A 54,412-nucleotide genomic window follows, 5' to 3' on the forward strand; every position below is an offset into this window, starting at 1 on the left:
GTCGGTTTGGGTGAGGATACGGGTGGCTTGGACATTCGCCGCATGACCCTGCAAGAGGTCACGTTCATCGGAACCTACACCTACACCGCCGAAGATTTCCGCCAAACGGCACAGGCCATTTTCGACGGCCGTCTTGGCCCGCTGGACTGGACCGAAGCGCGACCCTTGTCCGAAGGGGCTCAGGCGTTTCGCGATCTGCGCTCTGGCGCGGTTGCCGCGCCAAAGATTATCCTGGACCCGTGGCAATAGACCGGGCTGAAAAGGAGTTTGATATGTATAAGAAAGTTCTTGTCCCGATGGCGCTGGATCACGGCATTTCGCAGCACACGCTCGAGGTTGCCCGCGCGCTGTCCGAAGAGGGGGCCGAGATCGTCGCCCTGCATGTCTACGAGATGCCGCAGGGCTCGGTCAGCGCATATCTCGACAAGGCGGCGGTCGCCGAAGGATTTCAGCGCGCCCGTCTGGAGCTGCTGAAAAAGGTCGAAGGGCTGGACGGCGTGACCGCTGAGATCGTGAAGGGCCACACCGCGCGGACAATCATCGACTATGCCGGCAGCAACGATGTGGATTGCATTGTCATCGGTTCTCATAAGCCCGACCTCAGCGACTATTTCCTGGGATCGACCGCGTCGCGCGTCGTTCGCCATGCCCCCTGCGCCGTGCATGTGCATCGCGGGGGCTGAATTCCTCAATCGCGCTTATCGCGCCCCAATCAGGACCAAAAGCCGGACCATGAACATAGACAAGAAGATCACTGACGATCTGGTGGCGAACGATATCTCGTTCGTGACCACCGTCCCCTGCAAGCAACTGGCCGGGGTGATAGAAGAGATCGACCAACGCGACGGCATCTTCCACATCCCGTCAAACAAGGAAGACGAGGGGATGGGCCTGTGCGCCGGTGCCTGGATGGGCGGCAAACGTCCGGCCATCATCATGCAGAACACCGCCATCGGCGTGACGATCAACACGCTGGCGACGCTGATCCAGTATTACCGGATGCCGCTGCCCATGCTGATCTCGTATCGCGGAGAGCTGCGCGAACCCGTGGCCTGCCAGGTCGAGATGGCTGTGCATACCAAAGCGTTGTTGGCGCAGATGAATATCCCGACCTACCATTTCCACAAACAATCGGATGTCGAAGAGCTCGACATGATCCTGAAATACACCTTCATGTGCAACAAGCCGGTCGCCATCCTGACCGATGCCAATTTCTGGGGAGGCTATGGCGACCAATGATCCGTTCCGAGATTCTGAAAGAAATCGCCCCGATCCTGCGTGACCAACTGGTGGTCTGCAATATCGGCATCCCCAGCCAGGAACTGCACGCTATCGACGATCAGCCGACCAACTTTTATATGCTGGGTACGATGGGGCTGGCCTCGTCCATCGGTTTGGGGCTTGCGCTGTCGCAACCGAAACCGGTGATTGTGATCGATGGGGATGGCTCGATCCTGACCAATCTGGGCACGTTGCCGACCATCGCGAACAACGTGGCCGATAACTACATCCTGCTGATTGTCGACAATGGCTCGTACGGGTCGACCGGGGATCAGCCGACTTACGCAGGCCAGAAGACCTCGTTGACGAAAATGGCGCAGGCCGCCGGGTGCGAACGTGTGATCGAATGCACCGCCGAAGACACGGGCCGCGTGCTGCAAGAGGCGCTGGATGCCAAGCAGATGACCATCATCGTCGCCAAGTGTGAAAGCGGCAATGCCAAGATGCCGGTTATCACCATGGATCCGGTGGTGATCCGCGACCGCTTTATGAAGGCCGTTCAGGCCTGATGGGCGCAAGCGCCATTCACTGCGCCGAAGACGCCCGCCGCCTTGCGCGGCGGCGTTTGCCGTGGATGGTGTTCGACTATATCGACGGTGCAGCGGGGTCCGAAGTCGGGGCTGCGCGCAACCGCGCCGCAATGGATGCGATGACCCTGCGCCCGCGCATCCTGCGGGATGTGAGTGACCGTTCGCTCGAAAGCTCGGTTTTCGGCAAACCCGCGCAACGTCCCTTTGGCATTGCGCCCATGGGCATGTGTAACCTGTCCGGTCCGGGGGGCGACCTGATGCTGGCGCGGCTGTCTGCGCGTTATTCGGTGCCTTTGGGGGTCTCGACTGTGGCCTCAACGCCCATGGAAGAGATGCTGGACGTGTCCGAAGGCAACGCCTGGTTTCAGCTCTATTTTAGCGGCGATGGATCGGGGACCGCCAAGCTGGTGGATCGGGCCAAGGCTGCTGGGTACGAGACACTGGTCCTGACCGTTGACGTGCCCGAGGTCGGGCGCAGACCGCGCGAATTGCGGCATGGGTTCCGTATGCCGTTCCGGCTGGGCCCGCGTCAGTTTCTGGACTTTGCCCTGCATCCGCGCTGGTCTCTGTCGACCCTCGCAAGTGGCAAGCCTCAGATGGCGAATTTCCTGATGGAGGGCTACACCTTCGACCGAACCGAAAGCCGCGCCAAAGCCGATTGGGACACTCTGGCAAGGCTCAGGGATCAATGGCCGGGGCATCTGGTCGTCAAAGGCGTTCTGGATGCCGAGGATGCAGTTGCTTTGAAAATAGCCGGTGTGGACGCAATTCAGGTCTCAAGCCATGGGGCCAGGCAATTGGAAAGCGCACCGGCCCCGTTCTCGGTTCTGCCCGACATCCGCGCGGCGGTCGGCGAAGACTACCCGTTGTTCTACGACAGCGGGCTGCGATCCGGCGAAGATGCGCTGAAGGCAATCCGGAACGGCGCTGATTTCACCTTCTTCGGGCGCATTCTGCAATTCGCCATAGCTGCCGGGGGCGAGGCGGGTCTGAACCAGCTTTGGCAGGTGCTGAGCGATGAGATGAGCATCGCCATGGCTCAGATCGGGGCGACACGGGTCGCGCGATCAACCGAGTAGGGCACCATGTATCAGACCAAGGACCGGTGGTTTTTGAGGTGCCGTTGCACCATGTTGCGGACCTGTCGCCCTTTTGAGGGGATGCGCCGCGCAGAGTGTGCCACGTAGCCCGGCATCCGTAGGAACGGGAACAACTCTAAGATTTCGGCGCGGGCGGCGGACGGCAGGCTGCGCATGGCTTGCGGACCGGTGAACAGGCTTTCCGACGGTGCACCTTCGGCAAAGACGACCTCATGCCGGTCAAACAGCATGTGGTAATAGGTGACCTTCCTTGCGGTGTCTTCGCAATCAATGCCCGGCAGTTCGGTCAGCATATGCGCAGGCACCAACACCTCGGCCGCGTCGAACATCCGCGTGGCGATGGGGGAGCGGACAAGCATCCGGTGCTGCGGCGATACAAGCAGATCGCGACAGGGCAAACCGCTGCCTAAAGCGCCAGCTTCAATCCGTATCGGCCTTAGCTTGGGTTTGGCGGCCAAAGCCGCCTGATCCAACTGGCACGCGCCAATCCAGCGGATGGGCTGATCACCGTGATCGGCAGTGCAGACCAGATCACCGGCGGACAGAGATTCAATCGGTTTTGGCCCCGCAGGAGTCGTGATCAGGGTGCCAGCGACAAAACAGGGCACGTCGATGATCGCGGTTGGGTCTGACGTGTCAGGCGCGTTGGTCGGCGTGACATTGACCACCTGGATGTCATAAGTGACCCCCGGATCCAACGGTTCGGACGTGATGTAGCCAACCAGCGTGCCTTCGATTTCAACGGCATAAACCGTGATGTTGCCGCCACCGGGTACCGTCAGGATATAGGATTCCTCAAGATAGATGTCACCGCTGCCAAAAGTGGTCGAACCGTCCAGACTGGTCACAACACCGGTCTGTGTTGCGTCATCTCCGTTTTCGTTATTGAAGCGGTCCCCGTTGAAGATGGTGCCGTCATCCGGCAAAGGATTCGCGCCGTTCAGAATGGTGCCGCCTGCGTCGTCCTGAACATCAAAGACCCTGCGATCCGTGCCGGGGCTGTAGCTGGCCGCCAGTGTGATCGTATCCTGCCCGACAAAGTTCACTGAAATAACGTCCGGCGCGTAGCCGATATACGAGTAGTTCGCCATGACCTAACCCAAACCTCATCCCCTAACAAACCGCCCTGTTTCAATTCATTGATTAAGCCAGGGAGGTTGGCGTTCCCTTAACGGCACCAACCTGCGGCTGAGCTAGTGCGCCTTTGAGGCAATTTGAGGGCGCAGGCGATCAAAACTGGGTGAGGTGGCCAGAGTTTTGAAAGGAACTGAAACAGGTGCGCCAGTCCCCATGTGATCAGACCTTTTTGGCGCAAAAACCTCACACAGCGGTTTCAGTTTGGATAAGGTATTTCACATTGGGACCGTTTCGGAACACGATTGCAAAACCACAATAATGGGACAGAACCTTGGCCGATACTTCCCCGCGTGAGGCGGTGTTTCTGAACGGAAGCCTGATGCGGCATGTGACACGGATGTCACTGACAACCAGCATTGGTTTGATGGCGATTTTTGCCGTCGATTTCGTCGATATGGTTTTTATCTCGATGCTGGGCAATGACGCATTGGCCGCAGCCGTCGGATATGCCGGGACGCTGCTGTTTTTCACCAACGCGATCAATATCGGCTTGTCTATCGCGGCCGGGGCGCTTGTCGCGCGCGAGCTTGGGGCAGGCAGGCCCGAACAAGCACGGCACTACGCGTCCAGCGTTGCGACACTGGGCCTGATTGTCGGTTCAATTACCTCAGGTTTGGTATTGTTAAATATCAGCTTTTTGCTGTCATTGCTTGGCGCGGAAGGCGAGGTTTTGCGGCTGGCGACCCGCTATGTCTCGATCATTCTGCCTACCATGTGGGTTATGTCGATTGCCATGGCGGCGATGGCCGTTCTGCGCGCGCACGGGGACGCCAGACGGTCGATGATGGCCACGATCTATGGCGGGCTTGTCAACGCGGTGCTCGATCCGATCCTGATCTTTGGGGTTGGGCTGGGGCTGGACGGCGCGGCCATTGCCTCGGTCGTGGCGCGGGTGTGCATGTTGGCGGCGGCGTTGTGGCCCGCATTGCGCGTGCATCAGGGCTTTGCGCGCCCCTCGTTGAAACAGGTCGGGCGCGACCTTCGGCCTGTGCGTGCCATCGCGATCCCCGCTGTTCTGACCAATGTGGCAACGCCGATTGGCAACGCGATTGTCGTGCGTGAGATTGCTCATTACGGGACAGATGCGGTCGCGGGTATGGCGGTGATCGGGCGGTTGTTGCCGGTGGCGTTTTCGGTGATCTTCGCGCTTTCTGGCGCGATCGGGCCCATTATCGGCCAGAATTTCGGGGCCGAGAAGTTCGACCGGGTTCGCGCGGCCTATCTGGCAGGGATCAAATTCACGGCGATTTATGTCCTTGGCATGGCCGCAATCCTGTTTCTGCTACGTGCCCCCATTGCGGATCTGTTTGTGGCGCAGGGCGAGACCCGCGTGCTGATCTACCTGTTCTGCGGGCCGCTGGCCCTGGCGTCGTTCTTCAACGGGGTGATCTTTGTTGCCAATGCCAGCTTCAACAATCTGGGCCACCCGGTCTATTCCACATGGATCAACTGGGGCCGCCACACGGTTGGAACCTGGGTGTTTGCGACCTTGGGCTCATACCTTGCAGGCGCGCCCGGAGTTCTGCTGGGTCAAGCGTTTGGCGGCGTCATTTTCGCCGTCATCAGTTGGGTGATGGTGATGCGCGTTGTCTCGGGCCTGCAAAGATCGCAAGCGATTGAGCCTTTTGCGGATCAAAACCGCCTTCACTCTCTATTCGGGCGGCGAGGGTGGTAACGGCGTCAGTTGCCCTGATTGCGGGCTTCCAGCCGCTCCAAATTCACGACCGTTGACAGCATGATGCGATCATGGCTCCAGTCTCCGGTCTGTTGGATCGAAGCGGATCCCAAGGCCAGCAAGGCCGCGAAGATCAGCGTCAGTCCCAGAAAGGCCACCGGCAAGGGCGCGGAAACGGTCGGAGTGTCGGTCAACGCGATGACCCGCTGTCGCAGCACGCGCTTGGCGTTTCCGCTTGTGACCATTGCGACATGCAACACACGGGGGCTGCCTTTGGCGACCGAACGTGCGCAGTAATCCAGCAAACACGTCGTGTAGTCCCTTGTATCAATCCGCTTGCGCGCGACAACCGACTGGTCGCAGGCCAGTTCGCGCAACCGGTCGAACTGGTATTTCAGGATCAGATAAGCCGGGTTCCAGAACAGCAGGGGGCGCAGAAGTTCGAACCCCAACTCCCACTCGACGTCGCCTGCGCGGATGTGCTGAAACTCATGCGCCAGTGCAAATCGCAGCTCGCGCGGGGTATCCAGAAGGTGACTGGGCAAGACCACGTGGCGGCGGCGCAGACCGCGGACGGCGAAAGGAACGGTGATACGGTCGGACAGGCGGATATCGACCTTGTTGGATCGCCGCCAGAGAAAGCTGGACGTGACCGTGTCGCGGATCGCAAGCGCGTCGCGTGTGACACGTAAAGCCAGCAGGGCAGCGACGCATGCCAGCAGGGTCAACAGCACGGTAACGGCAGAGGATTGACCGGACAGCACCAGATCGACCCAACGCTCGCGCGTGTTCAGCAACGCTTCGAACTGGGTTGCAGGCATCGCAATGTCGCCGCGCAGATAGGCGGCCACCGCGATATCGCCAAGGGCAAACCCCCGATCAGGCCATGCCAGACTGGACAGTGCCGAAACGCCAAGCGCAAGGATCGGGCTGACCAGAACGCAAATACACAGCGCCTTGAACGCGTGCAGCTGCGAGATAAACCCGGTGCGCAGTGACGTGCGGGCCAGAGCCGCGCGGGCGATCAGCCAGATAAGGGCCGACAGGCCCAGCACGATGTTCATTTCCAGAAATGCGTCGAGTACCGGTTTAACCGCGGTCATTTTGCAGTCTCCTCTCTACCAGTGCTCGAATTTCCTCCAGATCGGTTTCGCTCAGACCTTCATCGTCGACCAGCCGGGCGACCAGTGAGGCGGGCGTGTTGTCAAACAACGTCCGCGACAGGTTCTGAAGTGAGCGTGCCTGATACCTGTCCTTGTCCAGAAGCGGTCTGTAGATCAGGGTCTTGCCGTCCTTGCGGCTTTCGACAAATCCCTTTTCGTCGAGAATACGCAGGATCGTGGCCCCTGATGTATAGGCCAGATTCCGTTCCGGGGGCAGGCGGTCCAATACATCCCGCACCGAGCCGTGACCAAGCGCCCAAAGCTCGTTCATGAACTCCAGTTCAACTTCGGTCAGCAGATTTGTTGTCTTTTTCTTACGCATCGATCTCGGTGTCGTCATGATTGGTCTGCCTGTCAGACAAGCATCCTTTCGCCGTTTCGCAAAGTCTAAACTTTCCAGAAGACGAAGATGCCCCAGCCGATGGACAGGAAAAGCGGGGTCCAGACCGGTTGGCCGACCAGCCCAAGCCAGGCGAGGAAGATATAGGCCGAGCCGAGAAGCGTGATGAACAGCCGGTCGCCCAGTGTGGTCGTCAGGCCCAAAACCCCGCGCCGCTCGACCCCGTCGCGGTATTTGAAGCCTTCCAGAATACCGATCAGGGCGATGGCCGAGAAGATGCCGACAAACAGGGCCAAGGTCGCCGGGGTCCAGGCCATCCAGAAATCGGGCCACAGGGGATCGGTCCACGAGAAGCCTTTTTCCTCTTGCTGGCCGACGCTGCCCCATCCGGATTGCTGGGCGAATGCCATGGTGGGCAAAAAGGGCAGGGTGAGAAGAAGTTTACGCATATCGAACCTCACACACGTCCCATCGCGAAACCGCGCGCGATGTAGTTGCGGACAAACCAGATGACGATGGCGCCGGGGATGATGGTCAGGGTTCCGGCGGCGGCCAGCAGACCTAACTCATACCCCGCGCTGGAGGCGGTGCGGGTCATCACGGCAGCGATGGGTTTGGCCTCGACCGCCGTCAGGGTTTTGGCCAGCAGCATCTCGACCCATGAGAACATGAAGCAGAAGAAGGCAGCGACGCCGACGCCCGCTTTGATATTGGGCAGGAAGATCGTCACGAAGAAGCGCGGGAAGGAATAGCCGTCGACATAAGCCGTTTCATCCAGTTCCTTGGGGATGCCGCGCATGAAGCCTTCCAAAATCCACACCGCCAGCGGCACGTTGAACAGCGTATGTGCCAGCGCCACAGCCAGATAGGTGTCGAACAGGTGGATCGACGAATAAAGCTGGAAGAAGGGCAGCGCGAAAACCGCCGCCGGGGCCATCCGGTTGGTCAGCAGCCAGAAGAACAACTGCTTGTCGCCCAGGAACCGATAGCGCGAGAACGCATAGGCCGCAGGCAGGGCCACACAGACCGACAACACCGTATTGATCGTCACGTAGATGATCGAGTTGATGTAGCCCCAGTACCATGTCGGATCGGTGAAGATGGTGATATAGTTCTCCAGCGTAAAGGTCTGGGGAAACAGGGAAAAGCCCGACAGGATCTCGTTTGTCGTTTTGAAGGACATCGCCACCAGCCAATAGATCGGCAGCATCAGGAACGCGATATAGAGGATCGGGATAAGGGACCGCTTCTTCATTGCGCGTCATCCTTTGTCATCAGAGTGTAGAAGACCCAACTCACCAGCAGCGTGATGGCGAAATAGATCAGGCTCATCGCCGCCGCAGGGCCAAGGTCGAACTGTCCCAGCGCGATTTTCACAAGGTCGATCGACAGCAAGGTGGTCGAGTTTCCGGGGCCGCCGCCGGTCAGAACGAAGGGCTCGGTATAGATGTTGAAACTGTCCATGAACCGCAGCAGGACGGCGATGGTCAGGACGGTTTTCATCTTGGGCAACTGAATATAGCGGAACACCGACCATGGGCTGGCCCCGTCGATCTTGGCGGCTTGATAATAGGCATCCGGGATCGAGACCAATCCCGCATAGCACAGCAGCACGACCAGCGACGTCCAGTGCCAGACATCCATGACGATGACGGTAATCCAGGCCGAGATCGGCTGTTGCGTCATGTCATAGTTGATGCCCAGAACGTCATTCAGGAAATACCCCAACAACCCGATCTTGGGCAGCGTGAAGATGTTCCACATCGAGCCCACGACGTTCCACGGGATCAGCATCGGCAGGGCCATCAGCACCAGACAGACCGGCACCCAGAAGCCTTTGCGGGGCATCGAAAGGGCGACGATGATGCCCAGCGGCACCTCGATCAGCAGGATCAGGAAGGTGAACAGGAACTGTCGCCCCAGCGCGGCCTGAAACCGGTCGGACCGCAGGATCTGTTCGAACCAGCCAAGCCCTTCCCAGAAGAACTGGTTGTTGCCGAAGGTTTCCTGCACCGAGTAGTTGACCACTGTCATCATCGGCACCAGCGCGTTGAAAGCAACCAGCGCCAGAACCGGCAGGACAAAGAACCATGCCTTTTGGTTTTCCGTTCTCATTGTGCCCGCTCCTGAGTTGCGATCCAGCCGTCGCGGTAGACGCGGGATTGTTCGGGTTTGAATTGCAGAAAAACCTGTGATCCCGGTTCGGGAACCTCATGTTCCGTGACAGCTTTGAGGGCGGTGTTGCCGACCATCGCGCTGACGACGTAGTGGCGGCCAATGTCGGAAACTTTGGTCACATGCGCCGGGATACCGGTATCGCCAAAGCCCACATATTCAGGGCGGATGCCCAGATCGGTGCGGCCTCCGTCGCCATGGGTCGGGCCTTCCAGCATGACCTCGTGGCCCTCGAACACGGCCCGATCGCCCTTGGCCTCGCAGGGCAGCACGTTCATGCCGGGTGAGCCGATGAAGTGGCCGACGAAGGTGTGCTGAGGGCGCTCGAACAGTTCAACCGGTGTGCCGATCTGCACCACCTCGCCGTCTTGCATCACCACGACTTCATCAGCGAAGGTCAGCGCCTCGGTCTGGTCGTGGGTCACGTAGATCATCGTGGCCTGCACGCGCTGGTGCAGTTCTTTCAGTTTGGACCGCAGCTTCCATTTCAGATGCGGGTCGATCACGGTCAACGGTTCATCGAACATCACCGCGTTCACGTCGTCGCGGACCAGCCCGCGACCCATCGAGATCTTCTGTTTGTTGTCAGGGCTGAGGCCCGAGGCGCGGGTGTTTAGCATATCCGTGACGTCCAGCATCTCGGCGATCTCATCGACGCGGCGTTTGATGGTCGCCGGGTCAACACCCCGGTTTTTCAACGGGAAAGCAAGGTTTTCGCCCACTGTCATCGTGTCGTAGATCACCGGGAACTGGAACACCTGTGCGATGTTACGCTGATCGGGGGGCAGGGCGGTGACGTCCTGACCATCGAACAGAATCTGCCCCTCAGACGGTGTCAGCAGGCCCGAGATGATGTTCAGCAACGTGGACTTGCCGCAGCCCGACGGGCCAAGCAGCGCATATGCGCCGCCGTCGCGCCAGGTTACGTCGATTTCCTTCAGCGCATAGTCCTCAGGGCCTTTGGGTGAGGGCATATAGCTGTGCCGCAGGTTTGAAAGCTTGATCTGAGCCATGTCACGCGACCCTTTGGCCGTCTTGGCCGAAATACCGGCAATGGGCCGGGTTCATGTAGAAACTGTGGTCCTCACCCACCCGGTAGGGATGTACCCCTGCGGCCAGAGAGACCCATGCATCCTCGCCATGCTGGAAATGTGCGCTGGAATCTGAGCCCGACAGTTCAGTCACGATCACCCGGCCCGTCAGTTCAACATCCGCTTCCGACGTTCGGAACGGAGTTACGCGATGCGGGCGTACGGCGACGGAGTAGTCGCCATCTGCCATGCCCGAGACATTCCAGCGTCCGCCGCCTTCCAATTGCGCCATCGCGCCTGTCACTTTGACCCGACCCACATTGATTGGCGGATCCGAAAAGACGCGCGCAGCGGCGATGTTTTCTGGGTTGCGGTAAATGTCGGCGGTGGGGCCGAACTGTGTCACGCAGCCATCTTCCATCAGGGCGGTGTGACCACCCAACAGCAGGGCCTCTTCGGGTTCCGATGTGGCATAGACCACCACTGCGCCGCGTCCTGCAAACAGGTCGGGCAGTTGCTCACGCAGTTCTTCGCGCAGCTTGTAGTCGAGATTGGCCAGCGGCTCGTCCAGAAAAACAGCGCGGCTTTCCTTGGCAATCGCCCGCGCCAGCGCAGTACGTTGCTGTTGCCCGCCCGACAGCTCATGCGGGCGGCGGTGCAGCATGGGACGCAGTTGCAGCAGGTCGGCAGCCTCTTCGACGCGGCCCTCGATCTCGGACTTTGCCATGCCCGCCACGCGCAGGGGCGAGGCGATGTTGTCGAACACGCTCATATGCGGGTAGTTGACGAAAAACTGGTGCACCAGACTGATCTGCCGCTTCTGCGTGTTCAGCCGGGTCACATCCTGCCCATCCATCAAAACCTTGCCCGAGGCGATCGGGTCCAGCCCGGCCATCATCTTGATAAGCGAGGTCTTTCCCGAGCCGGTCGCGCCCAGCAGCACATTGAAATGGCCGGTTTGCAGCGTCAGGTTTGTAGGCTTGATATGGATGACGTTGCCGACCCGTTTGGTCGCGTCCTGTAGTTCGATCATCGGGGAAACTCGTGGGGTATTTGGGGTAGGCCGGGCTGAAGCCCGGCCTACGATGTTGCGTTTACTGGGACTGCCAGCGCTGAACCAGTTCGTCATAGTTGACGGTCTGACCCTGCGGCTTTTCGTTGTCCAGCTTCGCCTTGGGCGAACCGGCCTTTTCCAGCCAGAAGGACGGATCCTGCGGCTCGTTCAGGCGGGGGCCACAGCCGCCGTAGACATTGGCTGCTTCGTCCGCCGCCTGCATCCGGGACATGGTGATGTCCATCTCTTCGGCCAGACGATCCATCGCCTCTTGCGGAGTGAACGCGCCCGAGTTCACGTCACCGATCTGCTGCCACCAGATCTGGGCCAGCTTCGGATAATCCGGCACGTTGATGCCGGTCGGCGACCAGGCCACACGGTCAGGCGAGCGGTAGAACTCGACCAGACCACCCAGCTTGGGCGCGCGTTCGGTGAACGACTCGTGATTGACCGAGCTGTCGCGTGCGAAGGTCAGACCCACGTGGGATTTCTTCACATCGACAGTTTTCGACGTCACGAACTGAGCGTACAGCCAGGCCGCCTGAGCACGATCCGAAGGGGTCGATTTCAGGAAGGTCCACGACCCCACGTCCTGATAGCCAACCTTCTGGCCTTCTTCCCAATAGGGGCCATGCGGGCTGGGCGCCATCCGCCATAGCGGCGTGCCTTCGTCGTCGACAGTATTGTTGCCTTCGGACTTCGGCTTGACCATGTCGGCGGTAAAGGCGGTGTACCAGAAGATCTGCTGGGCCACGTTGCCTTGGCTAAGCGCGGGCAGCGACTGGTAGAAGTCATAGGACGCCGCACCCGGAGGGGCGTAAGCCCGCAGCCATTCATCCCATTTGCGGATCGCATAGACCGCAGCCGGACCGTTTGCAGCACCACCGCGCGACACCGAAGCGCCAACCGGATTGCAGGTGCCCGCTTCCATGCGGATGCCCCATTCATCGACCGGAACACCGTTCGGCTCGCCCACGTCACCGGCACCGGCCATCGACAGCCATGCGTCGGTCATACGCCAGCCCAAGTCAGGCGCGCGTTTGCCGTAGTCCATATGGCCATAGATCGCCACACCGTCGACTTCCTTGACGTCATTGGTGAAGAATTCGGCGATGTCCTCATAGGCCGACCAGTTGACCGGAACGCCCAGATCATAGCCGTATTTCTCTTTGAACGCGGCTTTGTTGGCTTCGTCATCGAACCAGTCCTTGCGGAACCAGTAGAGGTTCGCAAACTGCTGATCCGGCAGCTGATACAGGTTGCCATCCGGGCCAGTGGTGAACTGAATGCCCATGAAGTCATCCAGATCCAGCGTCGGTGAGGTTGTCGCCGCCCAGTCGCCGCCCATCTGTTCGGTGAGGTTATAAGCCAGTTGCAGGCGCGAGTGGGTGCCGATCAGGTCGCTGTCATTGACATAGCCGTCATACAGGTTTCGGCCGGTCTGCATCTGGGTTTGAACGGCCTGAACCACTTCGCCCTCACCAAGTATCTGATGATTGACCTTGATACCGGTGATTTCCTCGAACGCTTTGGCCAGAACCTCGGATTCATAGGAATGCGTGGGGATGCTTTCCGACAGAACGTTCAGTTCCATTCCGGTATAGGGTTCGGCAGCTTTGATGAACCACTGCATTTCCGCCATCTGTTCGTCTTTCGACAAGCTGGACGGCTGGAACTCATCATCGATCCAACGCTGTGCTGCGGCTTCGTCGGCCCAAACGGGACCGTGCCCCGCAATGACGGCAGCCGCCGCCACTGCGGAAAGTAGATGTCTCCGCATCTGTCTCCTCCCAAAGATTATGGTTGTCCGGCGCTAACCGGATGGCGCTCAGCATCAGCGATTTTTTGCATATGTGTCAAACTAAATTTTTAGTAAATGAGGATCGGAGAGGAATTCGGATGCGAACCCCGCGCCGTTTCTTGGTTCGCATCTTGTATCTAAGTAATTGTAAAGTAATATTTAAAAAGCGCAATCAACCTTGGGATACGTGACGCGTTCGCGTGAGAATAATCGATGCCCTGAACCCATATGCTCTGAAATTCTGTTCCGAAGACCGACGGCGATACACCTTATATGCGGCTGTTTTTGGCTCATTTGGCGGACACTGTTTTTAGGGGCCAATTACACGCTCGCAGCCCTACGGCGCAGCCAGAATCGCGATTCGCCCCCAATGCCAAGGCAATGGCCCCCTCATAGTACCGATCCGCGCTGTTGCCCGAATAACCAACCCTGCCAGAGATCGCAGTGCGAATTGTAAATCTGCTGGATTTGCCGGCTCGGCTTCGTAGTTTGTACGCCAGTTTGATTTTTCGGAGCCGACCTTGAAAAAGCCCGTCCTCAATACCCATCGCGAGCTTGAACTGCTGGACGCCCTGAAACGTCTTGGCGGGACGGCCCGGAACTCGGAACTGGCCACGATGTTGAATGTCTCCGAAGAGACGGTGCGTCGTACGATCAAAGCCTTGTCCAGCGCCGGCACAGTCGAACGCGTTCATGGCGGTGTTTATCTGGCGGGGGCACAGGGCGATCCCGGATTTTTCCGCCGTATTTCGCAACATGCTGACGAAAAACGCCTCATAGCGCAGCATGTCGCGCGGATGGTCAGGGACCGGATGACCATCTTTCTGGACGTCGGATCGACGACCGCTTTTGTGGCAGAGGAACTGCGCCATGCCGAGAACCTGACCATCGTGACAAACTCAATCGTGGTGGGGCTGACCCTGGTGGGCGTCAATGGCAACCGGGTGCATTTGTTGGGGGGCGAGATGCAAAGCGACGAACGGGGAACATTCGGCCACGTGGCGCACCGGCAGCTGCAGCGTTATGCCTTTGACCTTGCGATCCTCAGCACCGACGCGATTTCGGACAGCAAAGGGTTTTTGTATCAAAGTCTTGGCGAGGCGGATCTTGCATCCGTCGTGGTGCAGAATGCGGATCAGGTTGTGATGGCGGCAGCGCATTACAAATACGACGTATCGGCACCCTATGTGGGCCCGGATCCGCGCCGGATTCACATATTGGTAACGGACAAAGCCCCGGACGGAGCGCTGGCCGATCAGATCGCAGAATGGGGCATAGACATGCAAATCGCGTCTGCCTGAGCCATCGCAGCCGTTTTCGTTCGCGATATAGGAAGGAAATGGCAGCCCGTAGGGGAATCGAACCCCTCTTTCCAGGTTGAAAACCTGGCGTCCTAACCGATAGACGAACGGGCCACTGGGTATTGGCGCACAAGCAAAAATGGCAGCCCGTAGGGGAATCGAACCCCTCTTTCCAGGTTGAAAACCTGGCGTCCTAACCGATAGACGAACGGGCCACGCTGGCTTGTGGAGGGCCTTTTACGGTTTCACCCCGACCCCCGCAAGCCGAAAAATGCAGGGATGCGAAAGTTTTTTGGTGGCTCGAAACAGACCGGAAATCCGCTCAATTGGCCTCCGCCGCATCCTCAAGCCGAAGCTGTACGTTTTGACGACCACACCAGGAATTTACTTCGAGCCGGCCTGCAAAATGAAAGCGCGCGCCGCCGTGGTTCGAAAGCCTCTCGCCCAAGGGCCCGTCGAATGCCCCAAAGGCGATGGCGTCCAACCCGCTGCTCAGCCCGTCGGACAGGGAAAGTTTCAGATGCGACTCGCCCACGCGTTTGGCAAACCGTACTTGCAGATCGGGCAGGGCATAGCGTGGGGCAGGGGCGCTGGCCCCAAAAGGGCCTGCCTTTTCAATCTGTTCGATCAGATCTACTGTGGCCGCGCCGGGCATCAAAGCACCATCCAGCTTCAGGTCCGCCGGGCCGCCTTGCCCGGCGCCCTGTTTCGCCAGCAGTTCCGACAGACGTTCCATCGCCGGTTCCAATTGGTCCCGCATCACGGTCAGCCCCGCCGCCATTTTGTGGCCGCCGCCTTTGACCAGCAGCCCTTCGGCCGCCAGCCGCTGGATCGAAGCCCCCAAATCGACACCCGACACCGACCGGCCCGATCCTTTGCCCTCATCCCCGTCAAAGCCGATGACGATGGCGGGGCGGTTCGCGGCTTCCTTTAGGCGCGAGGCGACAATGCCGACCACACCAGGATGCCAGCCCTCGCCAGCGGCCCAGACCAGCGGCGCGTCCAGTCTGCGTTCCTCAGCCTGTTCCAGCGCTGCAGCGCGCACGGCATTTTCAATGTCACGTCGTTCGGAATTCAACGCATCCAGTCGCTGTGACAGGGCTTCGGCTTCGGTCATCGAGTCGGTGCTGAGCAACCGCGCGCCCAGATCGGCCTGACCGATGCGCCCGCCCGCATTGACCCGAGGCCCCAGCAGAAACCCAAGGTGATAGCTGTTTGGTGCGGAATCCATCCGCGCGACATCCGACAGGGCAACAAGACCGGGCCGTTGCCGCCCGGCCATGACCTTCAACCCCTGCCGCACCAAAGCCCGATTGGCCCCGATCAAAGGGGCCACATCGGCGACGGTGGCCAGTGCGACCAGATCCAGCAGAGACACCAGATCCGGTCCCTTCGCCCCGGCTTCACGCATTTGCCGCCCGGCCTCAACCAGCATCAGAAAGACCACCCCAGCCGCGCAGAGATAGCCCAGATCGCCGCTTTCGTCCTGACGGTTCGGGTTCACCACAGCGACGCAATCAGGCAGGGTCTCACCGCCCAGATGGTGATCCAGAACGATGACATCCGCGCCTTTGGCCGCCGCGATTGGCTTATGACTCAAAGTGCCGCAATCAACGCAAATTATCAGATCGTGCCGCGCCGCCAATTCCTGCATGGCGGGAACATTCGGCCCGTACCCCTCATCAATCCGGTCGGGTACATAAAGCGTCGCTTGTAACCCCATCTGACGTAACCAAACCAGCAGCAAAGCTGCCGAACTGCCGCCATCCACGTCATAGTCCGCGAAAACCGCGATCCGCTGTTTGTCCCGAACAGCTTTCAGAAACCGTGCCGCCGCAACTTCCATATCCTTCAAGCTGCGCGGATCCGGCAACAGCTCTTTCAGCTTCGGCTCCAGAAACCCCGCCGCCTCCATCGGAGGAACACCGCGCCGCGCCAGAACCTGACAAACCGCGCGCGGCAGGTCGGCTTGTTGGGCCAGCATCTCGGTCGCGCGCTCAACCTCGGGCGAGGGGCCCACCCAACGCCGCCCCGTCAAAGATTGCTCAACCCCAAGAAAACCCATCGCGCCCCTCATGTGCCAAGGCCGGACCCAATCGGACCCGGCCCTTCTTCTCGTTCAAAATACGGTCGCCGAAGGCAGCGGCGCAAGCCGCTTAGCCGTCGTTATGCGACCACATGGGCGTGCGGTAGGACATACGACGCACCGACCCGGTTTTGGACCGCATGAGCAAGGTGGTCGTCTCAACCCAACCCGGCTCGCGCTTGATGCGCGGCAACAGCGAGCCGCCGGTCACGCCGGTCGCGGCAAAGATCACATCGGCGGTCACCATTTCATCGCGCGCATAGACACGGTCCAGATCGGTGATGCCCGCTTTGGCCGCACGGCCACGTTCGTCATCATTGCGGAACAGCAGACGGCCAAAAATCTGACCGCCCATGCATTTCAGCGCGGCTGCGGCCAGAACGCCCTCGGGCGCGCCGCCTTGCCCCATATACATGTCGATGCCGGTCACTTCGCTTTCCGCGCAGTGCATTACACCTGCCACGTCGCCATCTGTAATCAACCGGATCGAGGCACCGGTCTCGCGCACCTCGGCAATCATCGCCTCGTGACGCGGGCGTTCCAGAATGCAGACAGTGATATCGGCAGGCTCACAGCCTTTGGCCTTGGCCAAGGCTTCCACCCGTTCGCGCGGGCTCATATCCAGATTGACGACGCCTTCGTCATAGCCCGGACCCACGGCCAGTTTGTCCATGTAGACGTCCGGCGCGTGCAGCATCGACCCGCGCGGGCCCATGGCGATCACGGTCAGCGCATTCGGCATGTCCTTGGCGGTCAGCGTGGTGCCTTCCAGCGGGTCCAGCGCGATGTCCACTCCGGGGCCGTTCCCGGTGCCGACTTCTTCACCGATATACAGCATCGGAGCTTCGTCCCGTTCACCTTCACCGATGACAACAACACCCGCGATATCCAGCAGGTTCAACTGCTCGCGCATCGCGTTGACCGCGGCCTGATCGGCGGCTTTCTCGTCACCACGGCCAACCAGCGAGGCCGAGGCAAGCGCCGCCTGTTCTGCGACACGCGCAAGTCCCAAAGACAACAGGCGGTCGTTAAAATCGATCTTGGCAGCACTCATGCGATGTATTCCTTTGGTCGGCAATGGCGTTACGTCTGGCATAGCCTGCACGGGGCGCAGGCCGCAAGGGGTCAGACCTGTTCGATCCGCAAGGCGACAGGTTCACCGGCAACAACATCCGTGTCGCGGAACCCGTCCAGCGCCACGTCCAGAGTGGCGCGTGTGGTCTTATGCGTCACGATCAGAACCGGCGCGGTGTCGTCGCTGTGCCCATACTGGCGCATCCGGTCGATCGAAACCCCGGCATCGCCCAGAATGGCCGCGATTTTGGCCAGCGCGCCCGGTTTGTCGAACAGGGCCAGCCGCAGATAGTAGGGGGCGGGCAGGCCGGTGCGGGCCGGGGTGGCGTCTTCCAGCGAATTCGCCGGGCGGCCGAAGGTCGAGATTTGCAGCCCACGCGCCAGATCGCAGACATCGCCCATCACCGCACTTGCGGTCGGGCCTTCCCCTGCACCGGGGCCACGCAGAACAACCTGTTCCACCGCGTCGCCTTCGATCACGACCATATTGGTGCCGCCTTCCAACTGACCCAGTGGTGAGTCGCTGGGCACAAGACATGGCTGCATCCGCTGTTCCAGACCGCGTGCCGTCCGCTGGGCTACGCCCAGCAGTTTGATGCGAAAGCCCATGTCATGGGCCTGATCGATATCTTCCAGGCTGATTTGTTGAATGCCTTCGATCTCGATCCCGTCGAAATTTGGTTTGGTGCCAAACGCGATCGACGACAACAGCGCAAGTTTATGCGCCGCGTCGATGCCGCCGACGTCGAGGTTCGGGTCCGCCTCAAGATAGCCAAGCTCGGCACATTCATCGAACAGCGCGTTATAGCCCTGACGCTGCGATTGCATCCGGGTCAGGATATAGTTGCAGGTGCCGTTCATGACGCCCATGACGCGGGTAATTTCGTTCCCGGCCAGACCTTCGGTCAGGGATTTGATCACCGGGATACCGCCCGCCACGGCGGCCTCGAACCGGATGACGCGCCCTGCGGCCTCCGCCTGTTCCGCAAGGTCCTGACCGTGGATCGCCAGCAGCGCCTTGTTGGCGGTGACCACATCCTTGCCGCTGGCCAGCGCCGCCTCGACCGAGGCTTTGGCCGGACCGTTCTCGCCGCCCATCAGTTCCACATAGACATCAATGTCGTCGCGCTTGGCCAAAGCGACCGGATCAACCTCCCACGCATAGTCAGAGAGGTTCACGCCGCGATCCTTGTTGGGGTCGCGGGCCGACACGGCCACGATTTCGATCCGACGCCCCGTGCGGGCCTGCAGCAGATCCGCATGACGGCGGATGATCTTGACGACACCCACACCAACCGTTCCCAAGCCCGCAATTCCAAGCCGCAGCGCCTGTGTCATTCCGTGGGTTCCTTTCCGCTCGACATGTTCTGAAACCGGACGCTTTTGTCCGTTCAGCGCTGCCTTAGCGGGTTCAGGCCGGGGGTGCAATCCGTCACTAGGCCCTGACCGGTTTAAGCTAGTTGGTTTCAGCGTTCTGAAGCGCTTCGGCCTTTTTCTTCAGCGCCTCGCTGCGGGTGGTCAGGTCTTCTTCGACCTCTTCCGCCTCGCTGACAGGATCCACCGGTGCGCCCAGCGTGTCCTGCAGCGGGATCAGACGTGGATAGGCGGCTTTTTGGATCCCGCGCGGTTCGACCCCGTCCAACTCCGGAATATCGGCACAGCTTGCCAGAACAACCGTCAGGATCAAAAAGGGCAAAGCTTTCATCGACAAAGGCTCTCTCTGGCGCAGGTCCCCCCGTGATGCACCTTTTGCCGGATCGGATCAAGCGGGCTTCTATCTGAACGTTTGTTCAGATACGGTGTTTTCATGGCACGCACACAGGGATCACATTCGGACATCACCGGACCGCGCATTCGCGGCGCCGCGTTAAGGCTTTTTGCCCGTCACGGCTATGCGGCGGTGTCGATGCGCCAGATCGCAAAAGAGGTCGGGGTACAGGCCGGGGCGCTTTACAACTACACCCCGGACAAACAAAGCCTGCTGTTCCGCCTGATGCGCGAACACATGCAGGATCTGTTGCAGGCCTATGCCGATTTGAACACCGCATCCGATCCGCAAGAGGCGTTGCGCCGCTTTGTTGGTTTCCATATCCGCTTCCATCTGGAACGCCCGGACGAGGTCTTTATCGCCTATATGGAGTTGCGCAATCTGACGCCCGAGAACTTTACCGAGATCGAAGACCTGCGCCGCCGATACGAAGACGCGCTGGAAACGATCCTGCACAAGGGCCAGCAAGCGGGTGAATTTGCGATTTCGGACACCAAGATCGCGACGCTTGCGGTGATCGCAATGCTGAACGGCGTCATGACATGGTATCGGGCCGGAGGGCGGCTGTCGCTGGACGAGGTCGAGCAGATTTACTGGGACATGGTTCGCCGCGCGGTCGCGGCCTGACCGAAGCCAGGCCGCTTTGACGGCTAATGCGCCGGGCGGATGAAGGTGCCGTTGCGCAGTTCGCGAAACGCCTGTTCCAGTTCGGCCCGCGTGTTCATCACAATCGGGCCATGCCAGGCCACAGGCTCATCAATCGGCGCGCCCGAGATCAGCAGAAAGCGCACGCCCTCGGGCCCGGCCTGAACGGTGACCTCATCGCCTGTTCCAAAGCGCACCAGAGTACGGTCACCGGACATATCGCGGATGTTCACCTCTTCCCCGGCAATTTCTTTTTCCAACAGAACGCCGGTTGGCTGCGAGGCATCGGCAAACGCGGCCTGCCCCTGAAAGACATAGGCAAAGGCGCGGCGGTAGGTATCGATGCGAAAGGTCTTTTTCACACCCGCCGGGATCTGAACATCCAGATACTGAGGGTCCGCTGCAATGCCATCCACCGGGCCGGTCTTGCCCCAGAACTCACCCACAATCACGCGCACGATTGTGCCGTCATCGTCGATGACCTCGGGGATGTCCTTGCTTTGCACATCCTGATAGCGCGGCGCAGTCATCTTCTGGGCCGAGGGCAGGTTGCCCCAAAGTTGAAAGCCATGCATCTGACCGCTGGTATTCCCGTGCGGCATCTCCTGATGCAGAATGCCCGACCCGGCGGTCATCCATTGCACATCGCCTGCGCCCAGCGTGCCGCTGTTGCCAAGCGAATCCGAATGCTCGACCGTTCCGGCCAGCACATAGGTGATGGTTTCGATCCCGCGATGGGGGTGCCATGGAAATCCGGCCTGATAGTCCTGCGGACGCTCGTTGCGGAAATCATCGAACAGCAGAAACGGGTCCAGTTCCGACGGATCCTGAAATCCGAACGCGCGATGTAATTTGACGCCAGCCCCTTCCATCGTGGGCATGGCTTTGCGGGTTTCCAAAGTGGGTCTCAGGGACATGAGTGCCTCCTATTCCTTTGCACAGCATGTAACCCCTGCATTGCTGCGGTCAATTTGCATAAACCCACTGGACTTGTGCGAATTTGTGCAGATATCGGTGGCCCTGTTTTTCCGTGGAAAAAGCGGATAGACGGGTCCCGTACAAAGCGGAGGCATCCATGCAAGATGAAGTGCTGGCAACAATAGAGGCCTCAGCGCCCAGACGCTGGGCGGGGGTTGCTATGTTGTCAACTGTTGGCCTTCTTGTTCTGTATGTCGCCTTTGCCACCCCACCCGCGCTGGTGTGGCAGATTTTCCTGCTGATCGTTGGTGGGGCGGCTATGTGGCTGGCCTATCGCGTCTGGCACGCAACGCAGGACCGGATCGAACTGACCCGTACCGAACTGCGCACCGGAACAGGGCAGGTGATCGCAATCGTGGACGAGATCGAAGCGGTGGACCGGGGCGTGTTCGCCTTCAAGCCGTCAAACGGATTTCTGGTCCGCATGCGGTCGAAACCGGGTAACACCTGGGCACCAGGATTGTGGTGGCGGCTTGGACGACGTGTTGGCGTCGGCGGCATGACCGCCGCCTCCGAGGCCAAGTTCATGTCAGAAATGCTCTCGGCCATGCTGATGGAGAGGGAAGGGGTTTAGCAGTCGTCAGCTGCGACAATCTGCGTATATCCACGCGGTTGAGTGAAAATAAACTTGTCGATGGCGAACGAATGATCCCCGTACCCGATTCTGAAGGGTCGAGTATACCAGTCTTTTGTTTCGACCAGGATCATTGTGGCCCTGTCCGCCATTACAGGAATACGCCCTTTGAATTCTTCGTTAAGAGTTTGGTTATCCAATTCGTCAAAGCTGTCGCCTCGGACGCAAGACCAGAGCTTTTCGTAGCTTCCTCCGTCCGCTTCGTTTTCGCCCGCGTTAAAGCGGACGAAAGAAATTCGCATAGACACAGTTGACCGGTCTGCGACCATGAATTTTTGCAGGTCATACATGTTCGAAATGTAATTGGCCGTAACCAAGTTCTTTTCGCGAGAAAGAATGTCAGCGACTGCATAGGCCGCCTTCAGGTTTCGAGCGCTTTGACGATAGCCGTCAAAGAATGTGTAGGAGGCCCAGATTGACCAGAACAGAAGCGGAAAAATCATGACCGCCTCGATGCTCACGATCCCGTCCTCCTTGCGGAAGAAACGTGCGAGCCGATTGGCTGTTGGTTGAACGATGTACTTCTTAAAACGGTTCATGGACAAACACCGTTGTTGAATGCAGTTCGTACTGGCCGTCTGGGTCTTGTTGGGCCAATCGTCCCAGCGTTGTGCCAAAAAACAGCGGATCGACTTCAATGCAAGCCCGAACGACCATCAATTGATTGGACGTACCGGGCGTGAACAACTGGTCTTCTTTTCCGCGCACTTCTTCAGGCGTATCAACGCAATAAGGGTTGCTGAATACGCTGCCGAGATCTGACTCGGGATTGTCGCTGAAGATACTGTCTTCTGCGTAAGGATTGATCGAGAGCATTTCCAATGCCAGATTGTCGAAACAATCCGGGATGACGCCAGCCTTGTCGCAAATGATCTGTTTCAGCAAGGTATGCGTCCACACTGCGCCGATGCTAGAATCGTATTCTTCAATACGGTTCATACGGACGTCCTGAATGGTCTCATCCAGTGCCCGCTCCAGGTTGGTGTGGTTCCAGGCCACGATCCCCATTTCGACACCGGAATAGGTTGTCATCATGAAGACCGGGAACCAAAAGACGAATTCGATGGTGGCCATTCCGTCTTCTTTGCTGCGAAATCGGCGCAGATTATTTACAAGACGTTTGATCATTGTGTGAGCCTCAGGTTCCGAATGCTCGATGTAATCGAGGCAAATACGTTTGGCAGATCTTCTGGTGTCGCTTCATAATATGTTCCGACGTCCGTGCGGCAGTGCTGCATTATCGCACGGCCTGCGCTCGGGGCTTCCAACGAGATAGTAAAGATTACGACACCCATTTGGTCTTTCGCGTAGGTGCACATCGAGCGCACACGAGGATCTTTCGTACCCTGGCCGCTTGACGAAACGGCGTCATAGTAAAAATCGTACGCCCAGCTAGAACCGTAGTAGTCATAGAAGCGCTGGTACAGGTTGTATCGCGTTGCCCGTTCCCACAACTCTGGCCACGTCAGATTGTCCGAAGGCTGTACGTCTAAGTCGAGGTAGGTTTTTACGCGCGGATTGTCCCTATCAAGGCTTACGCATTCACCCGTGGTACCGGAGAAGGCCAGGCAACGGTACTGAATAAACCCCCTTACGTACTCACCGGTTGGGTCCACTTCTTCAGCTGTCGCGACGCTGTCCGCGTTTACGTAAGTGAGGGTATCGGTGTTTACAATCGTGTTGCCAAAGCAAGTGGGCTGGAGCTCGTCTCTAACCCAATACGCGCCGCCATTTGACGAGTCCCATTCGATCATGTCGACATCTGGCCAGATGTAGTCTGTACCGAATTCAATGGTGATTTCGTCATTTTCATCCAAATCTGCGTATGAAACGTATTCGTTCAGCCCATCGTTCCAGCAAACGCCGGACTTACCATCGCGGTAGGGATCGTTCGTCCAGTATTGGGTCGTATTCGCACCGTCCGTCATAAGTATCATAACTTTGAGTGTATCACCGCTTCGCGGGTTGTCCGGGCGAGATGCGAACTCGGATGGAACATCACCTGCGGCCGCCATCTGCGCAACTACGGGTTGGAAGCTGTCGTCAAGCAGGGTCAGGCCCCATTTAACGCCAAGGTCGATCGACGTATTCCCATCCGCGACAAACGATTCAATTTTATCTTTTAGAAGGTCTGCATCCTTCTGAAAAATCATTGCTTCACGGTTCTCGTCGGTCTCACAAATTTCGCTGTAGACCAGATTGTTATTCACCGGGCGCTGGTCGTAATTGTTCCAAGGAGTGAAATGCAGTGTGCGATCATACACCAGGTTCAGATCGAAATCGCTGGTCTGAAACTGCGCGGTTTCAAAGTTGATGCAGTTTGCGTGCGGATTAACGCCGTCTGTGTTAAGATACCCCATCACAGAATCTGGCAGCGCAACTTGCGTCGCATAAGGAATGATCGAAATCGACATTTTGCCGTCTTCGGATTTGTCGACCATTTCCTGCACAAATTCCTGTGCCGCCAGTTTCAGCGTCGTAAGGCGGCTGTTTCGGTTCATCGAGCCAGAAACATCCAGAACCATCGAAATCTCGACATTCCCCAGCGCTTCTTCCGCGGCGCTGACAACCGAAGTCGTGATCGTATCAACGTCCCACCACTGCATGAAGTGCATTTTGACGGGCATAACTGCGGTCGCCTCGACGCGACGGAAACCTTCAATGGTCACAGCGTCGGAACCGCAAAGGTTTGCAGGTTCGATGACAATTTGATCCTTCAGAAGAAATTCTTTTAAACCTTCTTTATCCAGATAATCTTCGATGACTTCTGTGGGGCAAAGGTCCTGCGCCAGGTCGGTCGCCGCCAAAACTGCACGATCCAGCGAGTATTGAAGCCGCGCGCGCTCGTGGTCAAAGCGCATGATGTCAACGGCAAATCCTCCGACGGCAAATACGATCATTATAAGGACCAGCGTAAAGATCGTCATGGTCCCGTCTTCTGACCGGACAAACGAATGCGGCGCAGATCCATGCCGGTCTGCGCGCTTTGGTTTGTCGATAATCCGCTTCCAGTCAAATTTCTTCATAATGAGTCCCTCTGCCGGTCAGGCACACTGATCTCAGTCCGTCGCAACTTTAATAAATTAGCCGTGGAACGTGGCGAGATTTGGGCGCCTTTGCCACTATGATGCTATTATTGAATGAAAATCGGCCGCAGTTTGGGGTTGCTTGTCAGCTTTGTTTCGTCAGGGCGAACAATTCCCAGGGGAGTCTTAACCGGACGACTCAGGCCCTTAGCCGATAACCAATCCTTCAGGAAGTGATGAAAAAAAGTGCAAGAGAAGATTGCAGCATCGAGTAAGTGGTGCGACAAAACGTCATGACGTTTGTCAGTTACCGGTACGGAGGATTTTATGACCGGCATCAAAGAACCCAGCTTTCGTGAGAGTGTTGACCTGATGTTCAACAGGGCGGCGTCCCTGATGGATATGCCCCCGGGGTTGGAGGAAAAGATACGGGTCTGCAACGCCACCTACACGGTGCGGTTCGGTGTTCGATTGCGCGGCGAAATTCACACGTTCACCGGTTATCGCTCGGTTCATTCCGAACATATGGAGCCTGTAAAAGGCGGTATTCGTTACGCCACGGCGGTCAACCAGGACGAAGTCGAAGCGCTGGCCGCGCTGATGACCTACAAATGTGCGCTGGTTGAAACGCCCTTTGGCGGCTCGAAAGGCGGGCTATGCATCGATCCGCGCCAGTATGAGGAACATGAGCTGGAGCAGATCACGCGGCGCTTTGCCTATGAGCTTGCCAAGCGTGACCTGATCAATCCGTCGCAAAACGTTCCGGCCCCTGACATGGGGACCGGTGAACGGGAAATGGCCTGGATGGCCGACCAATACGCGCGGATGAACACAACCGACATCAACGCGCGGGCCTGTGTGACCGGCAAGCCGCTGAACGCGGGCGGAATCGCCGGGCGGGTCGAGGCAACGGGGCGCGGCATTCAGTATGCTCTGCGCGAGTTTTTCCGCCACCCGGAAGACATCGCCAAAGCCGGGTTGTCCGGCAAACTGGACGGGAAACGCATTGTGGTGCAGGGGCTCGGCAATGTGGGCTATCACGCTGCGAAATTCCTCAGCGAAGAAGATGGCTCGCGCATTGTGGGGATCATCGAATGGGATGGGGCGCTGTATAACCCCGACGGTATCGACGTCGAAGCCGTGCGCCAGTGGATCGTCAAGCATGGCGGCGTCAAGAATTACCCGGACGCGACCCACTCTGCCGAAGGCGGGGCCGTGCTGGAGGCCGAATGCGACATCCTGATTCCGGCTGCTTTGGAAGGTGTGATCAATCTCAGCAACGCTGAGCGCATTCAGGCGCCGCTGATCATCGAAGCCGCGAATGGTCCGGTGACGGCCGGGGCAGATGAAATCCTGCGCAAAAAGGGCACGGTGATCATCCCTGATATGTATGCCAATGCGGGCGGTGTGACGGTGTCCTATTTCGAGTGGGTCAAGAACCTCAGCCATATTCGCTTTGGCCGGATGCAGCGCCGTCAGGAAGAGGCGCGGCATGAGCTGATTGTCAGCGAATTGGAGCGGCTCGATCGCTATCTCGGTGATGCCTGGTCGATGTCGCCGGACTTCAAGGCCAAGTACCTGAAGGGCGCGGACGAGCTGGAGCTTGTGCGGTCGGGCCTGGATGACACCATGCGCATTGCCTACCAGTCGATGCGCGAGGTCTGGCACAGCCGCGACGATGTCGAGGATTTGCGGACCGCGGCCTATATTGTCGCAATCGACCGCGTGGCCAGCAGCTATCGGGCCAAGGGCCTCTGATCTCGGTCGGAAGGGGGCGGTTGGTCCGCCCCCTCATGAAACACCAACAACCTTTCCGAAATGGGCAATGGCAGGTCTGGCTGCGGGCGGGTAAGCTGCCGTCGAACAAACGATTCCGGGAGACCTAAATGTTGCGTATCGCTATCGCCGCCGCTGTGCTTGCCACGCCCTTGGCCGCTGCTGAAACCAAGGAAGAAAGCTGCAAGTATCAGGCCGATGTGGTTGCCGCGATTCAGCAGGCGCGTTTGGACAGGGTGAAGGAACGCGATGTCCCGCAGGCCGTTGCCGACAGCAGTCCGACCTGGCCCGAGAACTACAATGCCGCGATCCCGCTGATCACGCCCTGGGTCTACGAACAGAAGATGCGCGACGTGCGTAAAAAGGACCTCGGTGCCGCCTGGTTGGAGCTGTGTTTGCAGCAGTAATCCACAATCCCGCATTTCCTTGTGGATAAGCCCGTGCCTTCCCCTTGGCGCGGGTTTTCATTTCTGGCAGGTTTGATCCATGTCTTTGCCCCCCGGATTTCTGGATGAGTTGCGCACCCGGCTGAGCCTGTCTCAGGTCGTTGGCCGCAAGGTCATGTGGGACCCGCGCAAATCCAATCAGGGCAAGGGAGATATGTGGGCGCCGTGCCCGTTTCACCACGAAAAAACCGCGTCATTTCATGTAGATGATCAAAAAGGATTTTATTACTGCTTTGGCTGCCACGCGAAAGGCGATGCCATCAGTTTCGTGAAAGAGACCGAGAATGTCTCGTTCATCGAAGCGGTCGAGATTCTGGCGCGCGAGGCCGGGATGCCGATGCCTGCCCGTGACCCCAAAGCGCAGGAAAAGCAGGATCGCCGCTCGCAACTGGCTGATGTGATGGAGCAGGCTGTGCAGTTTTTCCGGCTGCAACTGAAGACCGGGGCAGGGGCTGCCGCACGCGATTACCTGACGCGCCGGGGTCTGGATGCGCAGGCGTTGGATCGGTGGGAGATCGGCTTTGCCCCCGATGGCTGGCAGGCGCTGTGGGATCATTTGACCAATAAGAACGTGGCCGAGGATCTGATCCTGGGCGCAGGGCTGGCCAAGCCCTCGAACAAGGGCAAAAAGCCCTATGACACGTTCCGCAACCGGATCATGTATCCGATCCGCGATCCGCGCGGGCGCTGCATTGCGTTTGGTGGTCGCGCGATGGACCCGAATGACAACGCCAAATACCTGAACTCACCCGAGACGGACCTGTTCGACAAAGGCCGCAGTCTTTACAACCATGGCCCCGCGCGTCAGGCGGCGGGCAAGGGGCAGCCGCTGATCGTGGCCGAGGGCTACATGGACGTGATCGCGCTGGCCGAGGCCGGATTTGGTGCGTCGGTGGCCCCTTTGGGGACGGCGATTTCCGAACATCAACTGCAACTGCTGTGGCGTGTTTCGGACGAGCCGATCATCGCGCTGGATGGTGACACGGCGGGTCTGCGCGCGGCGATGCGGGCGGTTGATCTGGCGCTGCCGTTGCTGGAAGCTGGTAAGTCCCTGCGCTTTGCCATCATGCCCGAAGGGCAGGACCCTGACGACCTGCTGCGCGCCGAAGGGCCGGGGGCCGTACAAGCAGTTCTCGATGGTGCGATCCCGATGGTCAAGCTGCTGTGGCAGCGCGAAACCGAAGGCAAAGTATTCGACAGCCCCGAACGCAAGGCGGCGTTGGACAAGGTGCTGCGCGATAAGATCAAGTTGATCCGCGACCCATCGATCCGGTCCCATTACGGGCAAGAGATCAAGGATTTGCGCTGGCAACTGTTTCGCCCGCAGAGACAGTCACAAAACCGTGCGTGGCAACCGCGTGGCAAATGGCAGCCGCCGAAGCAACCGGCAACGCCGGGCGCGCGGTCGTCATTCCTGGCCTCTTCGGAGAATGCGGATATCCACCTGCGTGAGGCGGCCATTCTGGCCATTGCCATTCTGAACCCGCAGGTGGTTGTTCAGTTCGAACACCAACTTGAGGATATGGAGTGCCGCGATCCGGATCACGCGGCCTTGCGCGATGCCATTCTGCGCCATGCGATCGACGACCCGGACAATCTGAAAGACCACATCGCTGAAACTTTGGGGCCCGAGCCCCTTGAAAACCTGCTGGGCCTTCGCCATGTCGCAGTGATCCCCTGTGTGTTCAAACCGGGCGACGTTGAAAAGGCCGAGATGACGCTGGCCGAGGAACTCGCGAAAATCAAAGCGCTCCGGGGGTTGGATGCTGAGATTGCCGAAGCAACTGAGGAACTGTCCGACTTGGCTGATGAGTCACTGACGTATCGGGTGGGTCAGGCCGCCGAAGAGCGTAACCGCGCAAGCCGCAGCCAGAACGAGGACAGGGCCATTTTCGACATCGCCGACAACGGTGCGCGAATCAACCGCGACGAGAAGGATGCGTTTGAGGCGATCATGTCCGGTATCAATTTCGAGCGGAAACGCCGGTAAAGTGGTGTTTTCATAAGGCACTGGAAAAGAAAAACGGGTAAACGGGTGGCCGAATCAGTTTCACGCGCTAATGATTCGGTTCCAACGAATCACCCATCCCTGCAGGAGCATTGAATGGCCGCCAAGGATACGAACGAAGACCGCAAATCCGACGAGCAGGAACAGGAAATCTCGCTGGACATGAGCCAGGCCCAGGTCAAGAAGATGATCGCCGAGGCCCGCGAGAAAGGTTACATCACCTACGATCAGCTCAATCAGGTCCTGCCGCCTGATCAGGTCAGTTCGGAACAGATCGAAGACGTTATGTCGATGCTGTCCGAAATGGGCATCAACATCATCGAAGATGAAGAGGCCGAAGAGGAAGAGAACAAGGGCTCGACCGAACTGACCACCACGGAAAGCAACCGTGAGGTTGCGCTGGCTGGTGCCGCCACCGAAAAACTGGATCGCACCGACGATCCCGTCCGCATGTATCTGCGCGAGATGGGCAGCGTCGAACTGCTGAGCCGCGAGGGCGAGATTGCCATCGCCAAGCGGATTGAGGCTGGCCGGAACACCATGATCGCCGGTCTGTGCGAAAGCCCGCTGACCTTCCAGGCAATCACCATCTGGCATGACGAATTGCTGTCCGAAGACATCCTCTTGCGCGATGTCATCGATCTGGAGACCACTTTTGGCAACCAGATGGACGAGGACGGCGATGTTCAGGAGCCTGTGGTGGATACATCCGCCGTTCAGGCCGCCAAGCCCGCCAAGGACACCGGCCCCGAACTGGATGCCGACGGCAACCCGCTGAACAATGACGATGACGATGACGACGACGATCAGGCCAACATGTCGCTGGCCGCGATGGAAGCCGCGCTAAAAGATCAGGTTCTGACCACGCTGGAACGGATCTCAACCGACTTCTCGATGCTGTCGGAAATGCAGGACAGCCGGATTTCCGCGACTTTGAACGAGGATGGCTCGTTCAGCGAAAAAGACGAAGAGACCTATCAGAAGCTGCGCGCTGAAATTGTTGAGCTGGTGAACGGGCTTCACCTGCACAACAACCGGATCGAAGCGCTGATTGACCAGCTTTACGGCATCAACCGCCGGGTCATGTCGCTGGACAGCTCGATGGTGAAACTGGCCGACCAGGCCCGTATCAACCGTCGTGAGTTCATCGATGCCTATCGCGGGCGCGAGCTTGACCCGAACTGGCTGGCCGAGATGGCGGAAAAGCCGGGCCGGGGCTGGCAGATGTTCATCGAACGCTCGACCGACAAGGTTGAGGAACTGCGCAACGATATGGCTCAGGTCGGGCAATATGTCGGTCTGGATATTTCTGAATTCCGTCGCATCGTGCAGCAGGTTCAGAAGGGCGAGAAAGAGGCGCGTCAGGCCAAGAAGGAAATGGTCGAAGCCAACCTGCGTCTGGTGATCTCGATTGCCAAAAAGTACACGAACCGTGGCCTGCAATTCCTTGATCTTATTCAGGAAGGTAACATTGGCCTGATGAAAGCGGTGGACAAGTTCGAATACCGCCGCGGGTACAAGTTCTCGACCTATGCGACATGGTGGATCCGTCAGGCGATCACGCGGTCCATCGCGGATCAAGCCCGGACGATCCGTATTCCGGTTCACATGATCGAAACGATCAACAAACTGGTCCGGACCGGCCGCCAAATGCTGCACGAAATCGGCCGCGAGCCTACGCCGGAAGAACTGGCCGAAAAGCTGCAGATGCCGCTGGAAAAGGTTCGCAAGGTGATGAAAATCGCCAAGGAACCGATCAGCCTGGAAACGCCCATCGGCGACGAGGAAGACAGCCAGTTGGGCGATTTCATCGAGGACAAGAATGCCGTTCTGCCGCTGGACAGCGCCATTCAGGAAAACCTCAAGGAAACCACAACCCGCGTTCTGGCCTCACTGACCCCGCGCGAGGAACGGGTTCTGCGGATGCGTTTTGGTATCGGCATGAACACCGACCACACGCTGGAAGAGGTCGGCCAGCAGTTCAGCGTGACCCGCGAACGTATTCGCCAGATCGAGGCGAAGGCGCTGCGCAAGCTGAAACATCCCAGCCGGTCGCGCAAACTGCGATCTTTCCTGGATCAATAGAAATCAAAGGCGCCCCGGATCCGAGGCGCCTTTTTTCTTTGCCATCACGGTTGGCTAACACGCCAAACACATTGGCGCGAACTCACAAGGATCGGGTTCGGCACACCCTTATATCGGCCCTGTCCACTCATGGGACGGGCCGGGGCGAGGCACAATTGCTGATGACCCCCGGTTCTAGTTGCGGATCGGGTGTTCGACACGGGTTTTGAAGGCGCTGGGGGCCTGACCCGTCCACCGCTTGAACGCGGTCGAAAATGCCGCCTGATCCGCATATCCCAGCGAATAGGCGATCTCGGCCAGCGGCATCCGGTTGGTGATGAAGGTCTGCGCTAGATCGCATCTCAGGTCTTCGACAATCTCTCGGAAGCTGGTGCCTTCATCCTTTAGCCTGCGGGCAAGAGTTCTGGGACTCATGCCCAGATTGGCAGCGGCCTCTTCGGCCTGCATGATATGGCCGGGCAGCGAGCGGGTGATCAGCCCTTCGACCTTGGCGCGGGTCTTTTGCTGGGGGGACCGGCGCTCGGCCAGGATACGCTCGCCATATTCCAGCAGATGCGCGCGCAGCTTTGGGTCGTAAGTTGGAACGGGCAGGTCCAATGAGGACAAGGACAGAATGATCTCCATCCGTTCTGCACCAAAAACAACCGGAAAGCCTGCAAGTTTCTGAAAGGCCTTCGCGTTTTCGCCGATTTCGTGCTGAAACCGCATTTCGATGGGATAGAACTGTGTCTGGGTCAGGTTCCGCATTCGCGCCAGCGCGGCGAACAACAGAAACTCGGTTCTGCGATGATAGCGGGCAAAGCTGGGGTCTTTCCAATCCGCCTCGAACGCTGCGAAATTCCCGGCCATGCGCAAGCTGAACGCTATAGAGGGGTCAATTATACCGTGAAACCGGGACGTGTTTTCGGTCACTTGCTTCAAATCGCGGGAATACTTGCTGATATATGCTGTCAGGGTTGAAACCGAGGTCACGTCCAATCCGGCCCGCGCGGCAAAGGTGATGTCGCGAAGCGCGTCGCAGGCATAGCGGACAAACAGCGCTTCTTTATGCGCGTCATAGGTGGTGGCGGCGGGATCCATATGGTCGGGTGCCAACCCGCTTTGCGCCAGAACGCGTTGCGAGGTCGAGGCATTGCCGCTGTGCCGGTCCAGCGATTGGGTCAGGATATGAAGACGGCCAATATCAACATCCATTGCGGTGCCCTAATGCATTTAACCAAAACCGCCCTAGGTGGTGTGAAACCTGTTAGGCGCATTGGGATCATAGGCTGAAATGTCCGGAAATCGAATGGAATTGTCCGATGCGATCAAGAGATTGCCCCGAACGTATCCTACATCGTCAGTGCTGTCGGGTCGCGACCTTTATGGGGATGAGGTCAGAGCCACCATGCGATCGCCGCGATCGCGCGGAGGCTCCCCGGCACGCGCGCCGTCCCGCCATTCTTGTCGCATTGCCTGATCGAACGCTGCGTGACACCGTATTTTTGCGCAGATCGCGGAAAGGCGGTGATGTCATGCAAAAGCCTGATGTTTCGCGGAAAACTCACGATGGCAGCCTCATCGTCTTTGATGGGGTCTGTGTCCTGTGTTCCGGGTTTTTCCGCTTTATGCTGCGGCATGACAAGGCGCAGGTGTTTCAGTTTGCTACAGCTCAGTCACCATTGGGGCAGCGCCTTTACCGGGAACTCGGTCTGCCAACGCAGGATTTTGAAACCAATCTTGTGATTGCGAATGGCGTGGTTCATCAGCGCCTCGATGCCTTCGCAGTGGCGATGGGGCAGTTGCGCGGGCCATGGCGTTTTCTGTCGCTGTGCCGGATCCTGCCTAGGTTTGTGAAGGATCCGCTTTATCACGCGATTGCACGCAACCGATATGCCATCTTCGGAAGGTCGGAAACCTGCCTTGTGCCGGATGCGGCGACCCGCTCGCGCTTTGCTGTGCAAGGGTTTTAGATGGATCCATTTTTGCAGGCTGCGGCGGAACCGACAGGGCTTCCCGAGGCGTTACATGACTTGCACAGCAAGGAAGGCACATACATCGGTCGCTGCGATATTCAGCGGGGACAAGGGTGGCTGGCCGGTTTGTCTTTGTGGTTAGGGGGGTTCCCCCACTCCGGGCGCGACGTTTCGGTCAGGGTCACGGTGTCTCGGCGCGGGCCGGGATGGGAATGGAGGCGCGATTTCGGAGGGCATATCACCCAGTCCCGCTTGTCTTTTGATCGACAGTCCAACTGCGTGCGAGAGGATTTTGGTGCCTTGTCCATCTGGTTGAAACCGGTTGTGGCCGGGGCGCGTTTGCAGATCAATATCCGGCGTTTGACCCTGTGGGGCATTGCCGTTCCAAACACGCTGCTTCCGCAGTCATCAACGGTCGAATGGCAGGACGATCAGGGCCGGTTCCGGTTTGACGTGTCCGCCCGCGCGCCGCTGGTCGGGCAGTTGATCCGCTATCATGGCTGGCTCACGCCCGATCACAGTCACCTGCCAGTGGTCTGAACAGGTTGTGAGGGGGCCTGTTCTGCGCCGGACCCGATCCTAATATTTTGACCACACACAATCAGGGAAGAGATTACCAATGAAACAGATTTTAGCCTGCGCAACGCTCGCCGCCTTTGCCCTTGGCGTTCCCGTCACCGCTGATGCCGCCCGCAATGGATACCGAACCGAGCCGATCAACAGCACCGATTTCGAAGTCATCCCGCGCGCCCAGCAATTCACGGACGGGTATTGGTGTGCGGCCGCAGATTTTGCCCGGCGCAAATTGGGGGCCGGCTGGCAGCAGCAAATTTACGTCCTGCGCGGATATGGGCCCAGCGTGACCACCGGGCGCAAGACGGCCGTACAGTTTACGCTGAAAAAACCGGCCGAGGTTCCCGCGCAACCCAGCTTTGTCTTGACGCCCTTCGTTCCTGGGTCCAGCGTATCTGTGCAAGGGGCCGAGGCACGGTGTAGGACGCGCCCGTTCATAAACTGACGCAGTGGTGAAACAGCGCGGATGCAGACAGAATTCTCGATCCAGACGCAAGGCCCCGGACTCTATGAATTCACCAAGGATGTGCATCGCTGGCTGAACCCGGTGGCGAAGGATGGCGTATTGACGCTGTTCGTTCGCCACACCTCATGTTCTTTGCTGATTCAGGAAAACGCTGACCCCGAGGTTCAAATCGATCTGCACGCGTTTTTTGAATGGCTTGTGCCGCCCTCGAACCACCCTTCGATGGCTTATCTGCGCCACACATATGAGGGGCCGGACGATATGCCAGCGCATATCAAGGCGGCGCTTATGCCGGTCTCGCTTTCGATCCCTGTCTCTGGGGGTCGTATGGCACTTGGGACATGGCAGGGGATTTACCTGTTCGAACACCGGACCGCACCGCATCGCCGTTTGGTCGCTGCGCATCTGGGGTAACCCTTTATCTAGGGGTTGAAAATTCCGACTACCCAAATCCTAGCGGCTGCCCTATAGTTGTGGATAAGTAAGCCGTAGCGCTTACAAAAAGAGGCCGAACATGGGACGAGGAGACGGCGGATGCGCTGCCCGTTTTGCGGAAATATCGACACTCAGGTGAAAGATTCACGCCCGGCAGAGGATCACGTCGCGATCCGCCGACGCCGCTTTTGTCCGGCCTGTGGGGGTCGGTTCACCACCTATGAACGCGTGCAACTGCGCGATCTGGTGGTGATCAAAACCAACGGCAAACGCGAGGATTTTGACCGCGACAAGCTGGAGCGATCAATCCGCATCTCGATGCAGAAACGCCCTGTTGATCCCGAGCGGATCGATCAGATGATCTCGGGGATTGTCCGGCGTCTGGAAAGCATGGGAGAGACCGACATACCCTCCGAAAAGATCGGTGAGATTGTCATGGAAGCTCTGGCGCGGATCGACACCGTCGCCTATGTTCGCTTTGCGAGTGTCTACAGAAACTTTCAGGCGGCCGATGATTTCGAGGAGTTTGTCCACGAACTGCGCCCGCCGCAGCCTCCGACGGACGAGTGAGCGAAACAGATAAGCGATTTATGGCGCTGGCCTTGTCATTGGGTCAGCGCGGCCAAGGGTCATGTTGGCCTAACCCGGCAGTCGGGTGCGTTGTCGTGCAGGGTGGCAGGATTGTCGGGCGAGGCTGGACCCAGCCCGGCGGGCGACCCCATGCGGAAACCGAGGCTTTGGCTCAGGCAGGAGACGCGGCCAGGGGCGCGACGGCCTATGTGACGCTGGAACCCTGTTCGCATCACGGTAGGACACCGCCTTGCGCTGCAGCCCTGATCGAGGCTGGGGTCGGGCGTGTTGTTGCTGCCGTGGAAGACAGTGATCCCCGCGTGGCGGGGCAGGGCTTTGCCATGTTGCGCGAAGCCGGGATCGAGGTTGAAACCGGCGTTCTGGCCGAGCAGGCCGAACGGGATCTGGCAGGCTTTTTCCTGAAGACCGAGCAAGGCCGCCCCTTTGTTACCCTGAAACTGGCCAGCAGCTTTGACGGGCGCATTGCAACCCAGACCGGGCATAGCCAGTGGATCACGGGCCCCGAGGCGCGCCGCGCCGTTCACGCGATGCGCGCGCGTCATGATGCGGTGATGGTGGGTGCAGGCACGGCTCGGGCGGATGATCCGTCGCTGACCGTGCGTGATCTGGGCGTCGCGCAGCAGCCTGTGCGCGTTGTCGTGTCCCGCCATCTCGACTTGCCGCTTATGGGGCAGCTTGCGCGCACCGCAGCCGAGGTTCCGGTCTGGCTGTGCCACGGCCCCCATCCCGATGCCGAACGTGCGCGCGCATGGGACGGGCTGGGCGCGCGCCTGATCCCCTGTGCCTTGCAGGATCACCATATTGATGCGGCGGATCTGTTGCAGCAACTGGGTCAGGCCGGGCTGACCCGAGTGTTTTGCGAAGGCGGGGCCGCGCTTGCTGCCTCACTATTGGAAAAGGACCTGGTGGATGAGCTGGTCGGCTTCACCGCGGGCCTGACCATCGGGGCCGAGGGTTTGGCCGCAGTTGGTCGGTTGGGGCTGGAAAAGCTGGACGCGGCCCCCCGGTTCGAACTGATCGAAACCCGCGCTATCGGTCCCGACATTCTGCATCGTTGGCGACGTCCAACGCAGTGACGTTCCGGTCAGCGCCACAAATGCGCATGTGTGGCAAACGCCCCCTGAAGCTTGGACAGAAACCGGTTCAAAGGCCCCGTTGGCGCGGCCGTGTCACTCACCAACCGATCAACGGCGACTTCGACCGGGCAGGGCTGTCCGGTCAACGGATCCATGTAGCGCGGGTAATCAATCAGCGTCGCATGAACCAGCCCTATCAAGGACGGGCGCGCGCCGCGCCGGACAGGCACCGCACCCAAATCGGTTGTCAGCCCCCAACCGGCATAAAAGGGCGCGCCCAGCGTCGTGACCTGAACACCGCGTAAAAGCGCCTCGAACCCCAGTAGCGAGGTCATGGTCCAGACTTCGTTCACATGAGGCAGCAAAGACGCCGGATCGCAATTGTCGAGGATCAGATCCGCCAGTTCCTCCGCCTCAATGCGCCCCTCACGCAGCCCGGCTTCGACATCGGGATGAGGTTTGTAGATCAAAACGGCGTCCGGATTCGCTTCCCGCGCGGTTTGCAGCAACTCAAGATTGGTGCGCACGCCGCTGGTGCCCAACAGGATCGAGGCATCATCCTCAACTTGTCCCGGCACAAGAATGCGGTGCCCATCTGGCAGGGTCGGCGCGGGCTGGCCGGTGTTGTATTTGCTCAGACCGTCCGAGAGCAGCCTGCTGACCAGCCGCTCGGCCCGCCGTTCCTGATCGGGGCGCAGGGTTTCGCGCTGGGCGATCAATTCCTCCAACCGGCTAGGCCGTGTGGGGTCGTAGTAAATCCCCAGATCGTCCGTCACCAGTGACAGAGGCGGAACCAGCTCGGCCCCCAATCCGCGCGAGCGCAAAAAGCCATCCTCGACCCGAATGGCCCCTTCGGCATCCCGGGCCTGATTGGCCCAGACCATGTGGGGGCGATCGGACGTTGTCGGCGGGGCCGAGGTGAATTGCATCTTTTTGTGACGCCCAAACATCTGTTGCAGATGCTTGCGCTTCCACAGCCGCATGCCCGACGCGGTCCAGCCAAACCGATCCTGCCGCCACGCGCGGCTCAGCGCTTCGAGCGTGTCCAGAACGGTTTCCAACTCGCACAATTGGTCCTGATATGGGTCGTACCAGACTGGGTAAAGCAGCATGGATGCCGCGAATAACTGCGGTCGGGTCAGATTGCGGGTGCGGCGCGGGATTGGGTTTTCATCCTGCGTCAGCCCCCAACCCGCATAGAAAGGCTGCCCAAAGACGCGGGGCTTGTGACCGGCCAGAATAGCCTCGAATCCCAGTTGCGACGACAGTGTGTAAACAGCAACCGCGCCTTCCAGCAGGGACCACGGGCTGATCGGGTCGCTTAGAAAGGACACCCGGTCAGACAGGTCCTGATCGCTGAAATGCCCCGCGCGATGGCCGGTCTGCGTTTCCGGGTGCGTTTTGATGATGATCCTTGCGCCCGGGTTTTCCTCTTGCGCGATCACCAGCATTTCGCGGAAGCGGGCATAGTCGCCGCCACTGGCCGTTACTGCCGCATCACCTAGGGTCTGATCGATGACAAGCACATATCCGGGGTCGGGTGGTGCAATATCCAGATCAAAGGCCGAGTATTTGCTGAGATGCAGGTCTTTCAGTCGCGCGATTGCCCCCCGAGCCCGGTCCAGCAGCGCAGTGTCATCCAGCGGGTGCGTGGCCAACAGGGTCTCAAGATCAGATGGCGCAGACGGGTCGAAATGCAGACCTGTTCGATCCAACAGCAGGCCCAGCGGCGCTTCGCCCTGACGACCGGGGTGAAGCGAGCGCAGAAACGCGTCTTCGACCCGCAGGACCGGGGCATCGTACTTACCCGCAACGCGCAGGCCGCGATGGGCGGTCGGACTATTGCCCCAAACCCCAACCATGTCGCCGGGTTTCAGCAGGCCCAGACGAATGTCATAGCCAGCCAAGGACAGGATGCGCCGAATGCGCCGATTGGTCAGAAATCCCCCATTATACACAAACAGCCGAGAGCGCTCCGCCCCGGCTGCGGTGTCCATTTCGGGGGTCACGGATCAGTTGCCGGTCAGGGTCGCGACGTTTGCAACCGGAGTCAGCCCGCCCGCGATAAGCGAGATCGATTTGCTCCACTGCGCATAAGGCGCTTCGGTCACGTAGATCGTGTCGTCGTCGCGGATGACAAAGTCACGGGCGATGAACAGGCCATTCGGCGCGGTGAGGTTGAGCAGGTAGATCATCCGCTGATCGCCTTGCAACTCGGCCCGGCCCGTCACGCTGCGGGCGATGTCCTGACGTTCTTTCCGCAGGATGAAAATCCCGGTCGGATCCGAGGACAGGCCCTGCAAACCACCGACCTGCGCCAGGGCTTCCAAAGCTGACAGGTCCTGAGTGTCAAAGGCGATGCGGGACTGCCCGCCGGTTGCGCCAAGCGCGATGTAGGATCGGCTGTCCGCCTCGACCAGAATACGGTCACCGCCACGCAGCGCCACATCCAGCCTCGGATTGGTGAACAGGTCTTCATACCAGACCGTGCCCTTTTGGTCGCCCCGGATCAGGGTGACCAGCGCAATGTCCGATCCGACGGCCACGCCGCCCGCCTGAGACAACATGCCCAGCAAGGTGCGGGTGGGGCGTTCAATCGGGTAAATACCGGGGGCTCCAATTGTGCCTGTCAGCGACACGGTCGAGCCATCGCCGGCAACGCGGCGCACCTCAACCTGCGGGTCGGGGGTTTGTTCTTGCAAGCGGTTGGTGATCAGGATGCGCAACTGCTCGGGCGTGTTCCCGGCGGCGCGCAGGCGTCCGGCATAGGGTACAAAGATGAAACCTTCGCTATCGACCTGCACCTCGTCCAGCGCAGTGGCCGAGCCGGTTTCGCCAGCCAGCAATCCGTCATCCACGTTTTCCCAGATGGTCAGGCCCAGAACATCGCCGGGGCGCACCGTATCGGCCGCCACGCTTTGCGCACTGCTGAACGACGACGAAAAGCCAAATTGCGGAACGCTGGAGGTTGCCCGTGTGACACGATCATCGACCTCAACCACGAAGGCATTGCCGCCATTTTCGACCGAGCCTGCCAGAATCTCTGATTTGTTCGGTCCGGATTTGGGAAGCTGACACGCGGCCAAAAGGCCGCAAAGGCCCACAAGGGTAATCCCCCGCATCCATCGGATTGGAAAGCTCTGCACTGCCGATGATCCTCAGTATTCTTAGTTTTGGGAAACTTACCCGCTTCGGGATACAACATCCAGCAGAGGATGCCCCATTTCACTCAACGAGCCGCAACTGTGGCGTCAGTGCCTCGTTGTTTCTGAGGACATTCTGATAAGGATCGTTGGCGCGCAACATCATGTCTGCGGCGCGGCGCAGCAATTGCCGACGCCCCCGGCGCGAATAGAACCCGCCTGGAACCTGACTGGTTTCCAACAGGAACTGACGATAGATGCGGTAGGCCTTGGCATCCGGCATATCGGGATTTGCATAGAAGTCTTCGATGGCTTGATGCGACGCGAATTCTGGCTTGTCATAGACCGATTTGCCAAAGATCCGCAGCGGAATGCCTCGCCACAGCACCTGTTGACCGGCCGTTGAGTTGATCGTGACGGCCGAGTTCGCCTCATCCAGCAGTTTGGCCAGCTTGCCGCCCGGCACATAGTGAACGCGATCTTCGATCCCAAGCGCGCGTGCCATCTGACGTACGCGGCGACGCAGCGGTTCGCGGTGGTTTTCCAACGGGTGTTCCTTGATCACCAGCCGATGATGTCCCGGCGCGCCCTTGGCAAAACCCGTGATCATCTGTTCGAGAAACGCGCTCATCCCTGAGTAATCGGAATGCGCCTGTACCGAGCTGTCGTGACCCAGTTGCAAAAGGATAAGGTGATAGGGGTGGGGGCTTTTGCGGACCAATCCCGTGGACCAACCCCTTTGAATGCGATGGAACGGCATCAGTGCCAGCCGCTTGAAATATAGCCGGAATTCTTTTGACACCGGCAATTCCCGGTGCGGGCGGAAGTTCCGGTAACGGCGGTTCAGGAACAACACGAACCAATGGTAAAGCGCGCCGTAGAAGATGTGCTGGCGCATATCCCCCCAATGCGACGGTGGCGGCGGGGACTGCGTGTCCGAATGCTCCAGCGCCTGTTGCATATCCTCGACATTCAGCGACATGAGGCGCGAGTTTCCGTTCGAGCCGCCACGCTCATACGTGACCCACCAGGGCCTTAGATACCCTTCCTCGAACACATGCACGGTGATGCCGCGCGACCGCGCGATTTCAACGGCGCGCGCATGAATCGGGCGGGTGTCGCCATACAACGCAATGTCGGTCACGCCTTTTCCGACGATCAGGTCAATCAGGGTTTCGGACCAGCGGTCCGGCGTGTCGCGAAACGGGATATAGCTGGATTTGTCGAACCAGAACGCCCGATCACCTGCGTTGAACCCTACGCGCCAGACCTGCGCGCCCGATGCTTGCAACATCCGCCCAAGGGCGCTGAAAAACGGCCCATGGGGCCCCTGAAGAAACAGGAAGACGCGGTTATTTCGGGCGGTGGTTGAGTGGTTCATCTTGGTGACAATATCCAAACTTCTGGGCGAATCTATGCCGTATCTCGCCAGTTTTTTGTTCAATCCGGCCTTTTTTACCGTGTCGGGTCCTTGCCCGCGCAAAGGGATGGGCGTACCTCAGCTTGTGAAAACACGCTCAGGTTAGGGAACGAGGGTTAACAGGATGTTTACAGGGATCGTCACCGATGTCGGCACTGTCACCGAGTTGGAGCAACAAGGCGACCTGCGCGCCCGTATTCAGACGGCCTATGACACGTCCGGCATCGATATCGGGGCGTCGATTGCCAGCGATGGCGTGTGCCTGACCGTGATCGCGCTGGGCGACGACTGGTATGACGTTCAGATCAGCGCCGAGACTGTGTCAAAAACCAACCTGAACAGCTGGACCACCGGATCGCGGGTGAACTTGGAACGCGCCTTGAAGGTGGGTGACGAACTGGGCGGTCATATCGTCTCGGGCCATGTCGATGGCGTTGCCGAGGTTGTCGCGGTTGAGGATGAAGGCGACAGCACAAGGGTCACGTTGCGCGCGCCTGCGGATCTGGCGCGGTTCATTGCGCCGAAAGGGTCGGTTGCGTTGAACGGAACCTCGCTGACCGTCAATGACGTGGACGGTCGTGATTTTGGTATCAACTTTATCCCGCATACCAAAGAGGTCACGACCTGGGGTGATGTTGCTGTCGGGGATCACGTTAACCTCGAAATCGACACGCTGGCCCGGTACGTCGCCCGCCTGGCCGAGATGTCCTGACCGCGAAATACGTCGCGTCCTGACAGGCCAGCGCCGTTTGCGCTCTGGCCTTTGGGCGCAGTGTGGTCTATCCCGCCTTGCAGAAATGCTCTTGTGAAAGGCTGCCCCATGAGCTTTGAAACCCCCGGTCCGGTCGAGGCCCAACTGCGTGACGCGATCAGCCCGATCGAAGAGATCATCGACGAGGCGCGCAAGGGCCGGATGTATATCCTGGTCGATCACGAGGATCGCGAGAACGAAGGCGATCTGGTGATCCCGGCTGAATTTGCCGATGCCGAGGCGATCAACTTCATGGCCACCCATGGGCGCGGGCTGATCTGTCTGCCGATGACCGCCGAACGCGTGGATGCTCTGGGCCTGCCGATGATGGCCGTGAACAACTCGTCGCGTCACGAGACGGCCTTCACCGTGTCGATTGAAGCGCGCGAGGGTGTATCCACCGGGATTTCCGCCGCCGACCGCGCGCTGACGGTGGCAACTGCGATCAACGAGCAGAACACGATGGCCCATATCGCAACCCCCGGCCATATCTTCCCACTGCGTGCCAAGCGGGGTGGGGTACTGGTGCGTGCAGGCCATACCGAGGCCGCCGTAGATATCTCGCGTCTGGCGGGGCTGAATCCGTCGGGTGTCATCTGTGAGATCATGAAGGCTGACGGCACCATGGCGCGTCTGCCCGATCTGGTGGAATTCGCGCAAGAGCATGACATGAAGATCGGTACGATCAGCGATCTAATCACCTACCGGTCGCGCAATGACAATCTGGTAGTCGAAACCTCGCGTGAAACCGTCAACTCGGAATATGGCGGCGAATGGGAGATGCGGATTTTCACCGATCAGACGCACGGCATCGAGCATGTGGTGATGGTCAAAGGCGATGTGACTACACCAGAGCCGGTTCTGACCCGCACCCACGCCCTGCACGAAGCGCCGGATATTCTGGGCCTCGGCCCCAAATCCTCGCGCGAGTTGCCGCGCGCGATGGAGAAGATCGCAGAAGAGGGGCGCGGCGTGGTCTGCCTGTTCCGGCAGCCGCGTAACTCGCTGTATGCGGCCGAAGATGAAGGCCCGCGCACGATCAAGCAAACCGGTCTGGGCGCGCAAATCCTGTCCAAGATGGGCATTCAGGAACTGGTGCTGCTGACGGACTCGCCTGAAACCGTATATCTGGGGCTCGACGCGTTTGGCCTGTCCATCGTCGGTACCCGTTCGATCCTGAAGGAAGACTGATCATGGCTGCTCAAGACGAACATGGCGTTTTGCCGACACCCAAATTCGACAAGCCGGTGAAGCTGTTGATCGTGGCGGCCCCTTTCTATCGCGCGATTGCAGACAACCTGATCGCCGGTGCGAAGGCCGAGATCGAAGCAGCTGGCGGCGCCTGTGAGGTTGTCGAGGTGCCCGGCGCGCTGGAGATCCCCACCGCCATCGCTATGGCGGACCGCCAGTGCAATTTCGACGGCTATGTCGCACTGGGCTGCGTCATTCGCGGTGAGACCACGCACTATGAGACTGTCTGCAACGACTCCAGCCGCGCCATTCAGTTGCTGGGCCTGCAGGGCCTGTGCATCGGCAACGGCATCCTGACTGTGGAAAATGACGATCAGGCCGAAGTTCGCGCCAACCCCGAAAAGATGAATAAAGGCGGCGGCGCGGCTGCTGCGGCCTTGCATCTGATCGCGCTCAGCCGTAAGTGGGGCTCTTCCAAAAAGGGCGTCGGATTCAAGCCGCCGTCCGAGTCCATCCTTGTGGCGGGCGACAGCAACGGACCCTCGACAGCATGACCAAGACAGACGCGCCGAAACCGGCCAACCAGAAACGCCTGATGAAATCCGCCGCCCGGCTTTATGCCGTGCAGGCGCTGTTCCAGATGGAGCAGTCGGGCCAGACGACCGAAGCCGTCGTGAATGAGTTTCTGGATCACCGGTTTGGCGCTGTCTATGAAGGGGACGAGATGCTGGATGGCGATATCAGCGTCTTCCGCTCGCTGGTGGACAATGCTGTGAACTATCAGGCTCCGATTGACCAGATGACCGACCGTGCGCTGGTCGCCAAATGGCCGATCTCGCGCATCGATCCGACCCTGCGGGCGCTGTTCCGCGCCGCCGGGGCCGAACTGACCCAAAGCGACACGCCGCCCAAGGTGGTTATCACCGAATTCGTCGACGTCGCGCGCGCCTTCTTCCCTGAAGGCAAAGAGCCGAAATTCGTCAACGCCGTGCTGGACCACATGGCGCGTGAGGCCCAGCCCGAGGCGTTCTGAGCCACATCACCGGACGACAAGAATAAGGCGCAGACTCGAAACCGAGCTGCGCCTGAACGTTTGCAATACACTTGTTAAAACAAGCCTCCGGTGTCCACCACTCACAGTTTTATCCAAAGACACCAGCACTTTAACGGAAATCCTCTGACGCGCCACCTATCGATTCCGATAGCGCTGCGGATCGATCAGGCCCAGCTGCATCGCGCGGACCAAGGCGGATTCGCGGGTTGGGGCCTGCAGTTTGTCACGCGCGTTTTTCAGATGGGTGCGTATCGTGATCTCGGACAGGCCCAATTGTTCAGCGATCCTGTCGTTGCGGTGGCCAAGCGCCAGCAGGTTCAGAACCTGCAATTCCCGCAGTGTCATGTCCGGCGCGGTCGGTGCGATGCTGGCGATGTCGTAGACACGGCCATGATTGCTGGGGATGTCCGACCCCAGATTGGTGGCCAGCACGGTGGCCAAGACGCGCATGTCCCGCTGCTGTTCGGTCATCATCAACTGGACGTCCTGTTGGTCCGAGGCCAGCACGACCAGCTTGGCCTCGTTGTCGGGGCAGGGCACGACCAGAGAATACAGGTGGATATATCCGGCCTTCTCCAGATCGTGGTTCAGACCCAGCGCCTTGTCGGAATGGCCATCCGACGGTTTCAGGCTTGCGGCCTGCACGTAAAGGCTTTCCTTGCCGTTCTGAACCTGCGCCAGCATGGGGTCCGCTTCGGCATAGCCTTGCGTGTCGTAGCGGTTCAGCCAGCCCTTGGACATCGAACTGCGCACCCAATGGATCGCGCCGGTCTCGGGCGTGAAGCACACCATGTTCAGCGCGTTGAATCCGATCTCGGCCAGCCGGTCTAACGTGAACTCCCACCGTTCCTGATCGTCGTGACGCAAAGACAGCGCTTCGAGTAGGTCAAGCGCGAACAGGCTGAGGGCATTCATTGAAACTCCGCATACAGTGTCGCACCCCGGCGGGGCGCGGTTTACTCTGTCCGACCATGCGCTATCCTCGTGGCATCAGACAAGGAGCTTTGTGATGCCCAAACTGATCCGCCTTTACATTACGCAAGTTGCATGGGGATTTGTGATCTCGGCTGTGTTTGTCGGCGTGCTGCTGGCGCTGAATGTCGCGAACCTGCGGGGGCTGATTTTCGGGTCCGAGGTCGGGTTGATCGCGCTTGCGATGATCTGGTTCATGAACGGGATCGTCTTTGCCGGGGTGCAGTTCGCCTACAAGATCATGAGCATGGCCGAAAAGCCCGGTGGTCCGCGTCGCGGATCGCCCGTCGTGCACAGCTTCAAGCCCGCTATGGCCAAGCAGGAAGCCCGCGCAGAGCGCTGAATTTCAGGGGAAAAGTGGCGGGACCGCCAGCCAACCGTGCGGTGTGATTCCCGAGGACCTGTATGTACAGGTGGGCGCCGGGTAATCAGGCCAGGACCTGAACAGAGCCAGCCCCCTCGGAATTGCTTAAGGCCACCAGAATGCTACCTGTCACAAGAAGGGCAGAACCCGCCAAGCGCTTAGTTAGGGCGTCTGACGGGTTCGCACAAGGGGTCACGCATCAACAGTTTCGTGCAATGCCGTGCGCATCTTGCCGAAATGCTCGTCCCAGCCGTTGTCCAGCGCCAGGATAAGGCCGAAGGCGTCGGCATTCTGCGGCAGGCCTTCGTGCAACAGGCTCAGACGCGTTCCGCCCGCAACCGGAGTAAGCGTCCATTTGACCACGCTGACGGCGTCGCCCATGGGTTTCACGGTGAAGGTGTATTCCAGATATTCCGGCGCGCGCGCCTCGCGGACGTCGCCCCAGATCAAAAGGTCGCCGCTGGTGGTTCCGTACATCTCAAGCTTTTGACCCTTGGCCAATGGGCGCTGGGGTTTGTGGAACCATTCCGCCAGCCTATCGGGCTCGGTCAAATAGGCCCATACGGTTTCCGGTTCGGCCCGCAGAAAAATCGTTTTTTGTAATACAGATTTGGTCATTTGTCTTTCCTTTCAATAGCTTTCTTGAGAGAGTTGAGGCGGTCATCCCAGAACTGGTCAAAGTAGCTGAGCCAGTCCAGAACCGGGGCCATACCGCGGGGTTCTATGCGATTGATGCGTTCACGACCGCGCGCCTCAACCGTGATCAACCCGCCATCAGACAGGACCGTCAGGTGTTTCTTGACGGCGGCGCGGGTCATGTCGAAGCGGTCCGTCAGTTGGCCGATTGTCATATCCTCGGACGCCAGCAGTTTGACGATGTCACGCCGGGTAGGGTCGGCCAGCGCACGAAACGCGTTTTGGGTTAGGGTCTGCATTTGTCACCTCGGTAAAGATACCATTTGGTATCATATTAATGCAGTACCATACGGTATCATGTCAAGTCCCGTGCGGAGGCTTTACATTTGTTCACGAATTGTTCACATTTCTCACATGACACTGGATCTGCAACCCGGACAGAAACTTGCGCGTGGCGTGGCGCGTCACCTGACCGCGCATGGTTTTGTTTCCGTTGAGGAATTCGTTCCGGCGCGTGGCCTGCGCGTCGATGTGATGGGGCTGGGCCCGAAGGGTGAGCTTTGGGTGATCGAGTGTAAATCCAGTCGCGCCGATTATCAGTCGGATTCGAAATGGCAGGGCTATCTGGAGTGGTGCGACCGATTCTTTTGGGCCGTGGATACCGAGTTCCCGACCGAGCTGTTGCCCGAGGAAACCGGCCTGATCATCGCCGACGCTTATGATGCCGAGATCATCAGAATGGCACCCGAAGACAAGCTGGCCCCGGCGCGGCGCAAGAAGATGATCCAGAAATTTGCAACCGACGCGGCCCGCCGTCTGCTGGCGCTGCGTGATCCGCGAATTTGAAGCTGGTCAGTCTTTGACGGCGCGCGCCGCCTGTGCTGCTGCGCGCAGTTCGTCGGCGATTTCTTCAGCCTCTTCGGGGTCGAAATCCATTGGAATTTCGATGCCATCGGCCTCGATGAACAAACGCACCATCCCCTGATCGGTAGGCCCGATCTGAAGGTTGGCCTGAATGTCTCGTTCGGTGTTGATACCCATACGCGCCTCCGGGACTGAGCACTCGTGCTAGCGCGCGCGGGGTTGAGAATCAAGCCGCCAATGCGCTCAGATATGGCATGGCAAATGTGGATCTCAGACAATTCCGGGCCGAAGATGCCCCGTGGCTGGTTGAACGGCACGGCACGCTTTATGCGCGGGACGAAGGCTTTGATGAGACATTCGCCCCGCTGGTGGCACGTATTCTCGACGACTTCGTCGCGGATCACGATCCGACCTGCGAGCGCGGCTGGATCGCCGAGCGGGACGGAGAGCGGTTGGGCAGTATCTTCTGCGTCAGGCTGGATGACCAGACGGCAAAACTCCGTCTGTTCCTCTTGGTGCCCGAGGCGCGCGGTTTGGGGCTGGGCAAGCGGCTTTTGGCGACCTGTATGGGTTTTGCTCGGGCTGCCGGATACCAGCAGATGCAGCTTTGGACCCATGAAAGCCACAAGGCTGCCTGCGCGCTGTATAAGGCCACCGGTTGGCAGTTGGTGGACAGCAAACCGGTGCGGTCTTTCGGGGTCGATCTTGTCGAACAAAGCTGGAAATTTCGGCTTTAATCCTCTTGCATTCCCCGGGCGCGTTCGGTAAATCGCCCCTCACGAGTGCCGCCTTAGCTCAGTTGGTTAGAGCGCTGGATTGTGGATCCAGAGGTCCCCTGTTCAAGCCAGGGAGGCGGTACCACTTCCCCAAAATGAGACGTAAAAATCGCGCTTTTGGCGGGTTCAGTGCTGTGTGCCTAAGACGCGCCTGAATTCAGCGCGCCAGGTTCAGTTTGAACTTCATCTTGCTCTGTTTCGCGGCGGGCAAATGCCGGTTCAGGCGCTTGTTGACCAGTCCAAAGCCCCAGATGATCACCAGCGTCAGCAGGATGAAATAGAAGGCCAGAATCGGGTAAGGCACAAACGGGTTGAAGGTCTTGTCCGCGAAATAGCTGGCGTAATAGAGGGCATCTCCGCGTTGTTGCCAGGCGGGGAAGGCCGAGAAGAAGACCAGCGTTGTGGCGTGGAACAGAAAGATCGCCTCATTCGTGTAGGCGGGCCACGCAAGACGCAGCATGGTGGGCCAGACGATCCGGCGGAAGCGAGCCCAGCCGGTCATACCATAGGCGTCTGCCGCTTCGATATCGCCCTTGGGGATCGAGCGCAGGGCGCCATAGAAGATCTCACCTGAATAGGCCGCGGTGTTGAGGAACAGAACGATCAGCGCGCCCAGCCAGGCCGAGGTAAAGGCGTCGAACATCGGGTAGGGTTTCTTCAACGACAGGAAGAAGAAATAGGCGAAGAAGAATTGAATAAACAGCGGAGAGCCGCGGAACAGAAAAATGAACCATTCCGCAGGCTTGCGCAGCCATTTGTTCGGGGACGCCTTGCCGACGGCCAGCGCGGTGGCCAGAAAGAACCCGGTCGCAAGGGCCATGATGCCGAAATAGATATTCCAGATCATGCCCGAACCAATCAGGGTGAACTGTTCGCACAGGGTAAAGTCTGATTTGGGCAACAAGCGCTCGCCAATGCCGACAGAGCGGAGGGCGTAGTCCTGAATTGTCTGGATACAACTCATGCCCGGGCTCCTTGCAAAGGAGACCGCGTGCGCGAAAGCGATTGCATTGCAATCGCGTGCGGCACCCGGTTGAGGTCTTGAAGCGCGATTGTCATGCCGTCGTCTCCTTGCGCAGCAACTCTCCGCCCGCAGTGGCCTGACCGTGGGACAGGCGGCGCATCAGCCTTTCAAGCACGATTTCCGAGATGCGGGTCATGCCGAGATAGAAGATCAGCAGGAACAGGAAATACCACATGCGCCAGTCGCCATGGGGGTAATCGGTGAAGCGCGAGGTCTTGGTGCCGCCCAGTTCGCGCGCCCAATAGACGATGTCCTCGATGCCCAGCAGGAACAGCAGGGGCGTCGCCTTGATCAGCACCATCCACAGGTTCGACAGGCCGGGCAGGGCGTAGACCCACATTTGCGGCACGAGGATACGCCAGAAGGTCTGGCGGCGGTTCATGCCATAGGCTTCGGCGGTCTCAAGCTGGGCATGCGGAACCGCCCGCATCCCGCCGAACAGCACGTTGGCGGCAAACGCACCGAAGACGATCGAGAAGGTGATGACGGCCAGCACGAACCCGTAGGTTTCGTGTACCCATTCCGGTGCGCTGCCCAAGGGCAGTTTTGCGGCCTGACAGACGATGAAGTCATTGCCCTGACGCACCGGGTCGGTCCATTCGGGGCACATAACTTGGTGGCGTGTCCATTCGAACGCCTGATCCAGAGCGATGACAAAGAACAGGAAAAACGCGATGTCGGGCACGCCGCGTACGACCGCGATGTATCCTTTACCCAACCAGCTGAGCGGAGCGAAATGCGACCGGGCCGCCATTGCACCTGCAAACCCGAAACTCAGCGCGACTGGGGCGGTCACGGCCAGCAACCCGAGGACCTTCAGAAACGACAAGTAGAACGACCAGTGCACACCGTTGGTCAGGTAGCACGAGAACCAGCGGAACGTGCCCAGCGTGTCGGGATCAGCGCAATAGGAAAACATACGGCGTCTTTCGAACGTCAGCCCCGGCGTAGGGCCGGGACAGGTTCGGCGCTATGAGGGGCGCCGAACCCATGTGTGCAGATCAGTTGGTGACGACCGAACCGTCAGAGTTATAGGTCGGCACGCCTTCGCCGAACCACTTGACGATCAGCTCATTCAGTGAGCCATCGGCCTTCATCGAGGTGATCGCCTCGTCGAACTTGCCGCGCAGTTCGCCATCGGATTCGCGGATGCCCAGGCCGATGCCGCCGCCCAGCGGGACGTCATCACCGACAAAGACCAGCTCACCACCGGATTCCTCGACGATCGGGACCAGGAAGTCCTTGTCGGCAAAGACCGCATCAGCCTCACCGTTGCGCACGGCTGCGATGGTTTCTTCCGGGGTTGCGAACTCGACCAGAGTCGCGCCGGATTCGGCGACGTGACCGGCCTGAATGGTTGCGGTCTGCGCCGCAACGATGCCGCTGCTCACGTCAACGCCATCAGACGCACCGACATAGGCCGAGGCTGCAGGCGGGAAGTAGTTCTGAGTGAAATCAATAACTTCATCGCGTTCGTCGGTGATCGACATGCCCGCGATGATGGTGTCGTAGTTGCCCGACACAAGGTTCGGAATGATCGAATCCCAGTCGTTCTTGACCCATTCGCAGTCCAGATTGGCGCGTTTGCACAGCTCGTCGCCCACTTCACGCTCGAACCCGTCGATCTCGCCGGCGTCGTTGATGAAGTTATACGGAGGGTAGGCGCCCTCGGTCCCCATGCGAACCGTGTCGGCCATGGCTATACCGGCGGTCAGGGCCAGCGCTGCGGTGGACAGAATCAGGTTTTTCATTGGTTACTCCCCAGTTTGGTTCTGTTTTTGAAACTATGCCGCCTGAGTGGCGGAGAGAAAGCCCCGAAGCCGTTCGGATTCGGGAGAGGTAAAGATATCTTCGGCCGTGCCCTCTTCTTCGATCCGGCCTTGGTGCAGGAACACGACATGGCTGGAGATATCCGCTGCCATCTTCATGTCATGGGTCACGATGATCATCGTCCGCCCTTCGGTGGCCAGGTCCTTGATGACCTTGATGACTTCCTGCTCCAACTCGGGGTCCAGCGCCGAAGTCGGCTCGTCAAACAACAGCGCCTCGGGCTCCATGCACAGGCCGCGCGCGATGGCCGCGCGTTGCTGTTGGCCGCCGGACAGCTGCGCGGGGTAGACGTCGCATTTGTCACCGATGCCAACCTTTTCAAGGTATTTGCGCGCGCTGTCTTCCACTTCGGCCCTGTCACGGCCCAAAACGGTTACCGGAGCTTCCATGACATTTTGCAAAATGGTCATGTGCGCCCACAGGTTGAACTGTTGAAACACCATCGACAGGTTGGTGCGAATGCGCAGGACCTGCTTGGGATCGGCAGGGCGACGTCCGTTTCCTGACCCGCTCCACTTCACGGGCTCGCCCTTGAACATGATCTCGCCCTGCTGGCTGTCCTCCAACAGGTTGCAGCAACGCAGAAGGGTGGATTTGCCAGAGCCGGATGAGCCAATCAGGGACACGACGTCGCCGCGTTTTGCGGTGATGTCCACGCCCTTGAGCACCTCGAGATTACCGAAGCTTTTGTGAAGGTTCCTGATCTCGATTACGGCAGATGCGTCTGACACGGAAGGTCCAGTTGTTGTTGGTATTGGTGCGGTAATAGGGCGGAAAAACGGGCGCAATGCAATGCGCAAATCACAGATTCGTGCGGTTAATCAACCAAAATGGCCAGAGGGTATGACCAAATCGGTCAGCTTCTGCGCGCAAATGCTTCGGGCGTGGGCGGAGTTGGAACCGCAAGGTACTGATCCGCCGGAATATCGATCAACCTGCGGATGTGAAGCCGCCGTCTGTCTTCAACTGACAGGTCCACAATGGCGGACCGAACAGCCTTGGCGATCTGGTCCGCGTCTTGCCCGAGCGAGGTTATGAACGGCAGGGCAGGGGTCGGGGTCGTGCGGGCGATTTCGCATAAACGGCTGCCCAAATCTGTATGCTCATTCAGCAACTCCCATGTCAGCGCATCCAGCGATGCAAAGTCTGCGCGACCCTCCGCCACGGCCTGCGCGGCCAGTGCGTGGCCGCCTGTTTCCAAAAGCCGGGTCGGAGCCAGACCCAGCGCAGTCAGATGCGTGATCGGGGCGGCCCAACCGGATTGAGACAGCGCCTCGTTATACGCAAAAACTCCGTTGGTCAGATCGCTCAGATCGCGCGGATCATCCGCACGGGCAACAAGAACCGAGCAATAGTGGCCAGCAGGGCAGCCGAGCAGGTCGTAATCCGGGGTGCCAACCAACTGCACCTGACCATGCAGCCGGGTGCGGTAGGGCATCCCGCAGGTCTGGGCAAAGATCAGATCGGAATCCTGCCACACGTCCCAGACGTCACGGGTTCGGTCCAGATGCTGCGGGCCATAGCCCAGATTCGCATGGATCAAAGACCAGAATCGGTCATTGGCGGCGCGCAGGGCGGGCATGTCATACATGCCCAGCATCGCTGTCACGCTTTTGCAGCCTTCTGACGGGCGCGCGCCGAATCCACGTCGCTGACGCCCAGCAGGCTGACAACCAGACGCAGCAACGAATCCTCTTCGCCGGTGCGCTGACCATCGGCCAGCGCGACTGACCACATGGCCTGAACCACGGCCAGACGATCCTCGTAGGCGACGGCCTCTTTGATGGCGCGGGTAAAGCGGACGGTGTCTGGGGCCTCGGCCTCAAGGTCTTCGGCCTGGGCGCGCAGGGCTGCGGCCTCGAACGGTGACAGACCGTAGCGCTCGGCCGAGACCTTGTCGATCCGCGCCATTTCAGTGTCGGCATAGTCATTGTCGGACCGCGCGATGCGGACCAACAGGGCCGTCAGGGCCAGCCGGGCATCGTTTTCGACCAACGGGTCGGGATCTGGCTGGGTCAGCCGGGACAGAAAATCGCTAAACATGACACAGATATAGACGCGGCTTAGCTGGCTTCCAAGCGGCTTTGCACACGTTCGCGCGCGGCCTTGCTGTCATTAAAGCTCAGCCCCATGGCGGCGCGGGCCTCTTCGACGATCTTGATCTCGCCCTCGTCCGAGTCGCCATCGGCCAGCACCACCTCCCACAGGGCGTCCAACGCGGCCATGCGTTCCTCAAGGCCCGTGGTCTCGCGGATCAGCTTGCCGAAGGTGTCGGTCTCGGGGGCGGCTGCATGCAGTTTCTCGCAGGTTGCGCGCACCTTGGCGGCTTCGATTGCGTTATGCTGATAAAGACGCGCCAAAATTCGGTCGATCAGGCTGATTTCTTCCAGCTTGTAATCGCGATCCGCCTGCGCCACCCGCACCATCAACGCCCCCAACGCCAGTTCGGCATCAGGGTCAGGCAGTTGCTGGGTCTGAGGCGGTCTGAACGCCTGAAAGAACTTTTTCAACATGAGGTCAGGTTAGTCCATATTTTGTGGCACGCCAAGCTGGGACTACCCGTCATAGGCATGAATAATCACAAGATCGCCGAGAGCGACCGAATCCCGCCCAGCCTTGGCGAATTGGTATCCGCATTTTTGTGACACGGCAGGATACTGAGATTGTCCGGTCCCCAAATCTAGGTCACCAGACGCCTACTTGGCGTAGTCGATGGCGCCACGTGCCTGTTCCGTCAGCCATGCCACCATCTGGCGATAGGGCACTGGGCCGTAGCTGACACGCGCCACGCCCAACACCGCCAATCGCGGTGTGTCCGGGGTGCCGGGCAGGGCGATGATGTTGACCGGCAGCTCGGTTGCTGCGCAGAGCTGCTCAATCATCGCTTCGTCCTTCAGGCCGGGGGCAAAGAACCCGCTGGCCCCGGCGGACTGGAACGCCGCCGCACGGTTAACCGCGTCGTCCAGCATGGCTGCGTTATGCGTGTCGGCGGGCGCTTTCAGGAAGATGTCGGTCCGGGCGTTGATATAGGCCGGAACCCCTGCCGCATCACACGCCTTGCGCATCGCTTCAATCCGTGTGGCCTGTTCGGGAATGGGGTAAAGGCCATCACCGCCGACGATCTGATCCTCGAAGTTGAAGCCCACCACCCCGCAGTCCAGGGCCCGCGATACGTTTTCCGCAATTCCGTCAGGATCAGCGGCATAGGCCCCCTCGAAATCCAGAGAAACAGGCAGATCGACCGCGGCCACAATGCGTTTAGCATTGTCCAAAGCGGCCTGCAGCGGGATATTCTCGCCGTCCTTGAACCCCTGCGCCATCGCGACCGGAGCACTGCCGGTCGCAATCGCCTGCGCACCTGCGTTGCGCACGGCGGCGGCGCTGCCTGCGTCCCAGATGTTGAACAGGATGACCGGATCACCTTTCTTGTGCAGGCGGGTGAAGGTTTCGGCGTGTTGGGCTTGGGTGGTCATGGGGTATCTCCTGTCGAAGCTTGTTCAACAGTTAACCCCATGCCGGGCATTCGCTAAGCGCTTAATTGTGTCGGTACATCACTTTGCAGCGACCGGATCAGACCAGACGCGACGTGTCCTTGGCCGCGCGCACAAAGTCGCGGAACAAAGGGTGCGGATCGAACGGTTTGGACTTCAGTTCCGGGTGATACTGCACCCCGATGAACCACGGGTGGTCCGACCATTCGACGATTTCCGGCAGGCGGCCATCAGGGGACATGCCCGAGAAGTTCAGCCCCGCCTTTTCCAGCTTGTCGCGGTACTTGATGTCCACCTCATAGCGGTGGCGGTGACGTTCCTCGATCTGGGTGCCGCCATAAACCTCGGCCACTTTGGAGCCGTCGGCGAGAACCGCGTTATAGGCCCCCAGACGCATGGTGCCGCCTTTGTCATCGCCAACCTTGCGTTCGACCTTGTGGTTGCCCTGCACCCATTCTTTCAGGTGGTAAACCACGGGTTCAAACCGCCGCTTGCCCGCTTCGTGGTCAAATTCCTCGGACCCTGCCTCGGCGATGCCCGCCGCATTGCGCGCCGCTTCGATCACGGCCATCTGCATCCCCAGACAGATACCCAGATAGGGCACCTTGTGCTCACGTGCATATTGCGCCGCTTTGATTTTGCCTTCGGTTCCACGCTCGCCAAACCCGCCGGGCACGAGGATCGCG

General features: G+C 59.3%; 60 protein-coding genes and 3 tRNA genes (2 of these 63 running past the window's edge). 27 read left to right on the forward strand and 36 right to left on the reverse strand.

All coding sequences use genetic code 11. From position 1 onward, the window contains the following. The 5 genes in view from ACR0KX_RS05175 to ACR0KX_RS05195 are tightly spaced (at most 49 nt apart) and all read left to right on the forward strand, a layout consistent with a single transcriptional unit that may run on beyond the window. A protein-coding gene (locus ACR0KX_RS05175) for an alcohol dehydrogenase catalytic domain-containing protein (protein ID WP_480707997.1) crosses the window boundary here: on the forward strand, positions 1-249 show its final stretch. It extends 729 nt beyond the left edge of the window; only the last 249 of its 978 coding nucleotides appear in the window; its start codon lies off the left edge, out of view; the stop codon is at positions 247-249. Positions 250-272: 23 nt separating this feature from the next. After that, positions 273-683: a universal stress protein gene (locus ACR0KX_RS05180; RefSeq protein ID WP_170517663.1), complete on the forward strand. Its 411-nt coding sequence runs from the start codon at positions 273-275 to the stop codon at positions 681-683. A gap of 49 nt (positions 684-732) precedes the next feature. Beyond that, positions 733-1,239 (forward strand): sulfopyruvate decarboxylase subunit alpha, encoded by a 507-nt coding sequence (comD, locus tag ACR0KX_RS05185; protein WP_170451631.1) that lies wholly within the window; start codon positions 733-735, stop codon positions 1,237-1,239. Then, positions 1,236-1,790: a sulfopyruvate decarboxylase subunit beta gene (comE, locus tag ACR0KX_RS05190; RefSeq protein ID WP_170517666.1), complete on the forward strand. Its 555-nt coding sequence runs from the start codon at positions 1,236-1,238 to the stop codon at positions 1,788-1,790. The genes comD and comE overlap by 4 nt, the downstream gene beginning before the upstream one ends. Beyond that, positions 1,790-2,890, forward strand: coding sequence for an alpha-hydroxy acid oxidase (locus ACR0KX_RS05195; RefSeq protein WP_170517669.1), 1,101 nt, complete (start codon positions 1,790-1,792; stop codon positions 2,888-2,890). Before comE ends, ACR0KX_RS05195 begins: the two co-directional genes overlap by 1 nt. An 11-nt stretch (positions 2,891-2,901) precedes the next feature. Here the strand turns inward: ACR0KX_RS05195 and ACR0KX_RS05200 are convergent, their stop codons facing one another. Then, positions 2,902-4,002: a Hint domain-containing protein gene (locus ACR0KX_RS05200; protein WP_170621559.1), complete on the reverse strand. Its 1,101-nt coding sequence runs from the start codon at positions 4,000-4,002 to the stop codon at positions 2,902-2,904. Positions 4,003-4,319: 317 nt separating this feature from the next. Between ACR0KX_RS05200 and ACR0KX_RS05205 the strand changes: the two genes are divergently transcribed. Continuing rightward, on the forward strand, positions 4,320-5,723 hold the full coding sequence (locus ACR0KX_RS05205) for an MATE family efflux transporter (protein ID WP_480708000.1): 1,404 nt from the start codon (positions 4,320-4,322) through the stop codon (positions 5,721-5,723). Between the two features lie 5 nt (positions 5,724-5,728). On the opposite strand, the gene ACR0KX_RS05210 is transcribed toward ACR0KX_RS05205, so the two are convergent. From ACR0KX_RS05210 to ACR0KX_RS05245, 8 genes are all read right to left on the reverse strand, one after another. Beyond that, entirely contained in the window at positions 5,729-6,826 is a 1,098-nt protein-coding gene (locus tag ACR0KX_RS05210; protein ID WP_170621560.1) for a M56 family metallopeptidase, read from the reverse strand. Then, positions 6,813-7,208 carry a BlaI/MecI/CopY family transcriptional regulator gene (locus tag ACR0KX_RS05215; protein ID WP_170451622.1) on the reverse strand — a complete coding sequence of 132 codons (396 nt, stop codon included), beginning with the start codon at positions 7,206-7,208 and terminating at the stop codon, positions 6,813-6,815. Before ACR0KX_RS05215 ends, ACR0KX_RS05210 begins: the two co-directional genes overlap by 14 nt. A gap of 65 nt (positions 7,209-7,273) precedes the next feature. Beyond that, on the reverse strand, positions 7,274-7,543 hold the full coding sequence (locus ACR0KX_RS05220) for a DUF2160 domain-containing protein (RefSeq protein ID WP_480626265.1): 270 nt from the start codon (positions 7,541-7,543) through the stop codon (positions 7,274-7,276). A 140-nt stretch (positions 7,544-7,683) separates the two neighbouring features. Then, positions 7,684-8,481, reverse strand: coding sequence for a carbohydrate ABC transporter permease (locus ACR0KX_RS05225; protein ID WP_058280831.1), 798 nt, complete (start codon positions 8,479-8,481; stop codon positions 7,684-7,686). After that, on the reverse strand, positions 8,478-9,341 hold the full coding sequence (locus tag ACR0KX_RS05230) for a carbohydrate ABC transporter permease (protein ID WP_058280832.1): 864 nt from the start codon (positions 9,339-9,341) through the stop codon (positions 8,478-8,480). Before ACR0KX_RS05230 ends, ACR0KX_RS05225 begins: the two co-directional genes overlap by 4 nt. Further along, entirely contained in the window at positions 9,338-10,414 is a 1,077-nt protein-coding gene (locus tag ACR0KX_RS05235) for an ABC transporter ATP-binding protein (protein WP_170451619.1), read from the reverse strand. Before ACR0KX_RS05235 ends, ACR0KX_RS05230 begins: the two co-directional genes overlap by 4 nt. A gap of 1 nt (position 10,415) precedes the next feature. Then, positions 10,416-11,465, reverse strand: a complete 1,050-nt coding sequence (locus ACR0KX_RS05240; RefSeq protein WP_170451617.1) for an ABC transporter ATP-binding protein — start codon at positions 11,463-11,465, stop codon at positions 10,416-10,418. A gap of 61 nt (positions 11,466-11,526) precedes the next feature. Beyond that, the gene (locus ACR0KX_RS05245; protein WP_170621561.1) at positions 11,527-13,266 is read right to left on the reverse strand and encodes an ABC transporter substrate-binding protein; all 1,740 of its coding nucleotides are present in this window, start codon (positions 13,264-13,266) and stop codon (positions 11,527-11,529) included. Positions 13,267-13,808: 542 nt separating this feature from the next. On the opposite strand from ACR0KX_RS05245, the gene ACR0KX_RS05250 reads away from it, so the two are divergent. Beyond that, entirely contained in the window at positions 13,809-14,588 is a 780-nt protein-coding gene (locus ACR0KX_RS05250; RefSeq protein ID WP_480581738.1) for a DeoR/GlpR family DNA-binding transcription regulator, read from the forward strand. A gap of 39 nt (positions 14,589-14,627) precedes the next feature. On the opposite strand, the gene ACR0KX_RS05255 is transcribed toward ACR0KX_RS05250, so the two are convergent. The 6 genes from ACR0KX_RS05255 to ACR0KX_RS05280 all read right to left on the reverse strand — a co-directional run bounded on the left by ACR0KX_RS05255 (position 14,628) and on the right by ACR0KX_RS05280 (position 19,453). Continuing rightward, a tRNA-Glu gene (locus ACR0KX_RS05255) sits at positions 14,628-14,702 on the reverse strand. A gap of 26 nt (positions 14,703-14,728) precedes the next feature. Further along, a tRNA-Glu gene (locus ACR0KX_RS05260) sits at positions 14,729-14,803 on the reverse strand. Between the two features lie 107 nt (positions 14,804-14,910). Then, entirely contained in the window at positions 14,911-16,653 is a 1,743-nt protein-coding gene (gene recJ, locus ACR0KX_RS05265) for a single-stranded-DNA-specific exonuclease RecJ (protein ID WP_170621562.1), read from the reverse strand. Between the two features lie 91 nt (positions 16,654-16,744). Next, the gene (gene glpX, locus ACR0KX_RS05270; protein WP_170621563.1) at positions 16,745-17,728 is read right to left on the reverse strand and encodes a class II fructose-bisphosphatase; all 984 of its coding nucleotides are present in this window, start codon (positions 17,726-17,728) and stop codon (positions 16,745-16,747) included. Positions 17,729-17,799: 71 nt separating this feature from the next. After that, positions 17,800-19,086, reverse strand: coding sequence for a homoserine dehydrogenase (locus ACR0KX_RS05275; RefSeq protein WP_170621564.1), 1,287 nt, complete (start codon positions 19,084-19,086; stop codon positions 17,800-17,802). 118 nt (positions 19,087-19,204) lie between these two features. Further along, the gene (locus ACR0KX_RS05280) at positions 19,205-19,453 is read right to left on the reverse strand and encodes a hypothetical protein (protein WP_170621565.1); all 249 of its coding nucleotides are present in this window, start codon (positions 19,451-19,453) and stop codon (positions 19,205-19,207) included. A 102-nt stretch (positions 19,454-19,555) separates the two neighbouring features. On the opposite strand from ACR0KX_RS05280, the gene ACR0KX_RS05285 reads away from it, so the two are divergent. Further along, on the forward strand, positions 19,556-20,143 hold the full coding sequence (locus tag ACR0KX_RS05285; protein ID WP_170621566.1) for a TetR/AcrR family transcriptional regulator: 588 nt from the start codon (positions 19,556-19,558) through the stop codon (positions 20,141-20,143). Positions 20,144-20,166: 23 nt separating this feature from the next. On the opposite strand, the gene ACR0KX_RS05290 is transcribed toward ACR0KX_RS05285, so the two are convergent. Further along, entirely contained in the window at positions 20,167-21,078 is a 912-nt protein-coding gene (locus ACR0KX_RS05290) for a pirin family protein (RefSeq protein ID WP_170621567.1), read from the reverse strand. 221 nt (positions 21,079-21,299) lie between these two features. Between ACR0KX_RS05290 and ACR0KX_RS05295 the strand changes: the two genes are divergently transcribed. Beyond that, positions 21,300-21,713, forward strand: coding sequence for a hypothetical protein (locus ACR0KX_RS05295; RefSeq protein ID WP_170734489.1), 414 nt, complete (start codon positions 21,300-21,302; stop codon positions 21,711-21,713). Here the strand turns inward: ACR0KX_RS05295 and ACR0KX_RS05300 are convergent. Genes ACR0KX_RS05300 through ACR0KX_RS05310 form a run of 3 tightly spaced genes read right to left on the reverse strand, consistent with a single transcriptional unit; the run spans position 21,710 to position 24,799 of the window. Next, a complete protein-coding gene (locus ACR0KX_RS05300) occupies positions 21,710-22,312 on the reverse strand; it encodes a hypothetical protein (RefSeq protein WP_170451602.1) in 603 nt (200 codons plus the stop codon). The genes ACR0KX_RS05295 and ACR0KX_RS05300 overlap by 4 nt on opposite strands. Then, a complete protein-coding gene (locus ACR0KX_RS05305) occupies positions 22,299-22,901 on the reverse strand; it encodes a TadE family protein (protein ID WP_170517710.1) in 603 nt (200 codons plus the stop codon). The genes ACR0KX_RS05300 and ACR0KX_RS05305 overlap by 14 nt, the downstream gene beginning before the upstream one ends. Continuing rightward, complete coding sequence (locus ACR0KX_RS05310) at positions 22,898-24,799, reverse strand: pilus assembly protein TadG-related protein (protein ID WP_170621568.1); 1,902 nt, start codon at positions 24,797-24,799, stop codon at positions 22,898-22,900. Before ACR0KX_RS05310 ends, ACR0KX_RS05305 begins: the two co-directional genes overlap by 4 nt. 327 nt (positions 24,800-25,126) lie before the next feature. Between ACR0KX_RS05310 and ACR0KX_RS05315 the strand changes: the two genes are divergently transcribed. The 4 genes from ACR0KX_RS05315 to rpoD all read left to right on the forward strand — a co-directional run bounded on the left by ACR0KX_RS05315 (position 25,127) and on the right by rpoD (position 31,114). Continuing rightward, positions 25,127-26,557, forward strand: coding sequence for a Glu/Leu/Phe/Val family dehydrogenase (locus ACR0KX_RS05315; protein WP_170451596.1), 1,431 nt, complete (start codon positions 25,127-25,129; stop codon positions 26,555-26,557). Positions 26,558-26,685: 128 nt separating this feature from the next. After that, complete coding sequence (locus ACR0KX_RS05320) at positions 26,686-26,982, forward strand: hypothetical protein (protein ID WP_170451594.1); 297 nt, start codon at positions 26,686-26,688, stop codon at positions 26,980-26,982. A gap of 79 nt (positions 26,983-27,061) precedes the next feature. Beyond that, the gene (dnaG, locus tag ACR0KX_RS05325; RefSeq protein ID WP_170621569.1) at positions 27,062-29,011 is read left to right on the forward strand and encodes a DNA primase; all 1,950 of its coding nucleotides are present in this window, start codon (positions 27,062-27,064) and stop codon (positions 29,009-29,011) included. A gap of 114 nt (positions 29,012-29,125) precedes the next feature. Further along, entirely contained in the window at positions 29,126-31,114 is a 1,989-nt protein-coding gene (rpoD, locus tag ACR0KX_RS05330) for an RNA polymerase sigma factor RpoD (protein ID WP_170621570.1), read from the forward strand. Positions 31,115-31,288: 174 nt separating this feature from the next. Here rpoD and ACR0KX_RS05335 read toward each other — a convergent pair whose 3' ends face one another. Next, positions 31,289-32,308, reverse strand: a complete 1,020-nt coding sequence (locus tag ACR0KX_RS05335) for an AraC family transcriptional regulator (protein WP_170517721.1) — start codon at positions 32,306-32,308, stop codon at positions 31,289-31,291. A gap of 320 nt (positions 32,309-32,628) precedes the next feature. Here ACR0KX_RS05335 and ACR0KX_RS05340 point away from each other — a divergent pair, with 320 nt between their 5' ends. The 6 genes from ACR0KX_RS05340 to ribD all read left to right on the forward strand — a co-directional run bounded on the left by ACR0KX_RS05340 (position 32,629) and on the right by ribD (position 36,210). Then, the gene (locus tag ACR0KX_RS05340) at positions 32,629-33,066 is read left to right on the forward strand and encodes a thiol-disulfide oxidoreductase DCC family protein (RefSeq protein WP_480708005.1); all 438 of its coding nucleotides are present in this window, start codon (positions 32,629-32,631) and stop codon (positions 33,064-33,066) included. Further along, positions 33,067-33,609, forward strand: a complete 543-nt coding sequence (locus tag ACR0KX_RS05345) for a DUF4166 domain-containing protein (RefSeq protein WP_170517726.1) — start codon at positions 33,067-33,069, stop codon at positions 33,607-33,609. Between the two features lie 79 nt (positions 33,610-33,688). Then, positions 33,689-34,087, forward strand: a complete 399-nt coding sequence (locus ACR0KX_RS05350) for a hypothetical protein (RefSeq protein WP_170517730.1) — start codon at positions 33,689-33,691, stop codon at positions 34,085-34,087. 21 nt (positions 34,088-34,108) lie between these two features. Beyond that, complete coding sequence (locus tag ACR0KX_RS05355) at positions 34,109-34,522, forward strand: secondary thiamine-phosphate synthase enzyme YjbQ (RefSeq protein ID WP_480708007.1); 414 nt, start codon at positions 34,109-34,111, stop codon at positions 34,520-34,522. A gap of 120 nt (positions 34,523-34,642) precedes the next feature. After that, on the forward strand, positions 34,643-35,113 hold the full coding sequence (nrdR, locus tag ACR0KX_RS05360) for a transcriptional regulator NrdR (protein WP_170451578.1): 471 nt from the start codon (positions 34,643-34,645) through the stop codon (positions 35,111-35,113). Beyond that, positions 35,110-36,210 (forward strand): bifunctional diaminohydroxyphosphoribosylaminopyrimidine deaminase/5-amino-6-(5-phosphoribosylamino)uracil reductase RibD, encoded by a 1,101-nt coding sequence (gene ribD / locus ACR0KX_RS05365; protein ID WP_170451576.1) that lies wholly within the window; start codon positions 35,110-35,112, stop codon positions 36,208-36,210. Before nrdR ends, ribD begins: the two co-directional genes overlap by 4 nt. Before the next feature lie 8 nt (positions 36,211-36,218). On the opposite strand, the gene ACR0KX_RS05370 is transcribed toward ribD, so the two are convergent. The 3 genes from ACR0KX_RS05370 to ACR0KX_RS05380 form a co-directional block, all read right to left on the reverse strand. Next, positions 36,219-38,207, reverse strand: a complete 1,989-nt coding sequence (locus ACR0KX_RS05370) for a capsular polysaccharide biosynthesis protein (protein ID WP_170451574.1) — start codon at positions 38,205-38,207, stop codon at positions 36,219-36,221. A 15-nt stretch (positions 38,208-38,222) separates the two neighbouring features. Beyond that, positions 38,223-39,332, reverse strand: coding sequence for a polysaccharide biosynthesis/export family protein (locus ACR0KX_RS05375; protein WP_170451572.1), 1,110 nt, complete (start codon positions 39,330-39,332; stop codon positions 38,223-38,225). A 103-nt stretch (positions 39,333-39,435) separates the two neighbouring features. Further along, a complete protein-coding gene (locus ACR0KX_RS05380; RefSeq protein WP_480708009.1) occupies positions 39,436-40,734 on the reverse strand; it encodes a capsule biosynthesis protein in 1,299 nt (432 codons plus the stop codon). A gap of 163 nt (positions 40,735-40,897) precedes the next feature. On the opposite strand from ACR0KX_RS05380, the gene ACR0KX_RS05385 reads away from it, so the two are divergent. The 4 genes from ACR0KX_RS05385 (at position 40,898) to nusB (ending at position 43,748) form a co-directional block, all read left to right on the forward strand. Beyond that, positions 40,898-41,485: a riboflavin synthase gene (locus ACR0KX_RS05385; RefSeq protein WP_170451568.1), complete on the forward strand. Its 588-nt coding sequence runs from the start codon at positions 40,898-40,900 to the stop codon at positions 41,483-41,485. A gap of 108 nt (positions 41,486-41,593) precedes the next feature. Then, on the forward strand, positions 41,594-42,715 hold the full coding sequence (ribB, locus tag ACR0KX_RS05390; protein WP_170621575.1) for a 3,4-dihydroxy-2-butanone-4-phosphate synthase: 1,122 nt from the start codon (positions 41,594-41,596) through the stop codon (positions 42,713-42,715). 2 nt (positions 42,716-42,717) lie between these two features. Continuing rightward, a complete protein-coding gene (locus ACR0KX_RS05395) occupies positions 42,718-43,269 on the forward strand; it encodes a 6,7-dimethyl-8-ribityllumazine synthase (protein ID WP_170621576.1) in 552 nt (183 codons plus the stop codon). Beyond that, positions 43,266-43,748: a transcription antitermination factor NusB gene (gene nusB, locus ACR0KX_RS05400; protein ID WP_170621577.1), complete on the forward strand. Its 483-nt coding sequence runs from the start codon at positions 43,266-43,268 to the stop codon at positions 43,746-43,748. The genes ACR0KX_RS05395 and nusB overlap by 4 nt, the downstream gene beginning before the upstream one ends. A 156-nt stretch (positions 43,749-43,904) precedes the next feature. Here the strand turns inward: nusB and ACR0KX_RS05405 are convergent, their stop codons facing one another. After that, a complete protein-coding gene (locus tag ACR0KX_RS05405; protein ID WP_170621578.1) occupies positions 43,905-44,684 on the reverse strand; it encodes a helix-turn-helix transcriptional regulator in 780 nt (259 codons plus the stop codon). Positions 44,685-44,778: 94 nt separating this feature from the next. On the opposite strand from ACR0KX_RS05405, the gene ACR0KX_RS05410 reads away from it, so the two are divergent. Further along, entirely contained in the window at positions 44,779-45,084 is a 306-nt protein-coding gene (locus ACR0KX_RS05410) for a hypothetical protein (RefSeq protein ID WP_170621579.1), read from the forward strand. Positions 45,085-45,297: 213 nt separating this feature from the next. Here ACR0KX_RS05410 and ACR0KX_RS05415 read toward each other — a convergent pair whose 3' ends face one another. Together ACR0KX_RS05415 and ACR0KX_RS05420 are read right to left on the reverse strand one after the other, a co-directional pair. After that, positions 45,298-45,723 (reverse strand): SRPBCC family protein, encoded by a 426-nt coding sequence (locus ACR0KX_RS05415; protein ID WP_170621580.1) that lies wholly within the window; start codon positions 45,721-45,723, stop codon positions 45,298-45,300. Next, complete coding sequence (locus tag ACR0KX_RS05420; protein WP_170621581.1) at positions 45,720-46,040, reverse strand: metalloregulator ArsR/SmtB family transcription factor; 321 nt, start codon at positions 46,038-46,040, stop codon at positions 45,720-45,722. The genes ACR0KX_RS05415 and ACR0KX_RS05420 overlap by 4 nt, the downstream gene beginning before the upstream one ends. A 115-nt stretch (positions 46,041-46,155) precedes the next feature. On the opposite strand from ACR0KX_RS05420, the gene ACR0KX_RS05425 reads away from it, so the two are divergent. After that, entirely contained in the window at positions 46,156-46,587 is a 432-nt protein-coding gene (locus ACR0KX_RS05425; RefSeq protein ID WP_170451551.1) for an MmcB family DNA repair protein, read from the forward strand. A gap of 6 nt (positions 46,588-46,593) precedes the next feature. Here ACR0KX_RS05425 and ACR0KX_RS05430 read toward each other — a convergent pair whose 3' ends face one another. Further along, complete coding sequence (locus ACR0KX_RS05430; protein ID WP_170451549.1) at positions 46,594-46,782, reverse strand: DUF6324 family protein; 189 nt, start codon at positions 46,780-46,782, stop codon at positions 46,594-46,596. Positions 46,783-46,796: 14 nt separating this feature from the next. On the opposite strand from ACR0KX_RS05430, the gene ACR0KX_RS05435 reads away from it, so the two are divergent. Together ACR0KX_RS05435 and ACR0KX_RS05440 are read left to right on the forward strand one after the other, a co-directional pair. Continuing rightward, complete coding sequence (locus ACR0KX_RS05435) at positions 46,797-47,342, forward strand: GNAT family N-acetyltransferase (protein ID WP_480708392.1); 546 nt, start codon at positions 46,797-46,799, stop codon at positions 47,340-47,342. 47 nt (positions 47,343-47,389) lie between these two features. After that, a tRNA-His gene (locus ACR0KX_RS05440) sits at positions 47,390-47,466 on the forward strand. A gap of 72 nt (positions 47,467-47,538) precedes the next feature. Here ACR0KX_RS05440 and ACR0KX_RS05445 read toward each other — a convergent pair. From ACR0KX_RS05445 to ACR0KX_RS05485, 9 genes are all read right to left on the reverse strand, one after another. Continuing rightward, positions 47,539-48,345 carry an ABC transporter permease subunit gene (locus ACR0KX_RS05445; RefSeq protein WP_170621583.1) on the reverse strand — a complete coding sequence of 269 codons (807 nt, stop codon included), beginning with the start codon at positions 48,343-48,345 and terminating at the stop codon, positions 47,539-47,541. Between the two features lie 91 nt (positions 48,346-48,436). Further along, a complete protein-coding gene (locus ACR0KX_RS05450) occupies positions 48,437-49,324 on the reverse strand; it encodes an ABC transporter permease subunit (RefSeq protein ID WP_170621584.1) in 888 nt (295 codons plus the stop codon). A gap of 82 nt (positions 49,325-49,406) precedes the next feature. Continuing rightward, positions 49,407-50,156, reverse strand: a complete 750-nt coding sequence (locus ACR0KX_RS05455) for a transporter substrate-binding domain-containing protein (RefSeq protein WP_170451541.1) — start codon at positions 50,154-50,156, stop codon at positions 49,407-49,409. 33 nt (positions 50,157-50,189) lie between these two features. Continuing rightward, positions 50,190-50,966: an amino acid ABC transporter ATP-binding protein gene (locus ACR0KX_RS05460; RefSeq protein WP_170621585.1), complete on the reverse strand. Its 777-nt coding sequence runs from the start codon at positions 50,964-50,966 to the stop codon at positions 50,190-50,192. Between the two features lie 125 nt (positions 50,967-51,091). Next, on the reverse strand, positions 51,092-51,835 hold the full coding sequence (locus ACR0KX_RS05465) for a phosphate/phosphite/phosphonate ABC transporter substrate-binding protein (protein WP_480708393.1): 744 nt from the start codon (positions 51,833-51,835) through the stop codon (positions 51,092-51,094). A gap of 5 nt (positions 51,836-51,840) precedes the next feature. Next, positions 51,841-52,278 carry a tellurite resistance TerB family protein gene (locus ACR0KX_RS05470; protein ID WP_170517782.1) on the reverse strand — a complete coding sequence of 146 codons (438 nt, stop codon included), beginning with the start codon at positions 52,276-52,278 and terminating at the stop codon, positions 51,841-51,843. Positions 52,279-52,298: 20 nt separating this feature from the next. Beyond that, a complete protein-coding gene (locus ACR0KX_RS05475) occupies positions 52,299-52,748 on the reverse strand; it encodes a tellurite resistance TerB family protein (RefSeq protein ID WP_170451533.1) in 450 nt (149 codons plus the stop codon). Positions 52,749-52,931: 183 nt separating this feature from the next. Further along, positions 52,932-53,708, reverse strand: coding sequence for an isocitrate lyase/PEP mutase family protein (locus ACR0KX_RS05480; RefSeq protein WP_170621587.1), 777 nt, complete (start codon positions 53,706-53,708; stop codon positions 52,932-52,934). Positions 53,709-53,805: 97 nt separating this feature from the next. Beyond that, positions 53,806-54,412 carry the 3' end of a CTP synthase gene (locus tag ACR0KX_RS05485; RefSeq protein WP_170451529.1) on the reverse strand. 1,037 nt of this gene lie beyond the right edge of the window, so 607 of the gene's 1,644 nt are visible here — the last part of the coding sequence; its start codon lies beyond the right edge, outside the window; the stop codon is at positions 53,806-53,808.

The sequence above is a fragment of the Ruegeria sp. BG5 genome (genome assembly GCF_056538425.1).

Excerpts from the sequence above, each read along its gene's own strand:
- ACR0KX_RS05180 (WP_170517663.1), top strand. The coding sequence starts at position 273 with ATGTATAAGAAAGTTCTTGTCCCGATGGCGCTGGATCACGGCATTTCG.
- comD (WP_170451631.1), top strand. The coding sequence starts at position 733 with ATGAACATAGACAAGAAGATCACTGACGATCTGGTGGCGAACGATATC.
- comE (WP_170517666.1), top strand. The coding sequence starts at position 1,236 with ATGATCCGTTCCGAGATTCTGAAAGAAATCGCCCCGATCCTGCGTGAC.
- ACR0KX_RS05195 (WP_170517669.1), top strand. The coding sequence starts at position 1,790 with ATGGGCGCAAGCGCCATTCACTGCGCCGAAGACGCCCGCCGCCTTGCG.
- ACR0KX_RS05200 (WP_170621559.1), bottom strand. The coding sequence starts at position 4,002 with ATGGCGAACTACTCGTATATCGGCTACGCGCCGGACGTTATTTCAGTG.
- ACR0KX_RS05210 (WP_170621560.1), bottom strand. The coding sequence starts at position 6,826 with ATGACCGCGGTTAAACCGGTACTCGACGCATTTCTGGAAATGAACATC.
- ACR0KX_RS05215 (WP_170451622.1), bottom strand. The coding sequence starts at position 7,208 with ATGCGTAAGAAAAAGACAACAAATCTGCTGACCGAAGTTGAACTGGAG.
- ACR0KX_RS05220 (WP_480626265.1), bottom strand. The coding sequence starts at position 7,543 with ATGGCCTGGACCCCGGCGACCTTGGCCCTGTTTGTCGGCATCTTCTCG.
- ACR0KX_RS05225 (WP_058280831.1), bottom strand. The coding sequence starts at position 8,481 with ATGAAGAAGCGGTCCCTTATCCCGATCCTCTATATCGCGTTCCTGATG.
- ACR0KX_RS05230 (WP_058280832.1), bottom strand. The coding sequence starts at position 9,341 with ATGAGAACGGAAAACCAAAAGGCATGGTTCTTTGTCCTGCCGGTTCTG.
- ACR0KX_RS05235 (WP_170451619.1), bottom strand. The coding sequence starts at position 10,414 with ATGGCTCAGATCAAGCTTTCAAACCTGCGGCACAGCTATATGCCCTCA.
- ACR0KX_RS05240 (WP_170451617.1), bottom strand. The coding sequence starts at position 11,465 with ATGATCGAACTACAGGACGCGACCAAACGGGTCGGCAACGTCATCCAT.
- ACR0KX_RS05245 (WP_170621561.1), bottom strand. The coding sequence starts at position 13,266 with ATGCGGAGACATCTACTTTCCGCAGTGGCGGCGGCTGCCGTCATTGCG.
- recJ (WP_170621562.1), bottom strand. The coding sequence starts at position 16,653 with ATGGGTTTTCTTGGGGTTGAGCAATCTTTGACGGGGCGGCGTTGGGTG.
- glpX (WP_170621563.1), bottom strand. The coding sequence starts at position 17,728 with ATGAGTGCTGCCAAGATCGATTTTAACGACCGCCTGTTGTCTTTGGGA.
- ACR0KX_RS05275 (WP_170621564.1), bottom strand. The coding sequence starts at position 19,086 with ATGACACAGGCGCTGCGGCTTGGAATTGCGGGCTTGGGAACGGTTGGT.
- ACR0KX_RS05280 (WP_170621565.1), bottom strand. The coding sequence starts at position 19,453 with ATGAAAGCTTTGCCCTTTTTGATCCTGACGGTTGTTCTGGCAAGCTGT.
- ACR0KX_RS05285 (WP_170621566.1), top strand. The coding sequence starts at position 19,556 with ATGGCACGCACACAGGGATCACATTCGGACATCACCGGACCGCGCATT.
- ACR0KX_RS05290 (WP_170621567.1), bottom strand. The coding sequence starts at position 21,078 with ATGTCCCTGAGACCCACTTTGGAAACCCGCAAAGCCATGCCCACGATG.
- ACR0KX_RS05295 (WP_170734489.1), top strand. The coding sequence starts at position 21,300 with ATGTTGTCAACTGTTGGCCTTCTTGTTCTGTATGTCGCCTTTGCCACC.
- ACR0KX_RS05300 (WP_170451602.1), bottom strand. The coding sequence starts at position 22,312 with ATGAACCGTTTTAAGAAGTACATCGTTCAACCAACAGCCAATCGGCTC.
- ACR0KX_RS05305 (WP_170517710.1), bottom strand. The coding sequence starts at position 22,901 with ATGATCAAACGTCTTGTAAATAATCTGCGCCGATTTCGCAGCAAAGAA.
- ACR0KX_RS05310 (WP_170621568.1), bottom strand. The coding sequence starts at position 24,799 with ATGAAGAAATTTGACTGGAAGCGGATTATCGACAAACCAAAGCGCGCA.
- ACR0KX_RS05315 (WP_170451596.1), top strand. The coding sequence starts at position 25,127 with ATGACCGGCATCAAAGAACCCAGCTTTCGTGAGAGTGTTGACCTGATG.
- ACR0KX_RS05320 (WP_170451594.1), top strand. The coding sequence starts at position 26,686 with ATGTTGCGTATCGCTATCGCCGCCGCTGTGCTTGCCACGCCCTTGGCC.
- dnaG (WP_170621569.1), top strand. The coding sequence starts at position 27,062 with ATGTCTTTGCCCCCCGGATTTCTGGATGAGTTGCGCACCCGGCTGAGC.
- rpoD (WP_170621570.1), top strand. The coding sequence starts at position 29,126 with ATGGCCGCCAAGGATACGAACGAAGACCGCAAATCCGACGAGCAGGAA.
- ACR0KX_RS05335 (WP_170517721.1), bottom strand. The coding sequence starts at position 32,308 with ATGGATGTTGATATTGGCCGTCTTCATATCCTGACCCAATCGCTGGAC.
- ACR0KX_RS05340 (WP_480708005.1), top strand. The coding sequence starts at position 32,629 with ATGCAAAAGCCTGATGTTTCGCGGAAAACTCACGATGGCAGCCTCATC.
- ACR0KX_RS05345 (WP_170517726.1), top strand. The coding sequence starts at position 33,067 with ATGGATCCATTTTTGCAGGCTGCGGCGGAACCGACAGGGCTTCCCGAG.
- ACR0KX_RS05350 (WP_170517730.1), top strand. The coding sequence starts at position 33,689 with ATGAAACAGATTTTAGCCTGCGCAACGCTCGCCGCCTTTGCCCTTGGC.
- ACR0KX_RS05355 (WP_480708007.1), top strand. The coding sequence starts at position 34,109 with ATGCAGACAGAATTCTCGATCCAGACGCAAGGCCCCGGACTCTATGAA.
- nrdR (WP_170451578.1), top strand. The coding sequence starts at position 34,643 with ATGCGCTGCCCGTTTTGCGGAAATATCGACACTCAGGTGAAAGATTCA.
- ACR0KX_RS05370 (WP_170451574.1), bottom strand. The coding sequence starts at position 38,207 with ATGGACACCGCAGCCGGGGCGGAGCGCTCTCGGCTGTTTGTGTATAAT.
- ACR0KX_RS05375 (WP_170451572.1), bottom strand. The coding sequence starts at position 39,332 with ATGCGGGGGATTACCCTTGTGGGCCTTTGCGGCCTTTTGGCCGCGTGT.
- ACR0KX_RS05380 (WP_480708009.1), bottom strand. The coding sequence starts at position 40,734 with ATGAACCACTCAACCACCGCCCGAAATAACCGCGTCTTCCTGTTTCTT.
- ACR0KX_RS05385 (WP_170451568.1), top strand. The coding sequence starts at position 40,898 with ATGTTTACAGGGATCGTCACCGATGTCGGCACTGTCACCGAGTTGGAG.
- ribB (WP_170621575.1), top strand. The coding sequence starts at position 41,594 with ATGAGCTTTGAAACCCCCGGTCCGGTCGAGGCCCAACTGCGTGACGCG.
- ACR0KX_RS05395 (WP_170621576.1), top strand. The coding sequence starts at position 42,718 with ATGGCTGCTCAAGACGAACATGGCGTTTTGCCGACACCCAAATTCGAC.
- nusB (WP_170621577.1), top strand. The coding sequence starts at position 43,266 with ATGACCAAGACAGACGCGCCGAAACCGGCCAACCAGAAACGCCTGATG.
- ACR0KX_RS05405 (WP_170621578.1), bottom strand. The coding sequence starts at position 44,684 with ATGAATGCCCTCAGCCTGTTCGCGCTTGACCTACTCGAAGCGCTGTCT.
- ACR0KX_RS05410 (WP_170621579.1), top strand. The coding sequence starts at position 44,779 with ATGCCCAAACTGATCCGCCTTTACATTACGCAAGTTGCATGGGGATTT.
- ACR0KX_RS05415 (WP_170621580.1), bottom strand. The coding sequence starts at position 45,723 with ATGACCAAATCTGTATTACAAAAAACGATTTTTCTGCGGGCCGAACCG.
- ACR0KX_RS05420 (WP_170621581.1), bottom strand. The coding sequence starts at position 46,040 with ATGCAGACCCTAACCCAAAACGCGTTTCGTGCGCTGGCCGACCCTACC.
- ACR0KX_RS05425 (WP_170451551.1), top strand. The coding sequence starts at position 46,156 with ATGACACTGGATCTGCAACCCGGACAGAAACTTGCGCGTGGCGTGGCG.
- ACR0KX_RS05430 (WP_170451549.1), bottom strand. The coding sequence starts at position 46,782 with ATGGGTATCAACACCGAACGAGACATTCAGGCCAACCTTCAGATCGGG.
- ACR0KX_RS05445 (WP_170621583.1), bottom strand. The coding sequence starts at position 48,345 with ATGAGTTGTATCCAGACAATTCAGGACTACGCCCTCCGCTCTGTCGGC.
- ACR0KX_RS05450 (WP_170621584.1), bottom strand. The coding sequence starts at position 49,324 with ATGTTTTCCTATTGCGCTGATCCCGACACGCTGGGCACGTTCCGCTGG.
- ACR0KX_RS05455 (WP_170451541.1), bottom strand. The coding sequence starts at position 50,156 with ATGAAAAACCTGATTCTGTCCACCGCAGCGCTGGCCCTGACCGCCGGT.
- ACR0KX_RS05465 (WP_480708393.1), bottom strand. The coding sequence starts at position 51,835 with ATGCTGGGCATGTATGACATGCCCGCCCTGCGCGCCGCCAATGACCGA.
- ACR0KX_RS05470 (WP_170517782.1), bottom strand. The coding sequence starts at position 52,278 with ATGTTTAGCGATTTTCTGTCCCGGCTGACCCAGCCAGATCCCGACCCG.
- ACR0KX_RS05475 (WP_170451533.1), bottom strand. The coding sequence starts at position 52,748 with ATGTTGAAAAAGTTCTTTCAGGCGTTCAGACCGCCTCAGACCCAGCAA.
- ACR0KX_RS05480 (WP_170621587.1), bottom strand. The coding sequence starts at position 53,708 with ATGACCACCCAAGCCCAACACGCCGAAACCTTCACCCGCCTGCACAAG.